We start from the raw sequence: 56809 nt of genomic DNA on the forward strand, positions 1-56809 counted from the left end.
ACTTCTTGTCGCCGCGGATCTTGTCGCGGAGCTTCTCCAGGCGGGCGTCGGTCTCCTCGGCGGAGAGCTGCGGGGCCCACTGGAAGGGGGTGTGCGGCTTGGGGACGAAGCCGCCGATCGACACCGTGCAGCGGATGTCGTTCGCTCCGGAGACCTCGCGGCCCTTCTGGATGACCTTCGTCGCCATGTCGGCGATCTGGAGGACGTCGTCGTCGGTCTCGGTGGGCAGGCCGCACATGAAGTACAGCTTCACCTGGCGCCAGCCGTTGCCGTACGCCGTCGAGACGGTGCGGATGAGGTCTTCCTCGGACACCATCTTGTTGATGACCTTGCGCAGCCGCTCGGAGCCGCCCTCGGGGGCGAAGGTCAGGCCGGACCTGCGGCCGTTCCTGGTCAGCTCGTTGGCGAGGTCGACGTTGAAGGCGTCGACGCGGGTCGAGGGGAGGGACAGGCCGATCTTGTCCTCCTCGTACCGGTCGGCGAGGCCCTTGGCTACGTCGGCGATCTCGCTGTGGTCCGCGGAGGAGAGCGAGAGCAGGCCGACCTCTTCGAAGCCGGTCGCCTTCAGGCCCTTCTCGACCATGTCGCCGATGCCGGTGATGCTTCGCTCCCGCACGGGGCGCGTGATCATGCCGGCCTGGCAGAAACGGCAGCCGCGGGTGCAGCCGCGGAAGATCTCGACGGACATGCGCTCGTGGACGGTCTCCGCGAGCGGGACGAGGGGCTGCTTGGGGTAGGGCCACTCGTCGAGGTCCATGACGGTGTGCTTGGACACCCGCCACGGCACGCCCGACCTGTTGGGTACGACGCGTCCGATCCGCCCGTCGGGGAGGTACTCGACGTCGTAGAACGCCGGGATGTACACGCTGCCCGTCTTCGCGAGGCGGAGCAGCACCTCCTCGCGGCCGCCGGGGCGGCCCTCCGCCTTCCAGGCGCGGATGATCTCGGTCATGTCGAGCACGGCCTGCTCGCCGTCGCCGATGATCGCGGCGTCGATGAAGTCGGCGATCGGCTCGGGGTTGAACGCGGCGTGGCCGCCCGCGAGCACGATCGGGTCCTCGACGGTGCGGTCCTTGGCCTCCAGCGGGATGCCCGCGAGGTCGAGGGCGGTCAGCATGTTGGTGTAGCCCAGCTCGGTGGAGAAGCTGAGCCCGAAGACGTCGAAGGCGCCGACGGGCCGGTGCGAGTCCACGGTGAACTGCGGTACCCCGTGCTCCCGCATCAGGGCCTCCAGGTCCGGCCACACGCTGTACGTGCGCTCGGCGAGGACGCCCGGCCGTTCGTTCAGGACCTCGTAGAGGATCATGACGCCCTGGTTGGGCAGCCCGACCTCGTACGCGTCCGGGTACATGAGCGCCCAGCGGACGTCGCAGGAGTCCCACGGCTTGACGGTGGAGTTCAGCTCACCACCGACGTACTGGATGGGCTTCTGCACATGCGGGAGCAGAGCTTCGAGCTGTGGGAAGACCGATTCAGACATCGTGAACCTTCATGAGCTGGCAGGGATGACCATCCAGCGTACCCCGGCGTTCAGCCGCCGAGCGCCGCCCTCACCTTCCGCCGGGACGCATCGGCCCACACCTGCGGCAGCTCCCGCTCGCGGTCCGCCGCGCTCGCCTCCTCCTGGCCGTACAGGAGGCCCCAGGTGAAGGCGGACTCCCCCGCCAGGTGGGCCTGGACCGCCAGGGCGCGCAGGGCGTCGCGGGCGACCACGCTGTCCTGGTGGTCGCCGAGCACGGTCTGTACGGCTTTCATCCGCTTCGCGAACCGCTCGGCGGGCCCGCCGAGCGCGGGGACGGCCGCCTCGCCCGCGTACCGGGCGCGCTTGGCGGCCTTGCGGGCGGCGTGCATGGCCTGGTCCCGCTCCTCGCCGGAGGACAGCGCGAGGGCGTGCCGGACGCGGGCGGCGAGGCGCGCGTACTCCTTGAGGAGCGCCTTGGGGAGCGCCTTGCCGGGGGGCTCGGAGGCGGCGGGGCGCAGTGGGGGCGCGGCGAGCAGGGCGTCGACGGCGTCCAGGAGCGCGAGGTAGCGCTTGCTCTCAAGGACGGCGACCGTTCTGCCGCGCGAGCCGGTGCGGCGGGCCACGGACCAGACGCGGAGCCGGCCGCGCACCGGGCCCAGGAGGAGGGTCCTCGGCAGCGCGCCGACGCGGGCGGTGAGCCGTTCGGCGAGGACTTCCTGGTCGCGGTCGACGCCCAGCTCCCCGGCGAGCCACTTGAGTTCGTCGCCGACCGCGTCGGTGACCGTCCGGTCGAGGATCTTGCGGTACGACGTGAAGGCGCTGCGCATCCGCCGGGTGGCGACCCGCATCTGGTGCACGGAGTCGGGCAGGTCGCGGCGGACGGCGGGGTCCAGGGAGACGATCGCGTCGCGCTGGGCGCGGAGGTAGGCGACGACGTGGTCGCCGGCGGTTCCGGGTCCGTCCCCGACGGTTTCCCGCACGGCCTCGGCGACGGCCTCGCTCTTCCCGGCCTTCTTTCCGCTCCTGACGGCGCCTTCGGCGGGCCGGTCGGCCTTACGTCCCGTCCGTACCTTCTCCTTGGGCGCGGTCTCCTTGGGCGCGGTCTCCGTCAGCGCCCTGCCCAGCTTCGACGACGAGGAGGAGCGTCGTACGCCCGCCTTCCTCAGCTTCTTCTCGACCTTGTCGAGGAGCGCGGGGTCGCCGCCGTCGGCCAGCTCCACCTCGATCTCGGACCACGCGGCCGTGCCACCGCCCGCGGTGAGCCGCTCGGCCCGTACCGCGTCGATGCTGACCTCCGCGAGCAGCGCGCCCCGCGCGTCGACGAGGTGGCGGAGGTTCCGCGCGGACAAGAGGTGGACGAGGGGGGCGAGTTCGGTCTCGCGGATCCGGGAGCGCACGAGGCCGAGGAGGGCGCGGGGCACCTCGTCGGAGAGCGGCGCGTGGATCTCGTCGCGCACGCCCTCGGCGAGCGACACGGGCAGCTTCAGGTGCCAGCCCTCGTCCGCGCCGCCGGTGCGGCGGCGCAGCGTGATCGAGGCGGCGGCCAGGCGTTCGTCTGGGGTGTCCCAGTAGACGGCGTCCAGTTCGACGACGCCTCTGTCGACGACGTCCCCGACCCCGGCCACGCCGGTCAGGTCGGGCAGCTCCGCGTCCGCCCCGACGTCGTACTTCCGCTCGATCTCGCGCTTCGTCTCCGCCATGAACCGAATCTAGACGTGAAGCACGACGCGGGGCAGGTCATCGGTGGGACTACGCCGACATCGGCCGCTGGACCTTGATCGACTGGAGCAGTCCGACGGCCACCCAGACCGCGAACATCGACGAGCCTCCGTAGCTGACGAAGGGCAGCGGAAGGCCCGCGACCGGCATGATGCCCAGCGTCATCCCGATGTTCTCGAAGGACTGGAACGCGAACCAGGCGATGATGCCGGCGGCGACGATCGTGCCGTACAGCTCGGTCGTCTCGCGGGCGATGCGGCAGGCGCGCCACAGGACGACGCCGAGCAGGACCAGGATCGCGCCCGCGCCCATGAAGCCGAGTTCCTCGCCCGCGACGGTGAAGACGAAGTCGGTCTGCTGCTCGGGGACGAACTGCCCGGTGGTCTGCGAGCCGTTGAACAGGCCCGTGCCGGTCAGGCCGCCCGAGCCGATGGCGATGCGGGCCTGGTTGGTGTTGTAGCCGACGCCCGCCGGGTCGAGCGCGGGGTTGGCGAAGGCCGCGAAGCGGGCGATCTGGTAGTCGTCGAGGACGCCGAGCTGCCATATGGCGACGCCACCGGCGACGCCGGTGCCGAGCAGCCCGAAGACCCAGCGGTTGGAGGCGCCCGAGGCGAGCAGCACGCCGATCACGATCATCGCCATCACCATGACCGAACCGAGGTCGGGCATGAGCAGGACGATCACTATCGGCACGGCGGCCAGGCCGAGGGCCTGCACGACGGTGCGGTGGTCGGGGTGGTCCTTGTCACCCGCGTCCACGCGGGCGGCGAGCAGCATCGCCATGCCCAGGATGATCGTGATCTTCACGAACTCGGAGGGCTGGAGCGAGAAGCCGCCGCCGAGCACGATCCACGCGTGGGCGCCGTTGATGGTCGCGCCGAGCGGGGTGAGCACGAGCAGGACCAGGAAGACGGAGATGCCGTAGAGGATCGGCACGGCCGTGCGCAGTGTGCGGTGGCCGAGCCAGACGGTGCCGATCATCAGGGCGAAGCCGATGCCGGTGTTCAGGAGGTGCTTGAGCGCGAAGGCGTACGGGTCGTCGCCGACCAGCTCGGTGCGGTTGCGGGTCGCCGAGTAGACGAGCGCGGTGCCGATCATGGAGAGCGCGATCGCCGCGAGCAGCATCGGCCAGTCGAGCCGGCGCACTATCGAGTCACGGGCCAGGAGCCGCGACATGTTGGAGCGCTCGGGGCCGTACCCGGAGACGGAGAAGCCACTGCCGGTCATCAGTCCCGCCTCCAGTCGGCCGGGGCGCCGGCCAGCTCCTGCTGCTCGTCCGGCTCCTTGGGTGCCTCGGGCTTGTAGGGCTTGATCTTCGGAGGGTCGATGGAGCCGTCGCTCTCGATCTTCGGCAGGCTCTTCTGCGGCTCGGGCAGGAGCGCCTTCTTCTTGTCCTGCTTGCCGCTGTCGTCGAGGCCGTAGATCGCGTCGTAGATCTTGCGGACGGCGGGTCCGGAGGCGCCGGAGCCCGTGCCGCCCTGGGAGATCGTCATGACGATCGTGTAGTCCTTGGTGTAGGTCGCGAACCACGAGGTGGTCTGCTTGCCGTAGACCTCGGCGGTACCCGTCTTGGCGTGCATCGGGATCTTGTCCTGTGGCCAGTTCTGGAACCGCCAGGCCGCCGTGCCGCGCGTCGCGACGTCCGCGAGGGCACCGTCTATGTCCCTCTGGAGCTGGGCGTCCATGGGCAGCTTGCCGTGCGACCGCGGCTGGATCTCCCGGACCTGCTTGCCGTCGGCGCTGATGATCGCCTTGCCGACGGTGGGGTCGTAGAGGGTGCCGCCGTTGGCGATGGCGGAGTAGATCGTCGCCATCTGTATCGGCGTGACGAGGGTGTCGCCCTGGCCGATGGAGTAGTTGACGGAGTCACCGGCGCGCATCTTCATGCCTTCGAGGCAGTTCTCGTACGCGATGCGCGCGGCGTAGTCGCCGCCGGTCTTCTTGCCCTGCTTGCACCAGGCGTCCTTGTTGGCCTTCCAGTAGTCCTTCTTCCACTTGCGGTCGGGGACGCGGCCGGTGACCTCGTTGGGGAGGTCGATGCCGGTCTCCTTGCCGAGGCCGAACTGGTGAGCGGTCCTGTAGAACCAGTCCTTGGCGTCGGGCCTCGGCTTGTTGCCGCCGTCCCTGGCCCACTGGTCGTGCGAGAGCTTGTAGAAGACGGTGTCGCAGGAGACTTCGAGCGCCTTGCCGAGGGTGATGGCGCCGTGGCCCTTGGACTCGAAGTTCTTGAAGGTCTGGCCGCCGATCGAGTACGAGCTGGGGCACGGGTAGAGGGCGTTGAAGTCGTAGCCCGCGTTCACGGCGGCGGTCGTCGGGATGACCTTGAAGATCGAGCCGGGGGCCGCCTGGCCCTGGATGGCGCGGTTCAGCAGCGGGTAGTTGGACTTCTTGCCGGTGAGCTGGGCGTAGTCCTTGCCGGAGATGCCGCCGACCCAGGCGTTCGGGTCGTACGTCGGGTTGGAGGCCATGGAGACGACGCGGCCGGTCTTGTTCTCCATGACGACGACGGCGCCCGCGTCGGCCTTGTAGTTCTCGCCGGTGTTCTTGTCGAACTCCTCGCGGGCCTTCTTCATCGCGTCGTTCAGCCAGTACTCGGAGACGGCCTGGACACGCGCGTCGATGCTGGTGACGACGTTCGCCCCGGGCTCGGCCTCGTCGGACCTGGCCTTGCCGATGACGCGGCCGAGGTTGTCGACCTCGTAGCGGGTCACGCCCGCCTTGCCGCGCAGCTGCTTGTCGTACGTCCGTTCAAGACCGGAGCGGCCCACCTGGTCGGAGCGGAGGAACGGGGAGTCGGTGTCCTTGGCCTTGTCGATCTCGTCGTCGGTGACGGGCGAGAGGTAGCCGAGGACCTGCGCGGTGTTGGAGTTGCCGGGCGCGGGATAGCGGCGTACGGCGGTGGGTTCGGCGGTGATGCCGGGGAAGTCCTCGGAGCGCTCGCGGATCTGGAGGGCCTGCTTGGGCGTGGCCTCGTCGGTGATCGGGATGGGCTGGTAGGGCGAGCCGTTCCAGCAGGGCTGCGGGGTCTTGGCGTCGCAGAGGCGGACCTTGTCGGTGACGTCCTTGGGGTCCATGGCGAGGACGTCGGCGAGCTTGGCGAGGACCGCCTTGCCGTCGTCCTTCATCTTCATCAGGTCGGTGCGGGACGCGGAGACGACCAGGCGCGTGTGGTTGTCGGCGATCGGCACACCGCGGGCGTCCAGGATCGAGCCGCGCACGGCGGGCTGGACGACCTGCTGGACGTGGTTGCCGGAGGCTTCCTCCGCGTACTCGTCGCCGTTGCGGATCTGGAGGTACCAGAGGCGGCCGCCGAGGGTGAGCAGGAGGGAGACGACGAGGATCTGGATGACGATGAGGCGGATCTGGACGCGGGGGGTGCGCCCGGTCTCCGGAATGTTGGTCACTTCTCCCCTCCCCTGATACGTCCTTCGATACGTACTTCGGCGCGGCCGGTGCTACGTACTTCGGCGCGGCCGGTGCTACGTCCTTCGGGGCCGCCGGCGAAGTGGTTCGCCCTCACAGGCGCTTGACCCCCTTGATGCGTCCGGCGCGCGCGACGCGCGCCTTGGCCGCCTTGGCGCGCAGGCCGCCGCGCTGGCTGCCGATGCTCAGTCCGGTGCCCGAGGCGAGCCAGCCGGAGGAGACGTCGGTGGCCTTGTTGGCCGGGGTGCCCTCCCCCAGCGGGTCGTTCTCGGCGCGTCTGGCGAGCGCGATGATCAGCGGCACCGTGAAGGGCGCGAGCAGCAGGTCGTAGAGCGCGGCGGTGAAGAGCAGCCCGCCTAGGCCCACATGGCGTGCGGCGGTGTCGCCGACGAGGGCGCCCACACCCGCGTACAGCAGCGTCGAGCCGATGGCCGCCCCGACGACCACGACGAGCGGACCGGTGGCGGAGCGCAGCCGGCCGCCGTCGGGTTTGGCCAGGCCCGCGAGGTAGCCGACGACGCAGAGCACCAGCGCGTACCGTCCGGCGGCGTGGTCGGCGGGCGGGGCCAGGTCGGAGAGGAGGCCCGCGCCGAAGCCGATGAGGGCTCCGCCGACGTGGCCGTAGACCAGGGCGAGGCCGAGGACGGTGAGCAGCACCAGGTCCGGTACGGCGCCCGGCAGTTGGAGCCGGGCCAGGACGCTGACCTGGATGACCAGGGCGACGACGACCAGGGTGGCGGAGAGCAGGATTCGGTTGAAGCGCATGGGTCCGGTCTCCTACTGCTCGTCGCCGTTGACCGCGCCGTCGGCCGCGCCGTCGGCCGGGGGCTGTCCCGACGGGGTGGCCGTGACGGTCACCGTCGGGGTCGGCTTGGGCTTCTCGGGCTTCTTCGGCAGGACCGTGTCGCGCGGGTCCTTGCGGGGCGCCTCGACGACGACGCCGACGATGTCGAGCTTGGTGAACCCCGCGTACGGCCTGACGTAGATGTTGCGGGTGAGGTCACCGCCCGAGGGGTCGACGCGGACGACTTCGCCGACGGGTACGCCGGGCACGAACGGCCTGTCCTGCTGCGAGCCGAAGGTGACCAGGCGGTCGCCCTTCTTGACCTTGGCCTTGCCGTTGAGCAGCTGGACGGAGAGCGGACGGTCGCCCTGGCCGGTGGCGAAGCCCAGCTCGTCGGTCTTCTCCATGCGGGTGCCGACGGTGAAGTCGGGGTCGTTGGCGAGCAGCACGGTCGCGGTGTTCGGGCCGACCGTGGTGACGCGGCCGACGAGCCCTTCGCTGTTGAGGACGGTCATGTCGCGCTTGATTCCGTCGTTCGCGCCGACGTCGATGGTGACGGTCCAGGAGAAGCCCTGGGCCGCTCCTATGCCGATGACCTCGGCGCCCTTGATGCCGTACTGCCCCGCGCCCGCCGTCTTCAGCATGCCGTCGAGCTGGCGTACGCGGCTGCGGTTGCGGTCGTCGCTGCCGAGCTTCGCCTTCAACACGGCGTTCTGCCGCTCCAGTTCGGCGATGCGGTCGTGGCGGTCGCCGGAGTCACGGACCGCGCCGATGGCGTTGCCGATCGGGTCGACGGCGGAGGACATCCCCTCCTCGACCGGACCGAAGACGGTGGCGGCGGCCTGGCGGGCACCGTCGACCGGCGAGTCCTCACCACCGCGGATGTCCACCGTGATCAAAGCGAACGCGATGGCGATCAGCAGCACCAGGAGCAGCCGGCTCTCTCGTGTGTCCCTCACGTGCGGCGGCGTGCCTTCCTCAATCGGATTCCGTGGAATCTGCGCGTTCCACGGGGTTCTGGGGAATTCTTCTGCGTTGCCGGAATTCTTCTGTTCTCGCCTCTATATCAACGATCCGCCGCACGAGGTGGCAGGCACTCGTACGGCGGATGTTCTCGCGTCAGATCATCTGCGCGGCTGGGCGTCCAGCACCTGCTGCAACGCCTCGAACTCCTCGACACACTTTCCGGAGCCGAGCGCCACGCTGTCCAGCGGGTCCTCGGCGATGTGGATCGGCATACCGGTCTCGCGGCGCAGCCGCTCGTCGAGGCCGCGCAGCAGGGCGCCGCCGCCGGTCAGGACGATGCCGCGGTCCATCACGTCGCCCGACAGCTCGGGCGGGCACTTGTCCAGGGTGGTCTTGACCGCGTCGACGATCGCGTTGACCGGCTCCTCGATGGCCTTGCGGACCTCGGCGGCGGAGATGACGACGGTCTTGGGCAGCCCGGAGACCAGGTCCCGGCCGCGGATCTCGGTGTGCTCGTCGGCGTCCATGTCGTACGCCGAACCGATGGTGATCTTGATCTGCTCGGCCGTGCGCTCACCGAGGAGGAGGGAGTACTCCTTCTTGATGTGCTGGATGATCGCGTTGTCCAGTTCGTCGCCCGCGACGCGGATGGACTGTGCCGTGACGATTCCGCCGAGCGAGATGACGGCGACCTCGGTGGTGCCGCCGCCGATGTCGACCACCATGTTGCCCGTGGCCTCGTGGACCGGCAGGCCGGAGCCGATGGCGGCGGCCATGGGCTCCTCGATGATGTGCACCTGACGCGCGCCGGCCTGCGAGGAGGCCTCGATGACGGCGCGGCGCTCCACGCCGGTGATGCCGGACGGCACGCAGACGACCACGCGCGGGCGGGCGAGATAGCGCCGCTTGTGGATCTTCAGGATGAAGTAGCGGAGCATGCGCTCGGTGATCTCGAAGTCGGCGATGACGCCGTCCTTCAGCGGGCGTACCGCGACGATGTTGCCGGGCGTGCGCCCGATCATCTTCTTGGCTTCGGCGCCGACCGCGAGGATGCCACCGGTGTTGGTGTTGATCGCGACGACGGACGGCTCGTTGAGAACGATCCCCCGACCCCTGACGTACACCAGCGTGTTGGCGGTCCCGAGGTCGACAGCCATGTCACGGCCGATGAACGACATGTTGTTCCCCATGAGGATGCGTCTGGCCTTCCCTATTGGAGCTTGTGATGGCTTTTTAGGTAGGCGAGGTGGGTGCTGAGTGGCAGTGGAGGCTTCCATCGTAGTCTCGGCCGTGCGAACTCGGCGCGAGGGTCTTCGCCATTGTCAGCAGATGATGTACCGCCCCGCTCTTGGAGACGTGCCATCGGAGGCACGGGTTCCCCCAATTGGGGCGCATATGCCAATGGACGGCCGGATATCTCCGGCCGTCCAGGTCAGGGCAGTGCATGACTAACGCATCGTCAGAAAGTCGCGCGTGGTGCGCGTGGGACGCGGCGCGCGTGGGGCGTTACGCCACGCCCGGGAAGAAGATCTTCAGTTCGCGCTCGGCGGACTCCTCGGAGTCCGAGGCGTGGATCAGATTCTCCCGCACGATCGTGCCGAAGTCACCCCGGATGGAGCCCGGCGCCGCGGCGATCGGGTCGGTCGGACCGGCCAGCGCGCGCACACCCTCGATGACCCGCTCGCCCTCGACGACGAGCGCGACGACCGGACCGGACGACATGAAGGCGACCAGCGGCTCGTAGAACGGCTTGCCCTTGTGCTCGCCGTAGTGCTGCTCCAGAATCTCCTGGTCCAGCGAACGCAGCTCCAGCGCGGAGATCGCCCAGCCCGCCTTGCGCTCGATGCGGCCGATGATCTCCCCGATCAGGCCACGACGGACGGCGTCGGGCTTCAGCAGGACGAGGGTGCGCTGGCTCATGTGCGGCTCCAAGAGGTGTTCTTACGATCGCTGCGATCACGTGGGGACGGGCCGCACGATACCGGGGGCGGCTACGCCGCGTTACCTCCGGCCTCCGCCTGCCCCTCCGCCATCGCCGCGAACCTGGCCTTCGCCTCGTCGATCTGCCGCCCGAAGTGGACCGAAGCCCACCACAGGCCCGCGAAGACCGCGCCCAGGAAGAACATCATCGGCACCACGAAGCCGCTCGCGAGCAGCGCGATCTGGAGGGCCCAGCCCAGCTGCACCCCACCGGGCCGGGTGATCACACCGCACAGCAGCACGCACAGCAACATCGCGACACCGCTGACCGTCCAGACAGTGCCCATGGAAAGGTCGGGGTCCTTCATGGCGACCAGACCGGCGAAGCCGATGACGAAGAACTCACCGATCAGCGTCGAAGCGCAGAGCGTACGCACAGGAGTCAGCCCCTCCCCAGAAGCAGTCGGGCCTCGCCGACCGTGATGACGGAACCGGTGACCAGAACGCCGCCGCCCGAGAACTCGCCCTCTTCCTCGGCGAGGGTGATCGCGGCCTCCAGCGCGTCCGGCAGGCGCGGCTCGACCTGGACGCGGTCGTCGCCGAAGACCTCGACGGCGATCGCGGCCAGCTCGTCCGCGCCCATCGCGCGGTGGCTGGTGTTCTGTGTGATGACGACCTCGGCGAAGATCGGCTCGAAGGCTTCGAGCAGCCCCCTCATGTCCTTGCCTTCGCTCGCGCCGACCACACCGATGAGATTGCTGAAGTCGAAGGCCTCGCCGATCGCGGCGGCGGCGGCGCGGGCGCCCGCGGGGTTGTGCGCGGCGTCCAGGACGACGGTGGGCGAGCGGCGCACGACCTCGAGACGGCCCGGCGACGCGACCGAGGCGAACGCCTTGCGGATCACGTCGATGTCCAGCGGGCGCGCGTGCTGCGAGCCGATGCCGAAGAACGCCTCCACGGCGGCGAGCGCCACCGCGGCGTTGTGCGCCTGGTGCTCGCCGTGCAGGGGCAGGAAGACCTCCTCGTACTCCCCGCCGAGCCCGCGCAGCGTCATGAGCTGGCCGCCGACCGCGACGTGACGGGCCACCACACCGAACTCCAGGCCCTCGCGGGCGACCGTCGCGTCGACCTCGACGGCCTTCTTCAGGAGCACCTGCGCGGCGTCCACCGGCTGCTGAGCCATGATCACCGTCGCGTCCGGCTTGATGATGCCGGCCTTCTCCGTGGCGATCTCGCCGGGCGTGGAGCCCAGGCGGTCCGTGTGGTCCAGGTCGATGGGGGTGACGACGGCGACGGAGCCGTCGATCACGTTCGTCGCGTCCCAGCTGCCGCCCATGCCGACCTCGACGACGGCCACGTCCACGGGGGCGTCCGCGAAGGCCGCGTACGCCATGCCGGTGAGGACCTCGAAGAACGAGAGCCTGTACTCCTGCCGGGCGTCGACCATCTCCACGTACGGCTTGATGTCGTTGTACGTCTCCACGAAGCGCTCGGCCTCGATGGGGGCGCCGTCCAGACTGATCCGCTCGGTGATCGACTGGACGTGGGGCGAGGTGTACCGCCCCGTGCGCAGGTCGAAGGCGGAGAGCAGGGCCTCGATCATGCGGGCCGTGGACGTCTTGCCGTTCGTCCCCGTGATGTGGATCGAGGGGTACGCGCGCTGGGGCTCGCCCAGGACGTCCATCAGCGCGGCGATACGGCTGACGGACGGCTCCAGCTTCGTCTCGCCCCAGCGGCCCGCGAGCTCCGTCTCGACCTCGCGCAGCGCCTTGTCCACCTCCGGATCGGTGGGACGGGCGGGGATGTCGCCCTGCGGCGGACCCGCCTGGGTGCGCAGGGTGCGGCTGCCCGCCTCGATCACCGCGAGGTCGGGGTCCCGGTCGGTCTCGGCGCCGACGATCTCCTCGAAGGTGTCGCCGTCGGCGGGGTGGTCGGCGTGCTCGTCGTGCGGGGGGAGGTCACTCACGTACGTCAGTCTACGGAGCCGCACCGACACTCGGCGTCCCGACCTGTCGGTCGGGCCCGCGACACCTCGTCGGGACTTTCGGCCCGTCCGATTCGGGACCTTGGTCCCTCCGCTTCCCCGGGGCGCCCGGCAGACTTGCGATCATGGACATAGGTATCGATCTCGGCACTGCGAACACCCTCCTCTACGTGCGCGGCAAGGGCATCGTGCTCAACGAGCCGTCCGTCGTCGCCGTGCGGGCGGACAGGGGAGGCAAGGGCGGGGTGCTCGCCGTGGGCACGGAGGCCAAGGAGACGATCGGGCGCACGCCCGGGTCCATCACCGCCATCCGTCCGCTGCGGGACGGCGTGATCAGCGACTACGAAGCCGCCGAGGAGATGATCCGGCACTTCGTCCGCAAGGCCGTGCCCGGGCGGCGGCCCCGCATCCGCATGGTCGTGTGCGTACCGAGCGGCGTCACGCCCGTCGAGCGGCGCGCCATCGTGCACGCCTCGCAGCGGGCCGGGGCGCGGGCCGTCCACCTCATCGAGGAGCCGATGGCCGCCGCGATCGGGGCGGGCCTTCCGGTCGCCGAGCCCCGCGGGTCGATGGTCGTCGACATCGGGGGCGGCACCACAGAGGTCGCCGTCATCTCGCTGGGCGGAATCGTCACGGCCCAGTCACTGCGGGTCGGCGGCGACCGCCTCGACATCGCGATCACCGATTTCGTACGCAAGGAGCACTCGCTCCTCATCGGCGAGCGCACCGCCGAGGACATCAAGGTCGCGATCGGCTCCGCGTGGCCCGTGCCGGGACAGGAGGAGTTCGAGGGGCGGACGTTCACCGTGCGGGGGCGCGAGAAGGTGGGCGGGCTGCCGAAGACCGTGGATCTGACGGTGCGGGAGGTCCGGGGCGCTCTCGACGAGCCCGTCGAGCACATCATCGCGGCGGTGAAGACGACTCTGGAGGAGTGCCCGCCGGAGCTGTCCGGCGACATCATGGAGCACGGGATCGTGCTGACGGGCGGCGGTGCGCTGCTCCCCGGCCTCGACCTGCGGATCGCCTCCGGCACCGGGATCCCGGTGTTCGTGGCCGAGGATCCGCTGGACAGTGTGGCGCTGGGGTGCGGGAAGTGTGTGGAGGACTTCGACGGGCTGGAGAGGGTCATGTCGGCGGCGTAGGCGCCTGTGGTCTTCGAACCTCCCTCAGGACAGCTCGCCCGCCGGAAGGCACGCCAGGACCTCATACGTGCCGTCCATCGGCCCCGCCGTGAACCCGCCGCCCACCGCCCGGATCCGCTCGGCCATCCCCGTGGTGCCCATGCCCGCCGAGACCGGCGCAGCCGCGGGCGCCGCCGCAGGCAGGGCATTGCGGACCGCGATGCGAAGACGGCCGTCCGCCACGTCCACCCGTACGGTGACCCGCTCCCCCGGCGCGTGCTTCGCCGCGTTCGTCAGACACTCCTGGACCACGCGGTGGACGGCCGCCTGTCGCAGCGGCGAGAGCCGATGGGCCGCGGGGTCGACCAGGAGCTCCACGGGGCTCCCCGCGCGCCCGCTGCGCTCGGCGAGGGAGGGCAGCGCGTCGAGGCCGGGCGTCGGCGCGCCGTCCGTACCGCGCTGGACGATGATCTCGTTCAGCATGCGGTGCGCGCTGCGCGCCGTCTCCGACAGCTCCTCGAAGCCGTCCGTGAAGGGCCCGCCCGTGGCCCGGCGCGCGAGCACCTGGGAGCGCACGCTCAGCAGCGTCAACTCGCGGCCGACGAAGTCGTGCACGTCACGCGCGATGCGGGCCCGCTCCCGCTGGACGGCGTGCAGCGTGGCCGTCTCCGCGCGCTGCGCCTCCAGGGCGCGGACCAGGTCCTGCCGGTTCGCGGCGACGCCGACCCCCGCCGCGAGCACGCCGATCGGCACGACGAGGCTCAGGAACTCGCTCAGCGTCTCGCCCCGGTGGGGCGGCCAGCCGGGCAGCAGGAACATCCCGTAGGCGAACGCGACATAGCCGACGACGCCGAACGTGCCCGCCCGGCGCCCGCGGTAGCGGCCCAGTGAGTACAGCGCGAACTGCGCCAGCGTCAGCTCGTGCAGCCAGCCGAGCAGCAACAGCGCGACGCCGTACGGCAGCCAGGGCGCCGCGCGGCGCAGCAGCAGGGAGGCGGCGCCCGCCGTCAGGACGAGGGCGGCCGTCGGGCCGTTGAGGGAGTTGTCCGCCGCCGCGAGGCCCGGCACGTCCAGGCTCATCAGCGCCAGCGCGCTCAGCGCTGTCAGGAGGTCCAGGGCGGCGGTCGCCTTGGCCCAGCGCCCGGCGAGGCGACGGCCGGTGGCCGCCGCCTGGCGTATCGCCTGGGCGGCGGGGCGGTCGTGCATGCTCTCCATCATCCAAGGTCTTTAGACCCGGTTCATCAGACTTATGGCCCTGATTTGGTGATTTGCGGCACGGGCTCGCACGGGCTCGCGGCGCGGCTGACGGGCCCCGGCCTGTACCGGGGGTCAGATCTGACCATGTGGTATGCCCAGAATTCCGCCCGGCGGACCCATCAGCTCGCCGGTGACGCCGCGGTCCTCCTGTGGACCGCGCTGTGGGCCGGCGCCGCCGCCATCGCGTACCGGCTGACCTGTCTGCTCGCCCTGCCCCGCGCCCTCCAGGAACACAGGGCGCCGCTGCCGCTGGTCGGCGGGCGCGTCGACACGGCGCTGCGGCGCGTGGCGGACGCCGTCGACGCCATGGACCCGGTGGCCGTGCGCACGGCGGTGGTGTTGGGCGCCGTCGCCCTGTTCGTCGTACCCGTCGGTCTGGTCGTGGCCGTCTGGCTGCCGCGCCGGCTCCGCTGGATCCGCCAGGCGGGCGCGGCGCGGGACCTCGCCGCCTCCGACGACGGCCGCGACCTGCTGGCCCTGCGTTCGCTGCTCAGGCCCCTGGACGAGGTGGCCGCGACCGCCTCGGAGATCCCCGGCTCGACGCCGGGCAGCCTCGCCTGGGGCTGGCGGCACGGCGACCCGGAGATCCTGGACGCCCTGGCGGGCACGGAGCTGGAGCGGCTCGGCCTTGAGCCCCCGGCCCCGCGGGACGGCCCGGTCGAGTTCTTCGGGCCGGTCGACCTCATCGCGCCCGCCGGGCCCGCCGACGAGCGGGCCCGCGACACCCGCCCCCTAGCCTGAGCCTCGCCTCGCCTGACCTCCGTACGACCTCGTACGACCTCGTACGACGAAGGCTCCCGCGACCGCGTGCCGGTCCGGGAGCCTTCGGTATGAGTGTGACCGAGGGGCTTACGCCGCCGGCAGCGCCTCCAACTGCGCCGTCAGCCGGGCGATGTCGGCCTCCGCCTTGGTGAGGCGGCCGCGGATCTTGTCCACGACCTGGTCGGGCGCCTTCGCCAGGAACGCCTCGTTGCCGAGCTTCGCCTCCGCCTGTGCCTTCTCCTTCTCGGCGGCGGCGAGGTCCTTGGCCAGGCGCTTGCGCTCGGCGGCCACGTCGATCGTGCCGGACAGGTCGAGCGCGACCGTGGCGCCCGAGACCGGCAGCGTCGCCGTCGCCGTGAAGGCGTCGCCCTCCGGCTGGAGGCGCAGCAGCTGACGGATCGCGGCCTCGTGCGGGGCGAGCGCCGTGCCGTCCAGGGTGAGGCGGGCCGGGACCTTCTGGCCCGGCTGGAGGCCCTGGTCGGCGCGGAAGCGGCGGACCTCCGTGATGACCTGCTGGAGGGTCTCGATCTCCTGCTCCGCGGCGGTGTCGCGGAAGCCGCTGTCGACCGGCCAGTCGGCGATGACGATCGACTCGCGGCCGGTCAGCGCCGTCCAGAGCGTCTCCGTCACGAACGGGACGATCGGGTGGAGGAGGCGCAGGGTGACGTCGAGGACCTCACCCAGGACGCGGGCCGAGACCTTCGCGCCGTCGCCGCCCGCCATGAACGTCGTCTTGGACAGCTCGACGTACCAGTCGAAGACCTCGTCCCACGCGAAGTGGAAGAGGGCGTCGGAGAGCTTGGCGAACTGGAAGTCGTCGTAGAGCGCGTCGACGTCGGCGACCGTCGCGTTCAGCCGGGACAGGACCCAGCGGTCGGTGGCGGACAGCTGCTCGACCGGGGGCAGCTCGCCCTCGATCGTGGCGCCGTTCATCATCGCGAAGCGCGTGGCGTTCCAGATCTTGTTGGCGAAGTTGCGCGAGCCCTGGACCCAGTCCTCGCCGATCGGCACGTCCGTGCCCGGGTTGGCGCCGCGGGCGAGCGTGAAGCGCAGGGCGTCGGAGCCGTACTTGTCCATCCAGTCCAGCGGGTTGACGGCGTTCCCGAAGGACTTCGACATCTTCTTGCCGAACTGGTCGCGGACCATGCCGTGCAGCACGATCGTGTGGAACGGCGGGGTGCCGTCCATCGCGTACAGGCCGAACATCATCATCCGGGCGACCCAGAAGAAGAGGATGTCGTAGCCGGTGACCAGGACGGAGTTCGGATAGAACTTCTCGAGGCTCTCGGTCTGCTCGGGCCAGCCGAGGGTGGAGAACGGCCACAGGCCGGAGGAGAACCACGTGTCGAGGACGTCGGTGTCCTGCGTCCAGCCCTCGCCCGTCGGGGCCTCGTCGTCCGGGCCCACGCAGACGACCTCGCCGTTCGGGCCGTACCAGACCGGGATGCGGTGGCCCCACCACAGCTGGCGCGAGATGCACCAGTCGTGGAGGTTGTCGACCCAGTCGAAGTAGCGCTTCTCCATCTCCTGCGGGTGGATCCTGACCTTGCCGTCGCGGACCGCGTCGCCGGCGGCCTTGGCGAGGGGGCCGACCTTGACCCACCACTGCATCGACAGACGCGGCTCGATGGTGGTCTTGCAGCGCGAGCAGTGGCCGACGGAGTGCGCGTAGGGGCGCTTCTCGGCGACGATGCGGCCCTCGGCGCGCAGGGCGCCGACGATGGCGGAGCGGGCCTCCAGGCGGTCCAGGCCCTGGAAGGGGCCGTGCGCGGTGATGACGGCGTGCTCGTCCATGACCGCGAGGTTCGGCAGGCCGTGGCGCCGGCCGATCTCGAAGTCGTTCGGGTCGTGCGCCGGGGTCACCTTGACGGCGCCGGTGCCGAACTCGGGGTCGACGTGCTCGTCCGCGACGACCGGGATCGTGCGGTCGGTCAGCGGCAGCTTGATCTGCTTGCCGACGAGGTGCTTGTACCGCTCGTCCTCGGGGTGGACCGCGACGGCGGTGTCACCGAGCATCGTCTCGGCGCGGGTGGTGGCGACGACGAGCGTCTCGTCCCCCTCGCCGTACGTGATCGACACCAGCTCGCCGTCGTCGTCCTGGTACTCGACCTCGATGTCGGAGATCGCCGTCAGACAGCGCGGGCACCAGTTGATGATGCGCTCGGCGCGGTAGATCAGCTCGTCGTCGTAGAGCTTCTTGAAGATGGTCTGGACGGCCTGCGAGAGGCCCTCGTCCATGGTGAAGCGCTCACGGGACCAGTCGACGCCTTCGCCGAGGCGGCGCATCTGGCCGGAGATCTGGCCGCCGGACTCGTTCTTCCACTGCCAGACGCGCTCGATGAACTGCTCGCGTCCCAGGTCGTGGCGGGACTTGCCCTCCTTGGCGAGCTCGCGCTCGACCACGTTCTGCGTGGCGATGCCGGCGTGGTCCATGCCCGGCTGCCAGAGCGTCTCGAAGCCCTGCATGCGCTTGCGCCGGGTGAGGGCGTCGATGAGCGTGTGCTCGAAGGCGTGGCCCAGGTGCAGGGAGCCCGTCACGTTCGGCGGCGGGATGACGACGGTGTACGGCGGCTTCTCGCTCTTCTCGTCGGCGGCGAAGTAGCCCCGTTCCACCCAGCGCTCGTACAGCGGCCCCTCTACCTCGGCCGGCGCGTACTGGGTCGGCAGTTCGGGAGTGGTCGCTGGAGGCTGCTGCTGAGCGTTGTCGGTCACGCGGTCAGTTTAGAGGGGTCGCGGAGCGGTCCCGAAACCGGAATGTTCGATATCGCTTGCCGTCCGGGGCTCCACGGGCTCCGTACGTCGTTCAGGATGTCCGGGACACGTCAGAGTTCGGAGGGGGACCCCGCGATGAGCCACAACCAGCCAGGGCCGTACGACGGTCAGCAGCCCGGCCCGTACGGCCAGCAGCCGCAGTGGCCCGGCCCGTACGGGCAGCCGCCGCATGGGGTCCCGCCGCAGCCGCCGCGGCCGCCCCAGCCGGGATACGGCTTCCCGCAGCCCCCGCAGCAGGCGCCCCAGCAGGGCGGCGGCAAGAAGACGGGCCTCGTCATCGGTGCCGTCGCGGTGGTCGCCGCGCTCGGCGCCGGCGCGTACTTCCTGTTCGGCGGGGGCGGCGGCTCCGCGTCGGTCGAGGACGACGGGGCGCACAGGCTGGTGCCCCCCGCGTCGGTGGGCGAGTACAAGAAGGGCCAGGACACCCCCGGTGGCCCACTCGGCTCCACGGAGAACGCCGAGGAGATCGGCATCAAGAACGCCGAGAACGTGCCTGCCACGTACCAGTCGGGCGAGGTTCTCAAGGGGAAGCAGATCAGCTTCCAGGGGATGTACGGCGAGATCGACGACCCGGAGAAGTCCGTCGACGACGGCTTCGCCAAGGCCGAGGAGAGCGCGAAGGAGGACGCTGGCGACAACGCGGGCGACCCCGAGGAGTTCGCATTCGTCGGCGCCCCCGAGACCGTCGAGCCCGACGCCCTCGACAACGCCGTCATGAAGTGCCAGACCGCCGACATCAAGGAAGGCGACAAGCTGATGAAGCTGCCGATCTGCATCTGGGCCGATCACAGCACGTACGGCATCGTCTTCGGCATGGATATGGCGGCGCTGGCGAAGGGCGGCGGCATGCCCACCGACGAGGTCGCCTCCTTCGCGGCCGACCTCCGCAAGGCGGCCCGAGTGAAGGCGTGAGCGCACTCAGCTCGTGCGGTCTCCGGAACACGTCCGGTCTCCGGGACACGTCCGGTCTCCGGGACACGTCCGGTCTCTAGAACACGTCCGGTCTCTGGAACAGACGTTCAACAACTGCGCATCGATCCTGCCCGGCCGCCCCGCTCCCCGTGCCCCGTCCGCCAGGATGTTCGGAACGCGTAAGCATCGGGAGGGAACCCCAGTAATGAGCTACAACCAGCCGGGCCCGTACGGCGGCGGCCAGCCCCAGCAGCCCGGCCCCTACGGGCAGCCGCCGCAGGCTCCCCAGCCCGGCTACGGCTACCCGCAGCAGGCTCCGCAGCACGCCCCCCAGCAGGGCGGCTACAGCCAGCCCCAGCAGCCCGGCCCCTACGGGCAGCAGCCCCAGGGCCCCTACGGGCAGGTCCCGCCCCCGCCGCCCCCCGGTGGCGGCGGCAAGAAGACCGGCCTCGTCATAGCCGCGCTCGCCGTCGTCGCCGCGGCCGCGGTCGGCGGCTACTTCGTCCTCGCGGGCGGTGACGACGGCAAGGGCGACGGCAAGAACGGCGGCTCCTCGAACGTGGCCGACAACGGAGGCGACGAGTCCGGCGTCAAGGACGACGGCCCGCACAAGCTGACGACGCCGGAGACGGCGCTGACCGAGTACAAGAAGGACCCGGGCGGCTCCGGCGGCCTCAACAGCGTCGACCTCGACAAGGCCGAGGCGGCCGGGGTGAAGAACCCCAAGGACGTGCAGGCCCAGTACCAGTCGGGCAGCAAGGACAACCCGATGGCGCGGAAGGTCCTGTCCTTCGGCGGCGTCTACGGCGACATCAAGGACCCCGAGGGCGTCGTGGACCACATGTTCACGAACGCCGAGAAGGAAGCCAAGGACGGCACGGCCAGCACTGGCGGCGAGAAGGTCACGCTGGTCGGCAGCCCGAAGGAGTACAAGCCCGCCCAGCTCGACGGCGCGGTCCTCAAGTGCCAGGAGATGAAGGTGGACCTGGGCGGCGCCGCGGGCACCACCGGCTCCACCACCGGCTCCACCGGACCGAGCGAGATGTCCGCCTCGACCTGCATATGGGGCGACCACAGCACCATCGGCTACGTCGTCACCACGGACGTGGCGAGCGCGCTCTCCGGCCAGGCCGCCGACCTCGACGAGGCCGCGACGACCACGGCCAAGTTCCGCGGGGAAGTCCGCGTCAAGCTCTGACGCCCGGCGGGGCGCGCGGCCCGTCGGCCCCGGGCGGGGCCCGGTCATCCGACCGAGCCCTGTTGCGTCAGGATGTCGGGAACATATAAGCGTTTCGGAGGGGAAGCCCCATGAGTTACAATCAGCCGGGCCCATACGGCGGGCAGCAGCCCCAGCAGCCCGGCCCCTACGGCGGCGGCCAGCCCCAGCAGCCGGGCCCGTACGGCGGCCAGCCGCAGCAGCCCGGCCCGTACGGTGACGGCCAGCCGCAGCAGCCCGGCCCCTACGGGCAGCCGCCGCAGGCCCCGCATCCCGGCTACGGCTACCCCCAGCAGGCGCCCCCGCCGCAGCCCCAGCCCGGCTACGGCTACGGCTACCCGCAGCAGGCCCCGCCGCAGGCCCCTCAGCAGGGCGGCTACAGCCAGCCCCAGCAGCCCGGCCCCTACGGGCAGGTCCCGCCGCAGATGCCCTACGGGCAGGTCCCGCCCCCGCCCCCGGGCGGCGGCAAGAAGAAGACCGGGCTCGTCATCGGCGGCATCGCGGTGGTCGCCGCCCTCGGCGTCGGCGCGTACTTCCTCTTCAGCGGCAGCGACAGTGGCGGCGGCGGTTCCTCCTCCGTGGCCGACGACGGGGCGCACAAGCTGGTCACCCCCGAGACGCTGCTCAGCGAGTACAAGAAGGACGACGCCCAGGCCGGAGGCTTCAACTCCAGCGACATCAAGGCCGCCGAGAAGGCCGGGGTGAAGAACCCCGAGGACGTCGACGCCGGCTACAAGACGGAGGGCGGCAGCAACCCCCTGGCGCAGAAGGCCATCCAGTTCATGGGTGTCTACGGCGAGGTCGGCGACCCGGAGAAGGTCGTAGACGGCATGTTCGCCAAGGTCAAGAAGGACTCACAGGAGCCCGGCGCGCAGACGGGCAAGCTGGTCGGCGGCGTCAAGGACTTCAGCACGGACGGTGTCGTCCTCAAGTGCCAGGAGTCCGTGATCAAGAACGACAGTCCGAGCGGCACCGGCTCGTCCGGCCCCAAGGAGATCCACATGCCGGTCTGCATCTGGGGCGACAACAGCACCGTCGCCGTCGTCGTTCCCGTGGTGGCCGCCGACGCCCTGGCGGGCAAGGCCTCGCTCGACGATGCCTCGGCCACCACGCTCAAGGTCCGCAAGGAAGTCCGCGTCAAGCTCTGACACCGGGACGCAGCACCGCCGCATCGCCGCACCGCCGCACCGCCGCACCACCTACGAGGGGAACCCCGACGCAGTGAGCTACAACCAGCCCGGCCCGTACGGCACCCAGCCGCCCCAGCAGCCCGCCCCTTACGGGCAGCCGCCGCAGGCCCCCTACGGGCAGTTCCCCGCGCCCCCGCAGGGCGGCGGGAGCAAGAAGACCGGGCTCATCATCGGCGCCGTGGTGGTCGTGGCCGCCGCCGCGGTCGGCGGGTACTTCCTCCTCGCCAAGGGCGACAGCTCCTCCGTCGCCGACGACGGCAAGACGTACAAGCTGACGGCGCCCGCGACCGTGCTCGGCAGCTACAAGAAGGTCGAGGGGTCCGGCGGCGGTACGTCGTCGAGCGACCTCAAGGACCTGGAGAAGCAGGGCGTCAGCAACCCCAAGGACGTCCACGCCGCGTACAGCTACGGCGAGGGCGCGAGCCTGAAGTCCCTCAACTACTTCGGTGTGTACGGCGAGGTCGACGACCCGGAGAAGGTCGTCGACGCGATGTTCGCCGAGATGGAGAAGAACTCGATGAACGGCTCCGACGGAGCCATGAAGCTCATCGGCGACCCGGAGAAGTTCACACCGGACGGCTTCGAGAACGGCATCATGAAGTGCCAGAAGGCCGAGTTCAAGATGGGCGAGGTCGGCGCGGACGACGAGGGCGTCCCCAACAGCTTCCAGACGCCGATGTGCGTCTGGGGCGACCACAGCACGGTCGCGTACGCCGTGTACTCCGATGCCGCCGCGACCGGCAGCGGCAAGGACATCGCGCTGAGCGACGTCGCCACCCAGGTCGCCAATCTCCGCGACGACGTGCGCGTCGAGGTGAAGTAGCTTCGTCGAGGTGAAGTAGCTTTCCCCGCATCCACGCGCGAAGAGGGGCGCCCGGCGATCGAACCGCCGGGCGCCCCTCTTCGTGCGCGTACTACGGGTACTACGAGTACTACTACGCGGACTTCTGCTCCCCGGCCCCCGGCCCCCGCACCTCACGCGGCACCAGCGTCGGGTTCACGTTCGACCGGACGACGTCCGCCGTGATGACGACGCGGGCGACATCCTTGCGGGACGGCACCTCGTACATCACCGACTGCAGGACTTCCTCCATGATGGCGCGCAGGCCGCGCGCGCCGGTCTGGCGGAGGATCGCCTGGTCCGCGATGGCCTCCAGGGCCTCGCGCTCGAAGTCCAGCTCCACGCCGTCGAGTTCGAAGAGGCGCTGGTACTGCTTCACGAGCGCGTTGCGCGGCTCCACCAGGATCTGGAGCAGGGCCTCGCGGTCGAGGTTGTGGACCGAGGTGATCACGGGGAGGCGGCCGATGAACTCGGGGATCATCCCGAACTTCACCAGATCCTCCGGCATGATGTCCTCGAACCGGTCCTTCTCCTCCAGCTCCCGCTTGGAGCGGATGGTGGCGCCGAAGCCGATGCCCTTGGCGCCCGCCCGCGACTCGATGATCTTCTCCAGGCCGGCGAAGGCGCCGCCCACGATGAAGAGCACGTTCGTCGTGTCGATCTGGATGAATTCCTGGTGCGGGTGCTTGCGGCCGCCCTGCGGCGGGACCGAAGCGGTGGTGCCCTCCAGGATCTTGAGCAGCGCCTGCTGGACGCCCTCGCCCGAGACATCGCGCGTGATCGACGGGTTCTCGCTCTTGCGGGCGACCTTGTCGATCTCGTCGATGTAGATGATCCCGGTCTCGGCCTTCTTGACGTCGTAGTCGGCCGCCTGGATGAGCTTGAGCAGGATGTTCTCTACGTCCTCGCCGACATAGCCCGCCTCCGTCAGCGCCGTCGCGTCCGCGATGGCGAACGGGACGTTCAGCATGCGGGCGAGCGTCTGCGCCAGGAGCGTCTTGCCGGAGCCGGTCGGACCGAGCAGCAGGATGTTCGACTTGGCGAGTTCGATCGCGTCGTCACGGCCCTGCGCGCCGCCGTTCTCCCCTGCCTGGACCCGCTTGTAGTGGTTGTACACCGCTACCGAGAGGGCCTTCTTCGCGGGCTCCTGGCCCACGACGTAGCCCTCAAGGAATTCGTAGATCTCGCGAGGCTTGGGCAGTTCCTCCCAGCGGACCTCGCTCGTCTCCGCGAGCTCTTCCTCGATGATCTCGTTACAGAGGTCGATGCACTCGTCGCAGATGTACACACCGGGGCCTGCGATGAGCTTCTTGACCTGCTTCTGACTCTTTCCGCAGAACGAGCACTTGAGCAGATCGCCGCCGTCACCGATGCGTGCCACGAGGTGCTTCCCCTTCGCCTGGGAGACGCCACGTTCAGCGGCTCCTGGTGCCTCATATCCGACGGTACCTTGCCGGGCCCCCCGTTCGGGCCCCCCTTGGCACGGTTCGCTTCGACGCGGGTCGTGCGCGGACCATGCCAAGGAGCGGCAGATGCTACAGCTCTGCGTCAGACGACCGAGGCGTTGTTCATCTTCCGGGTGGAGATGATCTGGTCGACCAGGCCGTACGCGAGCGCGTCCTCGGCCGTGAGGATCTTGTCGCGCTCGATGTCGTCGCGGATCTTCTCGATCGGCGTCGTGGAGTGCCTGGCCAGCATGTCCTCCAGCTGCGCGCGCATCCGGAGGATCTCGTTGGCGGCGATCTCCAGGTCGGAGACCTGACCGCGGCCCGTCTCGCTGTAGGGCTGGTGGATCAGGACGCGGGCGTTCGGGAGCGCCATGCGCTTGCCCGGCGTACCGGCCGCGAGGAGGACGGCGGCGGCCGAGGCCGCCTGGCCCATGCACACGGTCTGCACGTCCGGCTTCACGAACTGCATCGTGTCGTAGATGGCCGTGAGGGCCGTGAACGAGCCGCCGGGGCTGTTGATGTAGATGGAGATGTCGCGGTCCGGGTCCATCGACTCCAGGCACAGGAGCTGCGCCATGACGTCGTTGGCGGAGGCGTCGTCGATCTGCACGCCGAGGAAGATCACGCGCTCCTCGAAGAGCTTCGCGTACGGGTCGTACTCGCGCACGCCCTGCGAGGTGCGCTCGACGAAGCGCGGGATGACGTAGCGGGACTCGGCGCGGGCGCCGGTGAACTCGGCCTGCGCGGCGAGGCCGCTGCCGGGGTGGTTGTTCATCTGTCTTGGTCTCCTGAGGAGCGGGGGCTGAGGATTCGGCTTACAGGGCGCTGAGGCGTGCCTCAGGCTCCCGTGCCGCCCCCGCCCGGCATGCCGGCGGCGGTGGGCATGATGTCGTCGATGAGGCCGTACTCCTTGGCCTCCTGCGGGTCGAACCAGCGGTCGCGGTCCGAGTCGCGGGTGATCTGCTCGACGGTCTGGCCGGTGTGGTGAGCGGTGAGCTCGGCCATCCGCTTCTTGGTGTGCAGCAGCCGCTCGGCGTGGATCTTGATGTCCGACGCGGATCCGGCCAGGCCCGCGGAGGGCTGGTGGATCAGGATCTCGGCGTTCGGCAGGGCGAAGCGCTTGCCGGGCGTACCGGCGCTGAGCAGGAACTGGCCCATGGAGGCGGCCATGCCCATCGCGATCGTCACGACGTCGTTCTTGATGTACTGCATGGTGTCGTAGACCGCCATGCCGGCCGTGATCGAGCCGCCGGGGCTGTTGATGTAGAGGAAGATGTCCTTGTCCGGCTCAGCGGCAAGGAGCAGCAGCTGCGCGGTGATCTTGTTGGCGATGTCGTCGTCCACGGCCTGGCCGAGGAAGATGATCCGCTCGCCGAGCAGCCGGTTGTAGACCTGGTCGCCGAGGCCACCACCGATGGAGGGGTCGCCGGCGGCGGAGGGCATCAGATTCGTCACGTATCCACCTGCTCGTCTTACGACGGCGCCGGGCCGTCTCACGTCTTCAGCTGGGGCTGGGACCCCGCGTGCCAGCCGCTCCGGGGCGGCTCCGGGGACTCCCCTGCCCTCGTATTCATGGACCCTAACGCGCGGACCCCTTCGGGGAATCCCGCAGAAGGAACTGTTCGCTGTGAGCGCAGGTAGCGCCCCGTAAGGGGCGCGGGGAACTGCGCGGCCGACCGGGTTGCGCGCGCCCCTGACGGGGCACGACACGGGCCCCCGGGATCGAAATCCCAGGGGCCCGTGACGCGTGCGTCAGAGCGAGGCCGCTCAGGCCTCGGTCTTCTCCTCGGCGGCCTCGTCGGAGGCGGCCTCGGCCTGCTCGCCCTCGGCGGCAGCCGTCTCGTCCTCGTCCTCGAGGTCGACGACCTCGCCGTTCGTGTCCTTGACCGTCGCCGCCTCGACGACGACCGCGAGGGCCTTGCCGCGGGCGACCTCGCCGACCAGCATCGGGACCTGGCCGCCTTCGACGACGGCCTGGGCGAACTGGTCGGGGGACATGCCGGAGGACTGCGCGCGACGCATGAGGTGCTCGGTGAGCTCCTCCTGGTTCACGTTCAGCTTCTCCTTGTTGACGAGCTCGTCGAGGACGAACTGCGTCTTGATGCCCTTCTCGGCCTGCTCCTTGGTCTCGGCGTCGAACTCTTCCTCGGTCTTGCCCTGGATCTCCAGGTACTTCGCGAGGTCGAGGCCCATCTGGCCGAGCTGGTGGTTCACCAGGTTGTGCTTGCGGGTCTGGATCTCGTCCGCGAGGAGCTTCTCGGGGACGGGGACCTCGACCAGTTCGAGCAGCTTCTCCAGGACGCGCTCCTGGGCCTGCGTGGCCTGGTCGTACTGCTTCATGTTCGCCAGGCGCTTGCGGCTGTCGGCCTTGAGCTCGTCGAGGGTGTCGAACTCGGAGGCGAGCTGCGCGAAGTCGTCGTCCAGCTCCGGCAGTTCACGCTTGGCGACCTGGGTGACCTTGACGGTGACCTCGGCCTCCTTGCCGGTGGCCGAGCCGCCCTTGAGCTCGGAGGTGAAGGTGGCCTCGCCACCGGCCTCCAGGCCCTTCACGGCGTCGTCGATGCCCTCGAGAAGCTCGCCGGAGCCGATCGTGTAGGAGACGCCGGAAGCGACGCCGTCCTCCAGGACCTCTCCGTCGACCTTGGCCTCCAGGTCGATCGTCACGACGTCGCCGTCCTCGGCGGCACGCTCGACCGGGGACGTGGAGGCGAAGCGCTCGCGCAGCTCCTCGACGGCCTTGTCGACGTCCTCGTCGCTGACCTCGACCGCGTCGACCTCGACCTCGATGCCGGAGTAGTCCGGGATCTCGATGGTCGGGCGGACGTCGACCTCAGCGGTGAAGTTGAGGGTCTCGTTGTCCTTCAGCTCGGTGATGTCCACCTCGGGCTGGCCCAGGACGTTGAGCTCGGCCTCGTTGACCGCCTCGGTGTAGAACTTCGGGAGCGCGTCGTTGACGGCCTCCTCCAGCACGGCACCGCGGCCGAACCGCTGGTCGATGACGCGGGCCGGGATCTTGCCCTTACGGAAGCCCTTCACCGTGACCTGCTGGTTGATCTTCTTGTACGCCGCGTCGAGGCTGTCCTTGAGCTCCTCGAAGGGCACCTCAACAGTGAGCCGAACCCGAGTCGGGTTCAGGGTCTCCACGGCGCTCTTCACGGTTCGGTCTCCTTGGGGGCTGACTGCTGGTTTCTGCCCGGATCAGAGACACACGGGCACACAGCTTGCATAGTAACGGCAAGCGGGAGCCGACCCACAATGCGATCTTGTGAGGGAGATCTTGCTGGTCGGGGTGGCGGGATTTGAACCCACGGCCTTCCGCTCCCAAAGCGGACGCGCTACCAAGCTGCGCCACACCCCGTCGGTGCGACACGTAGGGTACATGCCCGCAGGCCGAGCGGCCCCCGGTCGAACGGGGAGTGTGAAGGGGGTGTGCGGCGAAGGCCGTCGACCCGCTACGATGCCTGTCGTGCCGCGGGCCTTTCGGGCCACGGTGCGCCGTGCGGGCGTAGCTCAATGGTAGAGCCCTAGTCTTCCAAACTAGCTACGCGGGTTCGATTCCCGTCGCCCGCTCTGTACCGTTCCGGCCCGGTCCGCTGATTCCAGCGGCCGGGCCGGCGGCGTTCTCGCGCCGCCGCGCCGGTTCAGAAGCTGATCGAGTTGATGGTCTCCGCCAGTTCGTTCAGGAACCGGTTTATGGAGGGCGCCATGCCCGTCGAGGCGAGGAAGAAACCGAAGAGCACCGCGACGATCGCGGGCCCCGCCTTGAGCGATCCCCCGCGGATCAGCACTACAAGGATGATCGCCAACAGCAGCACCACTGACAGCGAAATGGCCACACTGATCACACCCTAGGTCGGTCGCACTCCCGGCCCGGGGGGTACGACCCCGCACGCCCCCGCCACCGACCATCGTGCCACCAACAAGCCCGCTGTATGCGGCGGGTGACACATCGTCGGCCAACGCTTCGCGGGCCGGGGCGCGCGAGGGCGCCCCAGGGGGGCACTAGCGGCGCATCCGGGTACGGCAATTCGACGACCTGCGGTCAGCGGGAATTCGGCTTGACCGTTGCCATCACCACACACGGCGTTCGCAGGAAATTCGAATTGTTGCGGGCGGCACATCCGAGGCTGTCGACGACTATCGGACCGCCGACCAATCGGACATTCCACTGGAGTCGCCTGCGGGCGTTATGCACCATTTAAACCGGATGAATTGTGACGTAAGGGACACCATACAACGACGTCTCTCTGTCTGCCGAAGGGATTCGCGGGTACGCGGACCCGATAAGCGGTAATCGCCTCAGGGATTGACAGGGATTGGGTTGACGAAAGCGACGAGGGTTTTACGAAGACGGCGCCGCGACGCTAGGGTGCGTCAGATGTTCCACGCTGCCACCACCCCCGTAGGCGCAGTGCGGTCCCGGATCGTCTCACCGAGCTCTTGGTGGGAGGGCCTGTGACCAACTCGGTGCACCCGCACGGACGCCACCGGGCGCCGCTCCCCCCGGCCCAGGTGCCGGCGGCCGGACCCCCGCCCCCGCGCACCCACTATCCGACCCCGCAGGCCGCCACCGCTCCCCCCACTCCGACCGGTCACCGCGCGGCCGCCCGCTCGGCGAAGCCCGCCAAACAGCGCGACGCGTTCTTCGACAACGCCAAGTACCTGGCGATCGTCCTCGTGGCGATGGCCCACGCATGGGAACCCCTGACGGATCACAGCCGCGCCGCCGAGGCGCTGTACATGACCGTCTACACCTTCCACATGCCGGCGTTCATCCTGATCTCCGGCTACTTCTCCCGCAGCTTCGACATGCGGCCCGACCGCCTCAGGCGGCTGGTGACCGGCGTCGCCGTGCCGTACGTGATCTTCGAGGTGGCGTACACCCTCTTCAAGCGCTGGGCGGACGACGACCCGTCGCAGCCGATCAGCCTGCTCGACCCCTGGTACCTCACCTGGTTCCTCGTCGCGCTCTTCGTGTGGCGGCTCACCGTGCCGCTGTGGAAGATCGTGCGCTGGCCGGTGCCGCTCGCTCTGGCCATCGCCATGCTCGCCGTGATCTCCCCCGACATCGGCGACGACCTCGACCTCCAGCGCGTCCTGCAGTTCATGCCGTTCTTCGTCCTCGGCCTCTTCATGAAGCCCGAGCACTTCCAGCTGGTGCGCCGCCGCGAGGTGCGGATCCTGTCCGTGCCCGTCTTCGCGGCCGCGGTGCTGCTCGCCTACTGGGCGGGGCCCCGCATGACGTCCGTGTGGTTCTACCGCCGCGACAGCGCGCAGGAGTTGGGCGTGCCGTGGTGGGTCGGCATCGTGATGACGCTGGCGCTCTTCGGCTGCTCCGTGGTCCTCACCGCGTGCTTCTTCGCGTGGGTGCCGCGCCGCAAGATGTGGTTCACGATCCTCGGCGCCGGCACGCTGTACGGCTATCTGCTGCACGGCTTCCTCGCCAAGGGCTCCCGCTTCTGGGGCTGGTTCGAGGAGTACGACTGGCTGCACAAGCCGCTCGGTGAGATCTTCGTGACGGCGGTGGCCGCGACCGTGGTGACGCTGCTGTGCACGCCTCCCGTGCAGCGGATGTTCCGCTTCGCCATGGAGCCCCAGATGACGTGGGCCTTCAAGCGGGACGCCGCGGAGCTGGCGCGGGAGCGCGCCAGGTCGACGACGTAGCGGCAGGGGTCAGCGGAGTCCCGACAGGGCGCGCATGACGGCGTACTTCGCTGTCATGCGCGCCCTTGCTCGTGGTCCCCGTCGGACGGTGTCATGCCGCGGACCTCAGTGCCGCCCGCGCCGGGATCGTCGCCGACGCCAGGCCGAGGAGCAGTACCGCGCCGACGAAGGAGCCGTACACCAGCGGCGGGATGTAGGGGGACTCGCCGGTCAGGCCGTTCATCATCGGGACGAGCGTGGCGAGGGCGATGCCGGAGCCGATGGCGATGCCCGCGACGGCGACGATCAGGGCCTCCCAGCGGATCATCCGCATCACCTGGCGGTGCGTGGAGCCGATCAGGCGCAGCGTGCCGAGTTCGCGGCGGCGGTCGAGGACCGTCATGACCAGGGTGTTGATCGCGGCGACGGCCGCGAAGCCGCCGAGGACGGCCGCCATGGTGGTGTTGGCCCAGGCGTTGAGTTCGCGGTCCAGGGACTGGGCGGTCGCGTAGCCGTCGCGGTCCTGGAGGGTGCCGAGGCCGGAGAGGGCCGCCGCGGAGCCGCCCCTGGTCCAGATCTCGGTGGCGAGGGCGGAGGTGACGTGCCGCTTCACGTCGGCGGCCGGCAGCGTCACCTGGGAGAGGCCGAGGCCCCTGCCGTACGTCGCCACGATCTTCGGTGTGGCCTTGGTGCCGTCGGGCAGGCGGACGGCGAGGCGGTCGCCGGTCTTGACGTGGGCGGAGCGGGCGAGCGCGGCGTCCACGGCGACCTCGCCCCTGCCGAGCTTGAGCGTGCCCGTCTCGATCTTGAGGTCCTGGACCTTGGCGAGGTCCGCGGCCGTGCCGGTGATGCCCTGCGCGGACGCCGACTCCAGCCAGCGGTCGCCGCCGGAGCCGACCGGGACGAGTACGGACGTCTTGAGCAGCCCGACAGCGGAGGTGACTCCGTCGGCGCCCTCGGCCCTGGCGAGCGCGCCCGGGGCGAACCCGGTGCCCGAGGTGACGATGTGGTCGGCGGTGATGCCCTCGCGCTGCTGGTCGGCGGCGACGCGGTCCTGGCTGGTGTGCATGAAGACGAGGACGGAGGAGAAGGCCATGGCGAGCACGATCGGGGTGATCGCGGAGGCGAGGCGGCGGGCGTTCGTACGGGAGTTGGCGGCCGCCAGCGAGGCGGACGCGCCGGCGCCGCGCAGCGGGAGGCCGAACAGGGCCGCGCAGCCGCGGGCCACCAGGGGGCCGAGCAGGGCCACGGCGAGCATGAAGAGCATGACGACGCCGAGCGCCGCGTTCGCCGCGTCCTCGCCGGTGTTGTCCGCGGCGAAACCCGCGAAGACCGTGCCGCCGACGGCGGCGGCGACGCCCAGCGGCGTACGGATCCAGCCGAGCGGCATCCGCTCCACGGAGGCCTCGCTGAGCGCCTGGCCGGGCTTGATGCGGGAGGGGCGGCGCGCGGCCATGAATCCGGCGCCGAGCGCGGTCACGAAGGCGACGCCGACGGCGGAGACGAGCGGGATGAAGGAGATGGACAGGTCCACGGCCTTTGGGATCGCGCCCTTCTCCTTCAGCTGTCCGAACCACCAGGTGGCCAGGGCGATGCCCGGCAGCAGGCCGACCGCTCCGGCGAGCGGCGCGACGAGCAGGGTCTCGGTGGCGATGGTGCGGCGGATCTGGCGCGGGGTGGTGCCGATGGCGCGCAGCAGCGCGTACTCACGGGCGCGCTGGCCGACGGAGAGGGCGACGGTCCCGGCGGCGGTGAACACGGCGGTCAGGGCCGCGATGCCGCCGAAGGAGCCGCCGAGGCCGGTCAGCAGCTCCTTGGCGTAGGCCAGTTCCGAGCCCTCGGCGGCGCCGCGGTCGTCGCCGGTGTGGACCTCGGCCTTGCCGCCGACGGCGTGCGCCACCCGCGACTTGAGGGTGGCGTTGGAGACGCCCGCCTCGGGCAGTACGACGACGGCGTCGACGCGCCCGGGGTGCCCTGAGATACGTACGGCCTCGGAGTCGGCGAACCAGGCGGTGGGCGCGCCCTGCCCGGCCTTGACGGTGCCGGACACGCGGAAGTCGCGCGGGCCGTCCGCCGTGGTGAGCCTGACGCGGTCGCCGACGGCGGCGCCGGGCGTGGCGAGGGCCACTTCGCCGGGGTGCGGGGCGCGGCCCGCGGTCAGCTTCTCGCCGGTGAAGGCGGTGGAGCCCCAGCCGTGCGCGGTGACGGCCCTGCCGCCGGACCGCACGGGGAAGGTGACGTCGGCGACGGCGGTGCGCGCGCCGGGCACCGCGGCGGCCTTGGCGACCAGGGAGTCGTCGAGCCGTGCCCGGTCGGGCAGCGGGGTGGCCGTCTCGGAGCGCTCCTCGCCGCTGCCGGTGACGAAGTGGGCCTCCTGGTCGGCGGCGGCCACCACGGGCGCGCCCGCGTACCGCACGGGCGGCACGGAGGCGCGCAGGCCGGTCTCCAGGAGGATGCCGCAGGCGGCCACGATCAGCGAGGCCATCATCAGCGCGACGAAGGTGCCGGCGAAGGCGGCGGGCTTGAAACGGACGGCCGCGCGGGCGAGGCCGTTGGGCACGTACGCCATTACGCGGCCGCTCCCGCGTACGCGGGGGCCGTCAGCGCGGTCATCCGGGCGGCGATCTGCTGGGCGGACGCGCGCTCCAGACGGTCGACGAGGGAGCCGTCGGCGAGGAAGAGGACGCGGTCCGCGTGGGCCGCGGCGGCCGGGTCGTGGGTGACCATGACGACGGTGGCGCCCATCGTGTCGACGGCCGAGCGGAGCAGGCCGAGGATCTCGGTGGCGGTGGTGGTGTCCAGGGCGCCGGTCGGTTCGTCGGCGAAGATCACGTCCGGCTCGGTGACGAGGGCACGGGCGATGGCGACGCGCTGCTGCTGGCCGCCGGAGAGCTGGCCGGGGCGGCGGCGTGCCTTGTCGCCGAGGCCGACGCGGGCCAGCATGTCGGCGGCCTTGTGGCGGTCGGGGCGGCGGCCCGCGAGGCGCATCGGCAGGACGACGTTCTGCTCCACGGTCAGCGACGGCAGCAGGTTGAACGCCTGGAAGACGAAGCCGAGGCGGGTGCGGCGCAGGGCGGTGAGCTTGTTCTCGCTCATGCCGGTGATGTCGGTGCCGCCGAGGTGCACGCTGCCGGAGCTGGGCCGGTCGAGGCCGGCCGCGCACTGCAGGAACGTGGACTTGCCGGAGCCGGAGGGCCCCATGACGGCGGTGAAGCTGCCGCGCGGCAGGGCGAGGTCGATGCCGGCGAGCGCGTGCACGGCGCCGGCGCCCCGGCCGTACCGGCGGCGGACACCGCGCAGTTCGACGGCCCAGTCGCCGGGCCGGGCGCTCGGCATCGGGGGCGTCGGAGCCGCTCCCGTGCGCTCTTCGGTCCGGTGCTTCCGTCGCAGCCCCATGGCTGTTGCCCGCCTTCCGTTCGTACGTCCCTGGTCGATGTCTCGAACGTACGGATCCGGGGGTGCCGTGGACCATGAGGGCGGCTGGCGGACCCGGGGTAGGGAGAACCCCACCCCGGACGGTCAGGAATCCGACCCCGTCAGGGAAACGCTCAGCCCTCCCGGCAGATCAGCAGCAGCGCCCTGTCGTCGTTCACGTCCTTCGCGACCGCCTCGATCAGATGCCACGCGGCGCCGTGGAAGCCGCCGGCCACATAGCGGTCGGCCTCGCCCGTGAGGCGGTCGATTCCCTCGGCGATGTCGCGGTCCGAGGTCTCCACGAGGCCGTCGGTGAAGAGCATCAGGACGTCGCCGGGGCGCAGCACGCCCTTGACCGGGTCGAACTGGGCGCCGTCGTAGACGCCGAGGAGCGGGCCCTGGCCCGTCTTCTCCTCCCAGCGGCCGCTGCCCGCGCTGAGCTGGAGGCCCGGCGGGTGGCCCGCCGAGAAGAGTTCGTAGTCGCCGGTCTCCAGGTCCAGGACCAGGTGGATGGAGGTCGCGAAGCCCTCGTCCCAGTCCTGGCGGAGGAGGTAGCCGTTGGCCGCCGGCAGGAAGGAGTGCGGGGGCAGCGAGCCGAGGAGGCCGCCGAAGGCGCCGGACAGGAGCAGGGCGCGCGAGCCGGCGTCCATGCCCTTGCCGGAGACGTCGGTGAGGACGGCCTCCAGGGTGCGGCCGCCGTTCGTGCGGGCCGCGACGACGAAGTCGCCGGAGAAGGACTGCCCGCCGGCCGGGCGCAGCGCCATCTCGCGGTGCCAGCCGCGCGGCAGCTTCGGCAGCTTGCTCTGGACGCGGATGCGCTCGCGCAGGTCGAACAGCATGGTGCCGCCGCCGCGCCAGGGCACACCGACGCGGCTGCGGAACTGGGCGATGGTCAGTCCGAAGAAGCCGCAGGCGGCCACCACGAGGACCACGCCCGGGGTGACGCGCGAGGGCCCTTCGGTGTACGGGCCGAGCTGGACGGACTCCACGATCAGCGCGACGGCGGACGCCGCGTACAGGCCGAGGAGGCTGGCGGGGCGCAGGAGCAGCCCGCCCGTGACGATGGGCAGGACGAGGGCGGCGGGCGCGCACCAGACGTTGTTGACGATCGTGCCGCAGGTGATCAGCGGGATGGTGACGAGCAGCCCGGCCAGGGCGACCCAGTCGGAGCCGTCGCCGCGGAAGTAGTCGACCCCGGATTTGCGCAGCGCGATGCGGACCCGGTGCAGCCGCTTCTTCATCCGGGCCGTGAATGTCTCGGCTTGCGCCCGTCGCTCGCGACGCTCTCCTCGTACCGCCATTGCTCGTGGACCTTATCCAGCGGGCCGCGTACTTCGCACGGGAGGTCCCGGTTGTCCTCCGCGGCAGGCGTGTTCAGGACGGGCCGTGACGGCCGGTTCAGCCCGTGAAAATCCTGTCGCATCGGGCGTATCACCCTGGTACTCATGGCATATGACGACAGACTTGCGGGTGCTCGCGGAGTCCGAATGGGACGCCTGGTACGGGGTGTTGGAGCTGGCGTTCGGCGGTGTGCCGGAGTCGGCGCAGGAGCGTGAGCTGTGGCGGGCGCTGGCCGAGCCGGACCGGTCGATGGGCGTGTGGGACGGGGACGCGTGCGTGGGGACGGCGGGGGCGTTCTCCTTCCGGCTCTCCGTGCCGGGCGGCGCCCTGGTGGAAACGGCGGGCGTCACGATGGTGGGTGTCGCGGCCACGCACCGGCGGCGCGGGATTCTGACGTCGATGATGCGCAGACAGCTGGACGACGTGCGTGCGGCGGGCGAGCCGCTGGCCGTGCTGACCGCATCCGAGCCGGTCATCTACGGCCGGTTCGGGTACGGCACGGCCACCTTGCAGATGAAGGCCGACATCGACACGACCCGGGTGCGGCTGTCCGTACCGGCCGGTACGGATGACGTAGTTCTGCGGTACGCGCGTCCGGCCGATGTCCATGAAGCGTGCGAGGCGCTGTACGCGCGCCGGGTCACCGAACGGCCGGGGATGACGGCCCGGCAGCCCGGCTGGGAGCGGCTCGGGCTGCTCGACCCGGAGAGCGAGCGGGGCGGCGCGTCACCGCTCCAGTGCGTGGTCGCCGAACGCGCGGGCGAACTCGTCGGGTACGTACGGTTCGCCGTCAAGCCCGACTGGGACTGGAAGGGCCCCAAGGGCGCCGTCCATGTGCGGGATCTGGAGGCCCAGGACCCGGCGGCGTGCGCGGCGCTGTGGCGGTTCCTGTTCGACATCGACCTGACGTCGTCGGTCTTCGCGCGCAACCGTCCGGTGGACGATCCGCTGCTCCAGCTCGTCTCGGACATCCGGCGGTGCGACATAACGGTGCGGGACTCGCTGCACGTGCGGCTCGTGGAGGTGGGCGCGGCGCTGGAGTCGCGTACGTATCAGGCACCCGTGGACGTGGTGTTCGAGGTCGAGGACGCCTTCTGCCCCTGGAACGCGGGGCGTTGGCGGCTCACCGGCGACACCAAGGGCGCGTCGTGCGAGCGTACGCGGGACGCGGCCGACCTCGTCCTGTCCGTACGGGAGTTGGGCTCCGCGTATCTGGGCGGTGTGTCCCTGTCGTCGCTGGCGGGCGCGGGGCGGGTGCGGGAGCTGCGGCAGGGCGCGCTCGCCGAGGCTTCGGTGGCCTTCGGGTCGGATGTGGCGCCGTGGCTGCCGCACGGGTTCTAGCCGGGGGCTTCGGGCGGGGGCTTCAGGCGGGGTGGCCCAGTGGGGCCTTGGCCTTGCGGGTGGCGAGGTAGAGGGCGACCAGCCAGCCGATCAGCGAGGCGCCGAGGGCGACGTTCAGGATGAGGACCACCCAGCGAAGCTCGATTCCTCGGTTGAAGGCGATGAGGGACGGCAGCAGGTAGAGCACGCAGGTGAGCGTCGCGAGGGTGAGGCCGCCGAACGAGCCGAGATCGAAATAGGGCAGATCGATACCGAACATGAAGTGAACCCCCGCTGAGCTGGTCGAACAATCGCTGATCAGACGACCGCTGGTCGGGCGATCGAACTGGTGGACCGATCTTAACCGCGCCGCCGGCCGGCCCCGCCGGGCCGCTGGCAGGCCGGGCACCAGAAGAGGTTGCGGGCGGCGAGGTCGGCGGTGCGGATGTCGCCGCCGCAGATGTGGCACGGCTGGTTGGCCCGGCGGTAGACGTACACCTCGCCGCCGTGGTCGTCGACGCGCGGCGGGCGGCCCATCGCCTCCGGGGTGTGCTCGGGCCGGACGGTGTCGATGCGGTTGAGGCGCACGCCCTCGCGCATCAGCGCGACGAGGTCCGCCCAGATCGCGTTCCACCGGGCCTCGCTGAGGTCCTTGCCCGGGGTGTACGGGTCGATGCCGTGCCGGAAGAGGACCTCGGCGCGGTAGACGTTGCCGACGCCCGAGATGACCTTCTGGTCCATGAGGAGCGCGGCGACGGTGGTGCGGCTGCGGGCGATCCGGCGGTAGGCCTTGCCCGGGTCGTCCCCTTCCCTGAGGGGGTCGGGGCCCAGCCGGTCGTGTATCGCCTGCTTCTCCCCGGACGTGATGAGGGCGCAGGCGGTCGGGCCGCGCAGGTCGGAGTAGTACGTGTCGTTCAGGAGGCGGAGGCGGACGGTGTCCGTGGGCGGCGGCGCGGGGCACTCGCCGAGGGCGTATTTGCCGAACAGTCCGAGGTGGATGTGTATCCAGTCGTCCTCGCCGAAGCCCAGGAAGAGGTGCTTTCCGTGGGCCTCGGCGGTTTCCAGCACTCGGCCCGTGACCAGCTCGGCGCTGTCGGAGAACTTGCCCTGTGGGCTGGTCGCCCGGACGGGACGGTTCTGGAACCGTTCCCGGTGGTCGGCCGCGAGCCGGTGAATGGTGTGCCCCTCCGGCACGGGGTCCCTCCGGGGGTTGTGCGGGTCAATCGCCTCAAGGGCTCGTCCTCGGACGCCGGACGGGCTGAGAACCAGCGCCGCCCGGCGACCGGGTCCGCTACTGCTGGGGGTGGTGGGCCGGGATCGGGGGAAGCTCGCCCGTCTCCTCGTAAGCCGACAGCATGTCGATCCGCCGGGTGTGCCGCTCCTCACCGGAGTACGCCGTGCTCAGGAAGATCTCGACGAACTTCGTCGCCTCCTCCTGCGTGTGCATCCGGCCGCCGATCGAGACGACGTTCGCGTCGTTGTGCTCACGGCCCAGCGCCGCCGTCTCCTCGCTCCAGGCCAGCGCCGCACGGACGCCCTTGACCTTGTTCGCGGCGATCTGCTCGCCGTTGCCGGAGCCGCCGATGACGATGCCGAGGGCCTCGGGGTCCGCGGCGGTCCTCTCCGCGGCGCGCAGGCAGAACGGAGGGTAGTCGTCCTGGGCGTCATAGATGTGGGGCCCGCAGTCGACGGGCTCGTGGCCGTGGCTCTTGAGCCATTCGACCAGGTGGTTCTTGAGTTCATAGCCGGCATGATCCGAGCCGAGGTACACGCGCATGCGTCCGAGTGTGGCATGTCGCGCGACGGGTGGCCGCGACCGGGGCCGGACCCGCACGGCCGAGGCCCGCCCAGGTCAGGGCCAAGGTCTGGGCCAAGGGGCGGGAATGCAACGATCCGGATTCAGGTCTTCCGTCCCGATCGCCCCTGAGTTTGAATGCGGGGGCTCGTGACCCGAGAACTTAAGGATTCGTCCATGACCTCGCAACCCTCCCTTGCGAAGGCAGACAGCAGCCCCTCATCCCCTGGGGATCCGCGGTCTGACGGCAGTGGTGACAGTCGTGACACCGGCGACGGCCTGAAAGCGGGTCTGAAGAACCGCCACCTCTCCATGATCGCGATCGGCGGTGTGATCGGCGCCGGTCTCTTCGTCGGTTCCAGCTCCGGCATCGCCGCCGCCGGGCCCGCCATTCTCGTCTCGTACGCCCTCGTCGGCACGATGGTCGTCCTCGTGATGCGGATGCTGGGCGAGATGGCCGCAGCGCGGCCCGCCTCCGGCTCCTTCTCCACCTACGCCGACCAGGCGCTCGGCCGCTGGGCCGGCTTCTCCATCGGCTGGCTGTACTGGTTCTTCTGGGTCGTCGTCCTCGCGGTGGAGGCCACCGCCGGAGCCGTGATCCTCAACGGCTGGATACCGGCCGTCCCGCAGTGGGGCTGGGCGCTCATCGTGATGGTGGTGCTCACCGCCACGAACCTCGTCTCGGTCGGCTCGTACGGAGAGTTCGAGTTCTGGTTCGCCGGCATCAAGGTCGTCGCGATCGGCGCGTTCGTCGCCATCGGTCTGCTCGCCGTCTTCGGCGTGCTGCCCGGCTCGGACAACCCGGGCGCGGGATTCGCGCACCTCACCGACGCGGGCGGCTTCCTGCCCAAGGGCGCGGGCGCCATCCTCACCGGTGTGCTGATGGTCGTCTTCTCCTTCATGGGCAGCGAGATCGTCACGCTGGCCGCCGGTGAGTCCGAGGACCCGCAGCGCGCGGTCACCAAGGCGACGAACAGCGTGATCTGGCGCATCGGTGTCTTCTACCTCGGCTCGATCTTCGTCGTGATCACGCTCCTGCCGTGGAACGACAAGTCGATCACCGAGCACGGTTCGTACGTCGCCGCGCTCAACTCGATCGGCATCCCGCACGCCGGTCAGGTCATGAACGTCATCGTGCTCACGGCCGTGCTGTCCTGCCTCAACTCGGGGCTCTACACCGCCTCCCGCATGGCCTTCTCGCTCGGTCAGCGCGGTGACGCGCCCAAGGCCTTCGCACGGACCAACAAGCGCGGCGTGCCGCAGACCGCGATCCTCGGCTCCGTCGTCTTCGGCTTCCTCGCCGTCTGGTTCAACTACCAGTGGCAGGACACCGTCTTCGACTTCCTGCTCAACTCCTCGGGCGCGGTGGCCCTGTTCGTGTGGTTGCTGATCTGCTTCACGCAGCTGCGGATGCGCGGGATCATCCTGCGCGAGGAACCGGAGAAGCTCGTCGTGAGGATGTGGCTCTTCCCGTATCTGACGTGGGTCACGATCGCGATGATCTCGTTCGTCCTCATCTACATGCTGACCGATGAGGCCGGGCGCAAGAAGGTGCTGCTCTCGCTCCTGGCGGCCGCGTTCGTGGTCGTGTTCTCGGTGGTGCGCGAGAAGATCCGCTCCCGCGACGAGGTCGAGGTCTGACGCTCCAGGTCTGACGCTCCGGCTCTTCTCAGGATCCCGCGATTAGTTGACGTAAGGTGTCAGCTTTTCGCGGGATCCTCTCCGTTGTCAGACAGATGTACGCGGCTCAGGCGTACGCGGCTCAACGGAGGCACCCCGTGGATCTCACCGCCCAGCGACTCGTGTTCCGGCCCGGCGACACCGGGTACGACGACGAACTCGCCGGATTCCAGACCGGTTTCGTGACGCGGCCCGACGTCGTCTTCGGCGCCACGAGCGCCGAGGACGTCGTCGCCGCCGTGTCGTACGCCGCCCAGCACGGCCTTCCCGTGGGCGCGCAGGCCACCGGGCACGGGCTGCCGGGGGCCTCGGAGGGCGGCGTCCTGATCAGTACGCGGCGGATGGATGCCGTCCGGGTGGACGCCGAGGCGCGCACCGTCACCGTCGGCGCCGGTGCCCGCTGGGGCCAGGTCGTGGAGGCCGCGGCGCCCCACGGGCTCGCCCCGCTGAACGGCTCGGCGCCGGGTGTGGGCGCCGTGTCGTACACGCTGGGCGGCGGGTTCGGCATCCTGGCGAGGGAGTTCGGTTACGCGGCCGACCACGTCCGCGCCATGGACGTCGTCACGGCGGACGGCGGGGGCAGCGGGGACAGTGCTGATGGCACGGGCGGCACGCTGCGCCATGTCACCGCCGACAGTGACCCGGAGCTGTTCTGGGGGCTGCTCGGCGGCGGCGCGAACCTCGGCGTGGTCACGGAGCTGGAGATCGGCCTGGTACCGGTGGCGAGGCTGTACGGCGGGGCGATCGCGTTCGACGGGCGTACGACGGACCCGGCCGCCCTGCTGAGCGGCTACGCGGAGTGGACGCGGGCCCTGCCCGACGAGCTGACCTCGTCGCTGTCGGCGCTCCTCTACCCGGACATCCCCCAGCTCCCGCCGCATCTGCGGGGCCGCTATCTCGTCTCGGTGCGCGTCGCGTTCACGGGGACGCGGGCGGAGGGCGAGCGGCTGGTGGCGCCGTTGCGCGCGCTCGGGCCCGCCGTGTCGGACACGCTGCGCGAGATGCCGTACGCCGAGAGCTCCACGATCCACAGCGACCCGGACTTCCCGCACGCGTACTACGGGGACAGCGTGGTCCTCAGCGGCCTCGACACCGCCGCGGCCGGTGAACTGCTCGCCCTGACGGGGCCGGACGCCGCCTCGATGCACGTCGTCCAGGTCAACCACCTGGGCGGCGCCCTCGCGCGGCCCGCGAAGAACGCGGTGCCCTACCGCGAGGCGGGCTGGCTCATCCGGATCCTCTCCCCGCTGGACGGCACGGATGTCGCGGCGGTGCGGGAGCTGCACGCGCGGGCGTTCGGGCGCGTGGCGGGGCAGGCGATCGGGCGCTCGCTGAACTTCGCGTTCGGCGGCGGCGACCGGCCCGAGGGGCTCTACGACGCACAGACGCGGAAGAGGCTCGCCGAGCTGAAGGCCATGTACGACCCGGCGAACCTCTTCAGGCGGAACTACAGCGTCCGTACTACCGGTTGAGGAACTTCCACGCGGTGGGCAGCGCGCCCATCGCGAGGGCCGCCTTCAGTGCGTCGCCGATCAGGAAGGGCGTGAGGCCCGCGGCGACGGCCTGGGTCAGCGACATGCCGGTCGCGGCGGCGAGGTACGGGACGCCGACCGCGTAGATGATCGCGGAGCCGAGCACCATCGTGCCCGCGGTGCGCAGCACGGAGCGGTCCCCGCCGCGGCGGGCGAGGGCGCCCACCACCGTGGCGGCGAGCAGCATGCCGAGGACGTAGCCGAGGGTGGGGACCGCGACGCCGGAGTTCGCCTGGGCGAACCACGGCATGCCGGCCATGCCGACGAGGGCGTACAGCGCGAGGGAGAGGAAGCCGCGGCGGGCGCCGAGCGCGGTGCCGACGAGCAGCGCGGCGAAGGTCTGCCCGGTCACCGGGACCGGGGAGCCCGGCACGGGCACGGCGATCTGGGCGGCGATCCCGGTGAGCGCGGCGCCGCCGAGCACGAGCGCCGCGTCCTTCACGCGGGACGCGGGCAGCAGGTCGGCGAGGACCTGGCCGGGGCGGGTGGTGGCAGCGGCGATGCTCATCGGGACTCCGCGGGGACGTGGGGCGGGTTGGGACGCGTTGACGCTATCCCAGGCGGGGGCGGCGCTACACGATCCCAGGGCGACAACCCGGAGGCGGGGCCTTGGTGGGCTCCGTACAAAGCGCTTCGCGTACACCTCGTACGGCGTGACGCTCGTCACGGAGGTGAGCGGGTGGGTGCCCCGTTTTGCGCGGGGGGCCGCCGCCCGGGGAGACTGTGGAGTCCCGCCAAAGTCTTGTGACCCCGAGAGCAGCGCTGAGCACCATGCACGACCCCCAGGCCACGGCCACTGAGTCTCTCGGAGTTCCTGGAGTTCCCGGAGTTCCCGGAGGCGAGAACGAACCGCTCAGCGGTGGGCTCAAGCAGCGGCACCTCACCATGCTGGGGCTCGGCGGGGTCATCGGGGCCGGACTGTTCGTCGGGTCGGGGGCGGGGATCGCCGTCGCGGGGCCCGGGATCGTCGTCTCGTATCTGATCGCGGGCGCGCTCGCGATGTGTGTGATGCGGATGCTCGGCGAGATGTCGGCGGCGATGCCCGCCTCGGGGTCGTTCTCGGTGCACGCGGAGCGGGCGCTCGGCCGCTGGGCCGGGTTCAGCGTCGGCTGGCTCTACTGGTTCCTGCTGGTCGTCGTCCTCGCCGTGGAGGCGACCGGCGCCGCGCGGATCGCCAACGGCTGGGCGCCGGCGGTCCCGCAGTGGGCCTGGGTGCTGATCTTCATGCTGGTCTTCACGGCGGCCAACCTCGCGTCGGTGAAGAACTTCGGCGAGTTCGAGTTCTGGTTCGCGACGCTGAAGGTCTTCGCGATCGTCGCGTTCCTCGTGCTCGGCCTGCTCGCGGTCTTCGGGGTGCTGCCCGGGACGGACTCCGTGGGCCTCACCCGTCTCACCGGTGACGGCGGTTTCCTGCCCAACGGCTGGGACGGCGTGATCTCCGGAGTCCTCGCCGTCGTCTTCGCCTTCGGCGGCCTCGAGGTCGTCACGATCGCCGCCGCCGAGTCCGACGACCCGGTGCGCTCGGTCGCCCGCGCGGTGCGCAGCGCCGTCTACCGCATCCTCTTCTTCTACGTCGGCTCGATGCTGGTCATCGTGACGGTGCTGCCGTGGACCGCGCAGCGGGCCGGCGTCAGCCCGTACGTCACGGTCCTCGACTCGATCGGCGTGCCGTCCGCCGGGACGATCATGAACATCGTGGTGTTCGTGGCCCTGCTCTCGGCGCTGAACGCCAACCTCTACGGGTCCTCCCGGATGGTCTTCTCGCTCGCCGAGCGCGGCGAGGCCCCGAAGGCCCTCCTGAAGGTGTCCGGGGGCGGGGTGCCGCGCCGTGCGGTCCTCGCGTCGGTCGCTTTCGGCTTCGTGTCGGTCGTCCTCAATCTGAAGTGGCCGGACTCGGTCTTCCTCTACATGCTCAACTCGGTCGGCGCGGTGCTGCTGTTCGTATGGGCGCTGATCGCGGTGTCGCAGCTGCGGCTGCGCCGGCGCATCGAGCGCGAGGCCCCGGAGCGGCTCGTGCTGCGGATGTGGGCCTTCCCGTATCTGACCTGGGCGGCGCTGGTCGCGATGGCCGCCGTACTCGGCCTGATGCTGAACGACGACGGGGCGCGCCCGCAGCTGCTGTGGTCGGCGGGGGCGACGGGGCTCGTGCTGGCGGTGGCCGGGCTGCGGGAGTGGCGCGAGCGGCGGCTCGCGTAGAGTGTGAAGGATTCGTGAACTTGAAGTGTTCATCTCTTCACCATGTGTAAGCGTCGTGTCCGTATAGCGGTCAGCCATTCCCTGTCACCGGTACCGGACTTCAGACTGTGGGCCCGCTCGCTCCCCCGTCTCGGCTACTGAACAGGGCACGCCCATGTCTCGGACGTCCACTCCCCAGGACGCAGCACCCGACGAAGCACCCGGCTCGGCGCCCGACGCGGCCCCCGGCTCGGCACACGCGGTCGACTCCCCGCTCGTCCACGGCCTCAAGCAGCGGCACCTCTCCATGATCGCCCTGGGCGGTGTGATCGGCGCCGGCCTCTTCGTGGGCTCCGGAGCGGGCATCGCCGCGGCGGGGCCCTCGATCGTCCTCGCGTACGCGATATCCGGCGCTCTCGTCATGCTCGTGATGCGCATGCTGGGCGAGATGTCGGCGGCCAACCCGGCCTCCGGTTCCTTCTCGGTCCACGCCGAGCGGGCCATCGGCCCCTGGGCGGGCTTCACGGCGGGCTGGGGCTTCTGGTTCCTGCTCTGCGTCGCCGTCGGCCTTGAGGGCATCGGCGCCGCGAAGATCATGGTGGGCTGGTACCCCGACAGCCCGGAGTGGGCCTGGGTCGCCCTGTTCATGCTGGTGTTCTGCGGCGCGAACCTGACGGCCGTGAAGAACTTCGGCGAGTTCGAGTTCTGGTTCGCCGCGCTCAAGGTCGGCGCGATCACGCTCTTCCTCGGCATCGGCGTCCTCGCGATCCTCGGCATCCTGCCCGGCTCGGACGTCTCCGCCCCCGGCACCGGGAACCTCACCGGCGAGGGCGGCTTCATGCCGAACGGCACGGACGGCCTGATCATCGGCCTGCTCGCCTCCGTCTTCGCGTACGGCGGTCTGGAGACCGTCACGATCGCGGCCGCCGAGTCCAAGAACCCGGTCCAGAGCGTCGCCAAGGCCGTGCGTACGGCGATGTGGCGCATCGCCCTCTTCTACGTCGGCTCCATGCTCGTCGTCGTCACGCTGCTGCCGTGGGACAACAAGGAAGTCGTCGCCAAGGGCCCCTACGTCGCCACGCTGGACCACCTCGGCATCCCCGGCGCCGGCCAGATCATGAACGTCATCGTCCTGATCGCCCTGCTCTCCGCGATGAACGCCAACATCTACGGCGCCTCGCGCATGTCGTACTCCCTGATCGCGCGCGGCCAGGGCCCGCGGGCGCTCGGCAAGGTCTCGGGCGGCGTGCCGCGCCTCGCGGTGCTCGCCTCCTCGGTCTTCGGCTTCGTCTGCGTCCTGCTCAGCTACTGGCGCCCGGACGACGTCTTCCCGTGGCTCCTGAACATGATCGGCGCGATGATCCTGGTCGTCTGGATCTTCATCGCCGTCTCGCAGCTGATCCTGCGCCGCAGGACGGAGCGCGAGGAGCCGCAGAAGCTGGTCGTGCGGATGTGGGCGTACCCCTTCCTCACCTGGGTGGCGCTGGCCGCGATGGCGTACATCTTCTACCTGATGACCGAACAGCCCGACACGCGCAAGCAGCTCCTGGCCACGGGGACGCTGACGCTGTGTCTCGCGGTGGTCGGGTTCGTGCGCCAGAGGGTGGCTCAGAAGCGGGCGGCGGCCGTGACGGCCGCGGAGTAAGGCACTCCCGTACACGAAGGGGCCCGGGGTCGTCATCGACCCCGGGCCCCTTCGGCGTACCCGGTGTCAGGCGCCTGGCGTAACCGGTGGTCCTAGGACAAAGGGCTGATCAACTTCGAAGGACTGCTGCTGCTAGCCTGCACTTGCGCATCAATTGCAATAAGAAGTAAGAAGCAGCAAGAAGCAGCAGTCGGAGGGCTCGGACATGGCCATTTACACGCTTCCTGAACTTCCGTACGACTACGCGGCGCTCGAACCGGTCATCAACCCGCAGATCATCGAGCTGCACCACGACAAGCACCACGCGGCGTACGTGAAGGGTGCGAACGACACCCTTGAGCAGCTGGAGGAGGCGCGCGACAAGGAGACGTGGGGCGCCATCAACGGCCTGGAGAAGAACCTGGCCTTCCACCTCTCCGGCCACATCCTGCACAGCATCTACTGGCACAACATGAACAGCCCCAAGGACGGTGGCGGCGGCGAGCCGCTGGCCGCCGACGGTGTCGGCGAGCTGGCGGACGCGATCACCGAGTCCTTCGGTTCCTTCGCCAAGTTCAAGGCCCAGCTGACCAAGGCCTCCGCGACGACGCAGGGCTCGGGCTGGGGCGTCCTCGCCTACGAGCCGCTCAGCGGCCGCCTCATCGTCGAGCAGGTCTACGACCACCAGGGCAACGTCGGCCAGGGCTCCACGCCGGTTCTGGTCTTCGACGCCTGGGAGCACGCCTTCTACCTGCAGTACAAGAACCAGAAGGTCGACTTCATCGAGGCCATGTGGCAGGTCGTCAACTGGCAGGACGTCGCCAAGCGTTACGAGGCGGCCAAGCAGCGGGTGAACGCCCTGCTCCTGGCCCCGTGAGGCGACCCGCCCCATGACCCCATGAAACGTCCCGCCTCGTGATCGTCTTCTCAACTTTCGCCGGGGCGGGCGGATAAAGGAAAGGCCCCCGTGAGGACGTGACTCACGGGGGCCTTTCGGTTGCCGGGATTCCGGAGGACCGTGGCAGGCATGGTGGACGAGAAGCACTGCCCCACGTGCCGACAACTGCACCTCTTCCGCAAGGTCACCCCCGCCGAGGAGGACCACATCGCCCGGATCGAGGGCCGGGCGCGGGCCCGCGGCTTCTGGCGCTGCACCAATCCCGGCTGCCTGTGGGTCCAGCCGTACCACGTGCAGAGCAAGGGCTTCCGCCTGCCGGAGGAGACCTTCGGCTAGCCCCCTCCAGGGCTCTCCGGGCTTACGTCAGTCGAAGACCGGGCCCTGCGTCCGGGTCCGCTTGATCTCGTAGAAGCCCGGTGTCGAGGCGACGAGCAGTGTGCCGTCCCAGAGCCGCGCGGCGGCCTCGCCCTTGGGGGCGGGGGTGACGACCGGCCCGAAGAAGGCGATCTGCTCGCCGTCGGCGCCGGGCACGGCGATGACGGGCGTGCCGACGTCCTGGCCGACCTTGTCGATGCCCTCCTTGTGGGAGGCGCGCAGCTCGGTGTCGTAAGCGTCGGAGTCCATGTACTCCGCGAGGTCGGCGGGCAGGCCGACGTCCTCCAGGGCGCCGATGACGGCCTCACGGGTGGCGCCCTCGCCACGGTTGTGGAAGCGGGTGCCGAGCGCGGTGTAGAGCTTCCCGGTGATCTCCTCGCCGTGCTTCTGCTGGGCGGCGATGACGACGCGCACCGGGCCCCAGGCCTGGGTCGCGAGCATCTCGCGGTACTCCTCGGGCAGCTCGTCGAGCTTGTCCTCGTTCAGGACGGCGAGGCTCATCACGTGCCAGCGGACCTCGACGTCGCGGACCTTCTCCACTTCGAGCATCCAGCGCGACGTCATCCACGCCCAGGGGCACAGCGGGTCGAACCAGAAGTCGACCGGGGTCTTGCCGTTGTTCTCGGACATGTCTCTCCTAGGGAATGTGTTCGGCGCCTGGCCAGGGGAACGTCGGGGGTCTGCCAGGGCATTCCCGGATGTCGGCGGCCGACGGCACATGCGAGGATCGTAGACATTCGTACGAGTCAGGCGAATCAGAGTCGTGCGCGTTCATACGAGTCATGCGAGCCACAAGGGAGTGCCGCCCGTGCCCGGTGAGAATCTGTCCCGCGACGAGGCCCAGGAGAGGGCCGCGCTGCTCTCCGTCGATGGCTACGAGGTCTTTCTGGACCTGCGCTCGGCGGTCGGCGAGGGCGGTCAGGAGCCGCGCACGTTCCGCTCGGTGACCACGATCCGCTTCCGCGCCGAGCCGGGCGCCGCGAGCTTCGCGGACCTGGTCGCACCGAGCGTCACGGCCCTCTCCCTCAACGGCAAGGACCTGGACCCGGCCGCCGTCTTCGACGGCACCCGGATCACGCTGGAGGACCTGTCCGAGGAGAACGAACTGGTGGTGGACGCCCAGTGCGCCTACAGCCGCACCGGTGAGGGCATGCACCGCTTCGTCGACCCCGAGGACGGCGAGGTCTACCTCTACACGCAGTACGAACCGGCGGACGCCCGCCGCGTCTTCGCCAACTTCGAACAGCCGGACCTGAAGGCCCCCTACCGCTTCACGGTGCGGGCCCCCGAGGGCTGGACGGCGTGGTCGAACGGCGTCGGTGAACTGACGGACGGCGTCTGGAGGTTCGCCGAGACCAAGCCGATCTCCACCTACATCACGGCGGTCGTGGCCGGCCCCTACCACTATGTGACCGACTCCTACGAGCGCGTCCTCGACGACGGTACGCGCCTGGAGATCCCGCTCGGCGCGATGTGCCGCAAGGGCCTCGCCCCGCACTTCGACGCCGACGACGTCTTCCTGGTGACCAAGCAGGGCCTGGACTTCTTCCACGACAACTTCGACTACCCCTACCCCTTCGGGAAGTACGACCAGGCCTTCGTGCCGGAGTACAACCTGGGCGCGATGGAGAACCCGGGCCTGGTGACGTTCCGCGAGGAGTTCATCTTCCGCGGCAAGGTGACCCAGGCGTCGTACGAGCGCCGGGCCAACGTGATCCTCCACGAGATGGCCCACATGTGGTTCGGGGACCTCGTCACCATGCGGTGGTGGGACGACCTGTGGCTCAAGGAGTCCTTCGCCGACTTCATGGGCTCCTTCTCGATGGTCGAGGCGACCCGCTTCACCAATGGCTGGATCACCTTCGCCAACAACCGCAAGTCCTGGGCCTACCGCGCCGACCAGCTGCCCTCCACGCACCCCGTCACGGCCGACATCCGCGACCTGGAGGACGCCAAGCTCAACTTCGACGGAATCACGTACGCCAAGGGCGCCTCGGTCCTCAAGCAGCTCGTCGCCTACGTCGGACGTGAGGCGTTCCTGGAGGGCGCCCGGCGCTACTTCAAGCGCCACGCGTACGACAACACGGTCCTCGGTGACCTCCTGTCGGTCCTGGAGGAGACGTCCGGGCGCGACATGGCGTCCTGGTCGCGGTCCTGGCTGCAGACGGCGGGCGTCAACTCTCTGACCCCGCAGGTAATCCTCAACGCGGAGGGCCGGATCACCGAACTCTCCGTGCTCCAGGAGGCCGCCGAGTCACACCCCGAACTGCGGCCGCACCGCGTGGCGGTGGGCCTGTACCGCAGGTCGGCCGAGGGCGCCCTTGAGCGGTACGCCCGCGCGGAGATCGACGTCGACGGGCCGCGCACGGTCGTGACCGAGCTGGCCGGCGAGGCGGCGCCCGAACTGGTCCTGGTCAACGACGACGACCTGACCTACTGCAAGATCCGCTTCGACGAGAACTCCCTCGTGACACTGCGGGAGCACCTCGGCGACATCACCGACCCGCTCGCCCGCGCCCTGTGCTGGTCGGCGCTGTGGAACCTCACACGGGACGCGCTGATGCCCGCGCGTGACTTCATCGGGCTCGTGCTGGACTTCGCCGGGCGCGAGAGCGACATCGGCGTGCTGCAGATGCTGCACACGTGGACCCACTCCGCCCTCACGCACTACGCCGCGTCCGACTGGCGCGAGGAAGGCGGCCGGGCGCTCGCCGAGGGGGCGCTGCGCGAGCTGCGGATCGCCGAGCCGGGCAGCCAGGACCAGCTGACGTGGGCGCGGTTCTTCGCGGCGGTGGCGTCGTCGGCGGCCGATCTCCAGCTGCTCCAGGGCCTGCTTGCCGGTACGGCGAAGATCGATGGCCTGGACGTCGACCAGGAGCTGCGCTGGGCGCTGCTCGGCCCGCTGGCCGCGCACGGCGTCGCCGACGAGAGCGCCCTCGCGGCGGAGCTGGCCCGGGACGACACGGCTTCGGGCAAGCGGCACCAGGTGCGGTGCCTGGCCGCGCGGCCCTCGGCGGCGGTCAAGGCGCAGGCGTGGGCCTCCGTGGTGGAGTCGGACGCGCTGTCCAACGCGCTGGTGGAGGCGACGATCGCGGGGTTCGCGCAGCCGTCGCAGCGGGAGCTCGCGGCGCCGTACGTCTCCAAGTACTTCGACGCGATCGAGCGGGTGTGGGCGGAGCGGTCCATCCAGATCGGCATGGACGTGGTGCGGGGCCTGTTCCCGCGTCTCCAGGGTGACGAGGGCACGCTGGCGGCGGCGGACGAGTGGCTCACGGCACACGCGTCCGCCGCGCCGGCCCTGCGGCGCCTGGTCCTGGAGGCCCGCGACGACCTCGCGCGGGCGTTGCGGGCGCAGGGCTGCGACGCGGGGGCCTAGGCCGGCCGGGGGGACGGTCTCTCCCGCCACCCGCGTCGGCGCCGCCCCCCCTGACTCCGCTCATCCGCCACCTGCCTCGGCGCCGCTCCCCCCTGGCTCTGCTCTTCGGCCACGTGCCTCGGCGCCGCCCCCCTGACTCTGCTCATCCGCCACCCGCGCCGGCGCCGCCCCCCCCTGGCTCTGCTCTTCGGCTTCCCGTCGTCTCCGCACTGCCCCGCCGCTTCGCGGCGGATCCGTCCCACCCACCCACCCGTTTACCCCGCATCGCGGGGTGGCCCGGGGGGGAACATCCCACCCGCAGCACACGCCCTGGACAACTCAACACGGAGCGACGGGCGGGTGGGTGGGAGACATCCGCCGCGAAGCGGCGGGACAGGCACGCCACGGCGCGAAGCCGAAAACAACCACCCCAGCACACGCCCTGGACGACCCAACGCGGAGCAACGGGCGGGTGGGTGGGACAGGCACCGCGGCGGGGTGAAAGAGAGACCAGGCCTCGACGCCCCGCGACAAGGGAAGATCCTCGGCAGTCGAACGCCCTTGCTTTAGGGCGAGGTTGTCCAGGTTTGTCGACGGGTGTGTAACAGCGGTTAGGAGACAGCGCGGGGCAGGGAACGACCGGGGCATGAACCACGACATCCCACTCTCCCCCCTCCCCCTCCAGCACCTCGCCGACGTCCAGCCACGCGTCCTGAACACGGCCCAGCTCCGCGAGCACGGCGTCTCCTCCGCCGACGCCGGCGCGCACTGCCGGCCCGGCGGCCCCTGGCAGCAGCTGCTGCCGGGCGTGTGCCTGCTGCACCCCGGCCCGCCGACCAGCGAGGAGCGGCTGCACGGCGCCCTGCTGTACGCGGGGCGCCCGCCGGCCCGCGAGGCCCGTGCCGTGCCCGCGCAGCCCGGCGCGGGCGAGCCGCACGCCACGTACGCCGACGCGATCATCACGGGCCTCGCGGCACTCACCCTGCACCGTTTCGCGTCCGCTCCCCCGCTGCTCTCCCTGGACCGCATCGACGTCCTGGTGCCCCGTACCCGCCGCCTGCGGTCCGCGGGGTTCGTGCGGCTGGTGCGCGATACCACACTGCCGACTCCCCAGCAGGTCACGGGCGTTCCGGTGACGCCCGTGCCCCGCGCCCTCGCCGACGCCGTGGCGCAGCTCACCGAGGCGGGCGCCGTGCGCCGGCTGCTCACCGAGGCGGTGCGCGGCGGCCACTGCGATCCCCCGGCGGTGGTGCGGGAGTTGAGCAACGCCGGGCTGCTGACCCTGCCGCACGTCATGGATGCCGTGGACTCGCTGCTCGCCGAGGGGCGGGCCATCGCGGAGGACCGGCTGTACCGGCTGGTCGCCGAGCACGGCCTGCCGGACCCGCTGTGGAACGTGGATCTGCGGCTGCCCGGCGGCCCGCACCTCGGCGGCGTCGACGCCTACTGGCCCGACCAGGCCGTCGCCGTGGAGCTCGACACCCGCGCGCCCCGCCAAGGGCTGCGGCCGGACGACGACGCCGTGTGGTCCGAGCACGCCCGCAAGCGTGCGCTCTTGGAGCGGCTCGGCATCACCGTCGTACACATCACTCCGAGGAAGCTCCGGGACGCGGCGGAGCAGCAGGCCGCCGTCGTACGGACCGCGCTGATGGCGTCGGACGACCGCGACCCGTCGGCGTATGTCACCGTGCTGCCGCGATAGCGCACCCGCCCCGACCCCACCCGGATACCGGCCCACCCCGATACCGGCCCACCCCGATACCGGCCCACCCGGTTACCGGCCCGCCCCTGTCACCGCCCGCCCTACTACCGTCCGCCCTGACCCCGCCCGCAGAACTCCGCCTCCATGACCGCGTTGCGGTCTCCGCCGGGCCCGTTGAAGTTGAGCGCCAGCGCATGGCGGCCGTCCGCCGTCGTCCCCGCCGCGGACGCCGAGCCGTGGATGTCGCCGCCGTGGCCCCAGACGACCGTGCCGCAGGTGGTGGCGAAGGGCTCAAGGCCGAGGCCGTACCGCTGGCCCGGCCGGTTGTCGCCCTTCGGCACGGTGGTCTTCATCGCGGCGAGCTGCCGCTCGGGCAGGAGCTTGCCGCGCAGCAGCGCGGTGTAGAAGCGGTTCAGGTCCGCCGAATCGGAGATCATCTCGCCTGCCGCGCCGGCCACGGACGGATTGAACTCCGTCACGTCGTGGTTCTTGGCGCCGGGGGCGTCGGAGAGCTTGCTGTAGGCGCGCGAACCGGGGCGCGGCATGGACGACTTGGTGCCGGGCACTGACGTGGCGCGCAGGCCGAGCGGTTTGATGACGCGCTCCCTGATCTCCTGCCCGTACGGCACACCGGTCACCCTCTCGATGATCATTCCGGCGAGGACGTAATTGGTGTTGGAGTATTTCCAGCCGGTGCCGGGCGCGAAGTCCGGTCGGTGGCGCATGGCGATCGCGACCTGCTGCCGGGGCGTCCAGGTGTCGTAGCGGTGGGTGAGGAACTCCTCGCTGAAGACCTTCTGCCGGAAGCCGTCGTCGGCTGTCACGTTGAAGACGCCGCTGGTGTGGTTGAGGAGTTGGCGGACCGTGACGCGGTCGCCGTCGTGGCCGTTCCCCTCGACGACGCCCGGCAGCCACTTCCCGACCGTGTCGTCGAGGTCGAGTCTGCCCTCGGCCTCCAGCTGGAGGAGGACCGTCGCGACGAAGGTCTTGGTGAGGCTGCCGACGCGGTAGCGGTCGTGGGCGCCGCGCGGGCTGTTCCGCTCCAGGTCGCCGATGCCCGCGGCGGCGTTCCAGGGGCCGTGCCGGTCCCTGACCTGTGCGGTCACGCCGGGGGCATCCTCGTTGAGGGCGGCCTCCATCGCGCGCTGGGTCGCGCGGTGCCGGTCCCCGTGTCCGGGCGTCGCGGCGAGCGCGGGCGCCGCGAACGCCCCCGCCGCCACCGTCGCGGCCACCACCGCCGCCACACCTGCCCGCACCTTCAGTACTGCCATGAGCTGCCCCTTCCGGCCACACCTGCTGTCGGCCAAGGGGACCGGTGGGCCGGTGCGAAGGTTGAGCGGCACGGCGTGGTTGAGCGGTATTCAGCCTTCCGTGGCACCGGCTCAGACCTTGCGCGGCACCGTCTCAGCCCTTGCGCAGCACCAGCTCCGTGTTCCGGTCGCCCGCGTCGCCGCCCAACGCGGGCTTCGCGCCCGGGGCGTTGAAGGACAGCTCGCGGTAGAGCGCGGCCAGACCGGTCTGCGAGAGATCGGCGAAATCCGTGCGGTGGGGGGCGGCGGATTCGATGAGCGTGGTGAAGAGGGAGATCGTGCCGTCGTGGTTGTCGGTGAGCTCCACGACCCGCGCGAGCTGCGGGAAGTCGATGTGCGAGGCGGTGGAGACCTCCCAGAACGCGCCGTGCGGGGTGCGGTGCGGGGTGATCGCGTTCTTGTGGCTGTGGCCGTTGACCCAGGCCAGGACGGAGCGGTGGCGGCCGAGCAGGGCGCGTATCTCCTCGCCGCCGTGCCGGGCCTCGCCGGGGCGTGCCGGGTCGTGGCGGAGGTTGCGCATGGTCCTGCTGGTGTGGTGGCTGAAGACGACGACGTACGAAGGTCCGCCGCCGCGCCGCTCGTTGGCGGTCAGCTCGCGCTCCAGCCAGCGCAGCTGTGCGGTGCCGAGCGAGCCTTCGTAGTGGCCACCGGGATCGGTGCTGTCGAGGCTGATGCCGAGCACGTCGTCGCTGATGCGGAAGGAGTAGTACTGGGTGGCGGACGCGAGGTTCTCCTGGGTGTAGCCGTGGCCGACGGGGCCGCGGCCCGCGTGGGCGGGGTCCAGGTGCGCGCGGACGTACTCGGCGGGGGTGAAGGGCGCCCGCGATTCGTCCGGCGTGATGGACCGCATGCGCCGGGCCTCGCTCTTCAGAAGCTCCTTGAAACGGGCGCCCTTGGGGTCGCGCCCCTTCTTGACGGCCTTCCACAGGGCGGCGCCCCGCGTCTCGTCGAGGGACAACAGTTTCCGTCCCCCGACCGCGAATTCGGTGAGGTACGAGTCCTTGGGTGCCCAGCAGCCGCCGGGCAGCGCGTCGTGGTTGCCGACCGTGGAGTACCAGGGCAGGCCGAGGCCGGGGCTGTTGACCTCGCGGATCGCGGCGTCGAGGAAGCCGTGCAGGCGCGGGAAGCCGAGCGTCTTGTCGGCGTCGCGCAGGGCGTCGTCCGGATGCCAGTACAGCTTGAGGCCGCTGTCCTGCACGCCTTCGTAGCGGCGCGGGTCGCCGGTGTTGGGGGTGATGCGGCCACCGCTCATCACCTTGAGGTACCAGTCGAGTTCGGCGCGGGAGTTGTTGTCGGTGTTGTCGCCGGTCGTCACGACGCAGTGCAGCGGGGCGCCGGTGGCGGGCGCGCCGCGCAGGGCGTTGACGCGCTCGACGAGGGAGACCGCGCCGGCCACCGAGAGGGACTCGTGCGGCCGCCAGGCGCTCGCGGTCCGCGCGCGCAGATACTCGTAGCGCAGGGGGTGTTGTACGTCGACGAGGTGCAGGTCGGTGAATTGCACGAACGCGGCGAGCGCGGTCCGGCGCCCCTCGCGCCCCGGCTTCGCCGCCGCGAGGTCGCCGCGCACCACGCGCCGCCAGGCGGGCCCGTCGCCGAGCCGCCGGTAGCCGGAGGTGCCGCGCGGGGCGGCGACGGTGAGCAGGGTGGTGCCGCTCTTGTACGGCATGAGGGGCGCGGCGGGTGCCCGCCGGGAGCGGGGCACGGTGGCGTGCTCGGCGGGTGCGCCGGGTGCGGCGTTGCCGGAGCCCGCGCCGGGGCCGAGCGCGTAGCCGATCCCGGCGGAGAGGGTGACCGCGCCGGTGGCGGCGAGGAGGGCGCGGCGGTCGAGGCGGCCGGCGGCGCCGGCCGTGGCCGAGGCGAGGCCCGCGGCGGCCGTGGCGGTTGCGGTGGCGACAGAGCGTGTGCGCGGCATGGCGCGGTCTCCCCGAGTGCGAACGCGTCGGCAGTGGTCGCGGGCTCCGGGGCCGGTGCGGCCCGCGAATTTCCCGCTCGTACTGGATCGTTGGCATCGGGGGTGACCTGTGTGTGAACGAGACCGCAACGGGCGGCGCCGATCGCCGTACGTGTAACACTGGGCACCCTGCGTGGTCACGCACCTCTCCCCGCACGGAGAGGAGGCGGTCACTCCGTGTTCATCTTCCGGGGAAGGGAAGGCGGGGACGACGACGTTGAGGGCGGGGGGACGACGACGCGGGGGCGCGGGTCAGTGCGCCGCGCCGAGGGCTCGGCCGCGGCCGTCGGCGGGGCGGGTGCGCCACAGTTCGAGGCCGATGTCGACGAGCCCGACGCGGTCGAGGTCCGGCACGGACTCCAGGGGATGCCAGGCCGCGAGGTCCGTGGAGCCGTCGGTCTCGTGGCGCAGTTCGCCGCCGGTGACCCGCCCCTCGTACAGGATGCGCAGCCCGTGGAAGTCGGCGACGGCGCCGAGCCTGCGCGGGTAGCGGCGGCGCAGCGAGTCGACGCCGAGGAGGGTCACCGGTTCGACGACGTACCCGGTCTCCTCGTCGGCCTCGCGGATCACGGTGTCGTAGGGGTCCTCGCCGTGGTCCATGCCGCCCCCGGGCAGCGTCCAGCGTTTGCTGCCGTCGCCCGCCACCCAGCGGGCGAGCAGCACCTGTCCGTCGCGGACGCATACGGCGTAGGCCGCCACCCTCAGCTCCTTGTGCACAGACCGACGCTAGTCCCCATGGGCCGGATTGGCAGGAGAGTACTCCGGGTCGGACCAGCGCCAGGGGCTCGCGGAGCCGGTCTCGACCGCTTCGGTGAGGGTGAAGCGGACCGTGCGGGAGCCGTCGTCGGCGTGGTCGGTACGGGCGGTTCCGGTGAGCTGGAGGGTGGTGCCGTCTCTCCAGTCGAGGAAGAGGAGGCCCGCGCGGGGGTCGTCGTTGAGGTTGCCGAGGGACAGGAACATGGAGTTGCCGGGGTAGTCGTCCCATTCCAGTGCGGTCGGGGAAGTGACGCGTACGAAGCCGGGGTTGCCGCCGCGGTGCCCGGCGTCGGCGCCGCGCGCGTGGACGGTGGCGAGGAAGAACGTGTCGCTCGCCGCGACGAAGGCGCGCTGGTCGCCGGTGAGGCGGGCGCCGCGCCGCGGCTCGCCGGGGCTCTCCGGCCTTCTCCCCTCGTGCAGCGTCCGCTTCTGGAGGTACTTCGGGCAGTTGGCGAAGACCTGGTCGGCCTCGATCGCGAGGCCGCGGGGTGTGGGCCGGGACCTGCCGTTCAGGCGCATGCGGCGCCGGGTGCGCGGGTCGAGCGCGAGGGTGCCCACGGGGGTGTTCTCGCGGGCGAGGCCGGTGGCGAGCGGATCGGTGGCGCGCGGGGCGCCCGCGACCGAGATCTGGCGGGGCCCCGTGGCTCGTACGAAACCGGGATCGCCGGTCAGCGGCGAGGCCCAGACGGCACCCGCCGGGTCGGCGCCGCCGATCACCAGCATGGGCTGGATCTCCAGGAAGGCCGCGGCGACGGGGCGGATGCCCTGGCCGATGGACCGGCCCACGTGATCGGCGAGTTCGCGGACGCCGACCTTGTCCTGCACGGCGCGCGAGCCCTGGTGGTAGGGGCTCGCAGGGGCGTACGAAGCCACGGGGTGACCCTTCTTCTCGGGAAACCGGAGGGTGCGGAAGGAGCTGGAGGGCTTGGAGGAAAACCGGGAGGCTTGGACGAAAACCGGGAGGCCTAGAAGAAGCCGCAGGTCGGCGCGGACTCGACGGGGGCGGTGGCGTCCTGCGCGCCGGACGCGCTGAAGATCTCCAGGCGCGTCCCGTCCGGGTCGTGGAAGAAGATGCCGCCGGACGCCGCGCCCTCGCCGTGCGGCACGACGCCTTCGTACGCGAACTCCACGCCGTAGGCCCGCAGCGCGCTCTCGTACCCCCTGACCCGCTCGATCGTGTCGACCTCGATCGCGAGGTGGTGCAGGCCCGCGTCGGTGGCGCAGTACGCGGCGTCGGCCTGCTGCCAGAGGGTGAGGACCGGCCGCGGGCCGTCCCCCAGGAAGGCGAAGCGGCGGCCGTCTTCCTTGCCCTCGCCGATGACTCCGTACCCGAGGACGCCGCGGTAGAAGGCGAGCGAGCGCTCGATGTCCGTGACGTTCAGGCCGATGTGGCCGATGCGCGGAGCGGTGTCGGTGGAGGTGGTGGACGCGGTCATGACTCTCCCCTAGGTCGTGGGCGACCGCACCATACGACGCGGCCTAACCAATGAAGAGGACGTTAGAGGTTAGAGACAGCGCACGTCAACCGGTCACGTACTCTTGAGCGGTTAGCACTGAAGGGAGCACCCCATGCCCGCCGCCTCACACGACCCCCGCCCGCTCACCGGCGAGCCCCTCTCCCTGGACCTGCTCAACACCCGCTGGATGCACGACGGCGTACGCCAGGACCTGCTGACCGGCACCGAAGGGCTCGCCGTCTGGCTCGCGGCGAACGGTCTCGCCGAGCGGTTCGCCGCCGACGGCCCGACCCTGGAACACGTGCTGCGCGCCCGCGACGCGCTGGCCACGGCCGTGGACCGTCCCGGCGACCCGGCGGGCCCGGTCCGCGTCGACCAGGTCCTCGGGCACGGCCGCATCCGCGCGACGCTGACCCCCGAGGGTCCGGGCGAGGAGGCCGAGTTCGCGGACGCGACCTGGGGCGCGGCCTGGCTCGCCGCGCGCGACTACCTGAACCTCCTGGCCGCCGCGCCCGACCGGATCCGCGGCTGCGCCCACGACGCGTGCATCCTGCACTTCTTCGACACCTCGCGGAACGGCACGCGCCGCTGGTGCTCCATGGCGGCCTGCGGCAACCGCGCGAAGGCGTCACGGCACTACGCCCGATCGCGCGAGGCCTAGGCCGGGTCCGCACGGCGACCGGACGGCCGGAAAGTTCCCGGCG

At 70.7% G+C, this 56809-nt stretch carries 47 protein-coding genes and 2 tRNA genes (1 of these 49 only partly in view); 18 read left to right on the forward strand and 31 right to left on the reverse strand.

Features of this window, described 5'->3' with window-relative positions:
* From ACWDZ7_RS07455 to folC, 10 genes are all read right to left on the reverse strand, one after another.
* Window positions 1-1480: the 5' portion of a TIGR03960 family B12-binding radical SAM protein gene (locus ACWDZ7_RS07455; protein WP_451795608.1), read on the reverse strand. It extends 443 nt beyond the left edge of the window; only the first 1480 of its 1923 coding nucleotides appear in the window; the start codon lies at window positions 1478-1480; its stop codon lies beyond the left edge, outside the window.
* Window positions 1481-1530: 50 nt separating this feature from the next.
* The gene (locus tag ACWDZ7_RS07460; RefSeq protein ID WP_451795609.1) at window positions 1531-3162 is read right to left on the reverse strand and encodes a CYTH and CHAD domain-containing protein; all 1632 of its coding nucleotides are present in this window, start codon (window positions 3160-3162) and stop codon (window positions 1531-1533) included.
* A 49-nt stretch (window positions 3163-3211) separates the two neighbouring features.
* Complete coding sequence (rodA, locus tag ACWDZ7_RS07465; RefSeq protein WP_451795610.1) at window positions 3212-4408, reverse strand: rod shape-determining protein RodA; 1197 nt, start codon at window positions 4406-4408, stop codon at window positions 3212-3214.
* Entirely contained in the window at window positions 4408-6585 is a 2178-nt protein-coding gene (gene mrdA, locus ACWDZ7_RS07470; protein ID WP_451795612.1) for a penicillin-binding protein 2, read from the reverse strand. The genes rodA and mrdA overlap by 1 nt, the downstream gene beginning before the upstream one ends.
* Before the next feature lie 112 nt (window positions 6586-6697).
* On the reverse strand, window positions 6698-7369 hold the full coding sequence (gene mreD / locus ACWDZ7_RS07475) for a rod shape-determining protein MreD (protein WP_451795614.1): 672 nt from the start codon (window positions 7367-7369) through the stop codon (window positions 6698-6700).
* Window positions 7370-7381: 12 nt separating this feature from the next.
* Window positions 7382-8347: a rod shape-determining protein MreC gene (gene mreC / locus ACWDZ7_RS07480; protein ID WP_451795615.1), complete on the reverse strand. Its 966-nt coding sequence runs from the start codon at window positions 8345-8347 to the stop codon at window positions 7382-7384.
* 165 nt (window positions 8348-8512) lie between these two features.
* Window positions 8513-9532 (reverse strand): rod shape-determining protein, encoded by a 1020-nt coding sequence (locus ACWDZ7_RS07485; RefSeq protein ID WP_030362602.1) that lies wholly within the window; start codon window positions 9530-9532, stop codon window positions 8513-8515.
* 328 nt (window positions 9533-9860) lie between these two features.
* Window positions 9861-10274, reverse strand: a complete 414-nt coding sequence (gene ndk, locus ACWDZ7_RS07490; RefSeq protein ID WP_451795617.1) for a nucleoside-diphosphate kinase — start codon at window positions 10272-10274, stop codon at window positions 9861-9863.
* 71 nt (window positions 10275-10345) lie between these two features.
* Complete coding sequence (locus tag ACWDZ7_RS07495; protein ID WP_451795619.1) at window positions 10346-10711, reverse strand: DUF4233 domain-containing protein; 366 nt, start codon at window positions 10709-10711, stop codon at window positions 10346-10348.
* A gap of 5 nt (window positions 10712-10716) precedes the next feature.
* Window positions 10717-12240, reverse strand: a complete 1524-nt coding sequence (gene folC, locus ACWDZ7_RS07500; protein WP_451795620.1) for a bifunctional tetrahydrofolate synthase/dihydrofolate synthase — start codon at window positions 12238-12240, stop codon at window positions 10717-10719.
* Window positions 12241-12383: 143 nt separating this feature from the next.
* Here folC and ACWDZ7_RS07505 point away from each other — a divergent pair, with 143 nt between their 5' ends.
* Window positions 12384-13400, forward strand: coding sequence for a rod shape-determining protein (locus tag ACWDZ7_RS07505; protein WP_451795621.1), 1017 nt, complete (start codon window positions 12384-12386; stop codon window positions 13398-13400).
* Between the two features lie 24 nt (window positions 13401-13424).
* On the opposite strand, the gene ACWDZ7_RS07510 is transcribed toward ACWDZ7_RS07505, so the two are convergent.
* The gene (locus ACWDZ7_RS07510; RefSeq protein ID WP_451795623.1) at window positions 13425-14585 is read right to left on the reverse strand and encodes a sensor histidine kinase; all 1161 of its coding nucleotides are present in this window, start codon (window positions 14583-14585) and stop codon (window positions 13425-13427) included.
* 135 nt (window positions 14586-14720) lie between these two features.
* Between ACWDZ7_RS07510 and ACWDZ7_RS07515 the strand changes: the two genes are divergently transcribed.
* Entirely contained in the window at window positions 14721-15377 is a 657-nt protein-coding gene (locus ACWDZ7_RS07515; RefSeq protein WP_451795625.1) for a hypothetical protein, read from the forward strand.
* A 108-nt stretch (window positions 15378-15485) separates the two neighbouring features.
* Here the strand turns inward: ACWDZ7_RS07515 and ACWDZ7_RS07520 are convergent, their stop codons facing one another.
* Entirely contained in the window at window positions 15486-18110 is a 2625-nt protein-coding gene (locus ACWDZ7_RS07520; RefSeq protein ID WP_451795627.1) for a valine--tRNA ligase, read from the reverse strand.
* 135 nt (window positions 18111-18245) lie between these two features.
* On the opposite strand from ACWDZ7_RS07520, the gene ACWDZ7_RS07525 reads away from it, so the two are divergent.
* The 4 genes from ACWDZ7_RS07525 (at window position 18246) to ACWDZ7_RS07540 (ending at window position 22311) form a co-directional block, all read left to right on the forward strand.
* The gene (locus ACWDZ7_RS07525) at window positions 18246-19082 is read left to right on the forward strand and encodes a hypothetical protein (protein WP_451795628.1); all 837 of its coding nucleotides are present in this window, start codon (window positions 18246-18248) and stop codon (window positions 19080-19082) included.
* Window positions 19083-19287: 205 nt separating this feature from the next.
* Window positions 19288-20280 (forward strand): hypothetical protein, encoded by a 993-nt coding sequence (locus tag ACWDZ7_RS07530; protein ID WP_451795630.1) that lies wholly within the window; start codon window positions 19288-19290, stop codon window positions 20278-20280.
* A 110-nt stretch (window positions 20281-20390) separates the two neighbouring features.
* The gene (locus ACWDZ7_RS07535) at window positions 20391-21446 is read left to right on the forward strand and encodes a hypothetical protein (RefSeq protein ID WP_451795632.1); all 1056 of its coding nucleotides are present in this window, start codon (window positions 20391-20393) and stop codon (window positions 21444-21446) included.
* A gap of 73 nt (window positions 21447-21519) precedes the next feature.
* Window positions 21520-22311, forward strand: coding sequence for a hypothetical protein (locus tag ACWDZ7_RS07540; protein ID WP_451795634.1), 792 nt, complete (start codon window positions 21520-21522; stop codon window positions 22309-22311).
* A gap of 112 nt (window positions 22312-22423) precedes the next feature.
* On the opposite strand, the gene clpX is transcribed toward ACWDZ7_RS07540, so the two are convergent.
* The 5 genes from clpX to ACWDZ7_RS07565 all read right to left on the reverse strand — a co-directional run bounded on the left by clpX (window position 22424) and on the right by ACWDZ7_RS07565 (window position 27135).
* Window positions 22424-23710, reverse strand: a complete 1287-nt coding sequence (gene clpX, locus ACWDZ7_RS07545; protein WP_451795636.1) for an ATP-dependent Clp protease ATP-binding subunit ClpX — start codon at window positions 23708-23710, stop codon at window positions 22424-22426.
* Window positions 23711-23877: 167 nt separating this feature from the next.
* Complete coding sequence (locus tag ACWDZ7_RS07550; protein ID WP_451795638.1) at window positions 23878-24552, reverse strand: ATP-dependent Clp protease proteolytic subunit; 675 nt, start codon at window positions 24550-24552, stop codon at window positions 23878-23880.
* Window positions 24553-24614: 62 nt separating this feature from the next.
* Window positions 24615-25220: an ATP-dependent Clp protease proteolytic subunit gene (locus ACWDZ7_RS07555; protein WP_030783279.1), complete on the reverse strand. Its 606-nt coding sequence runs from the start codon at window positions 25218-25220 to the stop codon at window positions 24615-24617.
* A gap of 324 nt (window positions 25221-25544) precedes the next feature.
* A complete protein-coding gene (gene tig, locus ACWDZ7_RS07560) occupies window positions 25545-26933 on the reverse strand; it encodes a trigger factor (protein ID WP_451795640.1) in 1389 nt (462 codons plus the stop codon).
* A gap of 125 nt (window positions 26934-27058) precedes the next feature.
* Window positions 27059-27135: transfer RNA gene (locus ACWDZ7_RS07565), tRNA-Pro, on the reverse strand.
* Between the two features lie 141 nt (window positions 27136-27276).
* Here ACWDZ7_RS07565 and ACWDZ7_RS07570 point away from each other — a divergent pair.
* Window positions 27277-27347 (forward strand) — tRNA-Gly (locus tag ACWDZ7_RS07570).
* 71 nt (window positions 27348-27418) lie between these two features.
* Here ACWDZ7_RS07570 and ACWDZ7_RS07575 read toward each other — a convergent pair.
* Entirely contained in the window at window positions 27419-27613 is a 195-nt protein-coding gene (locus tag ACWDZ7_RS07575) for a hypothetical protein (protein WP_127910262.1), read from the reverse strand.
* A 619-nt stretch (window positions 27614-28232) separates the two neighbouring features.
* Between ACWDZ7_RS07575 and ACWDZ7_RS07580 the strand changes: the two genes are divergently transcribed.
* Window positions 28233-29441: an acyltransferase family protein gene (locus tag ACWDZ7_RS07580; RefSeq protein WP_451795642.1), complete on the forward strand. Its 1209-nt coding sequence runs from the start codon at window positions 28233-28235 to the stop codon at window positions 29439-29441.
* Window positions 29442-29532: 91 nt separating this feature from the next.
* On the opposite strand, the gene ACWDZ7_RS07585 is transcribed toward ACWDZ7_RS07580, so the two are convergent.
* From ACWDZ7_RS07585 to ACWDZ7_RS07595, 3 genes are all read right to left on the reverse strand, one after another.
* Window positions 29533-31989 (reverse strand): FtsX-like permease family protein, encoded by a 2457-nt coding sequence (locus ACWDZ7_RS07585; protein ID WP_451795644.1) that lies wholly within the window; start codon window positions 31987-31989, stop codon window positions 29533-29535.
* A complete protein-coding gene (locus tag ACWDZ7_RS07590) occupies window positions 31989-32816 on the reverse strand; it encodes an ABC transporter ATP-binding protein (RefSeq protein ID WP_451795646.1) in 828 nt (275 codons plus the stop codon). The genes ACWDZ7_RS07585 and ACWDZ7_RS07590 overlap by 1 nt, the downstream gene beginning before the upstream one ends.
* A 152-nt stretch (window positions 32817-32968) precedes the next feature.
* Window positions 32969-34135 (reverse strand): PP2C family protein-serine/threonine phosphatase, encoded by a 1167-nt coding sequence (locus ACWDZ7_RS07595; RefSeq protein WP_451795648.1) that lies wholly within the window; start codon window positions 34133-34135, stop codon window positions 32969-32971.
* Window positions 34136-34286: 151 nt separating this feature from the next.
* On the opposite strand from ACWDZ7_RS07595, the gene ACWDZ7_RS07600 reads away from it, so the two are divergent.
* A complete protein-coding gene (locus ACWDZ7_RS07600) occupies window positions 34287-35516 on the forward strand; it encodes a GNAT family N-acetyltransferase (protein ID WP_451795650.1) in 1230 nt (409 codons plus the stop codon).
* A 22-nt stretch (window positions 35517-35538) separates the two neighbouring features.
* Here the strand turns inward: ACWDZ7_RS07600 and ACWDZ7_RS07605 are convergent, their stop codons facing one another.
* The 3 genes from ACWDZ7_RS07605 to ACWDZ7_RS07615 form a co-directional block, all read right to left on the reverse strand.
* Complete coding sequence (locus ACWDZ7_RS07605; protein WP_451795652.1) at window positions 35539-35775, reverse strand: superinfection immunity protein; 237 nt, start codon at window positions 35773-35775, stop codon at window positions 35539-35541.
* An 80-nt stretch (window positions 35776-35855) separates the two neighbouring features.
* Window positions 35856-36689: an Fpg/Nei family DNA glycosylase gene (locus ACWDZ7_RS07610; RefSeq protein WP_451795654.1), complete on the reverse strand. Its 834-nt coding sequence runs from the start codon at window positions 36687-36689 to the stop codon at window positions 35856-35858.
* 97 nt (window positions 36690-36786) lie between these two features.
* Window positions 36787-37272, reverse strand: coding sequence for a ribose-5-phosphate isomerase (locus ACWDZ7_RS07615; RefSeq protein WP_451795656.1), 486 nt, complete (start codon window positions 37270-37272; stop codon window positions 36787-36789).
* A 195-nt stretch (window positions 37273-37467) separates the two neighbouring features.
* Here ACWDZ7_RS07615 and ACWDZ7_RS07620 point away from each other — a divergent pair, with 195 nt between their 5' ends.
* Both ACWDZ7_RS07620 and ACWDZ7_RS07625 read left to right on the forward strand, forming a co-directional pair.
* Entirely contained in the window at window positions 37468-38931 is a 1464-nt protein-coding gene (locus tag ACWDZ7_RS07620; RefSeq protein ID WP_451795658.1) for an amino acid permease, read from the forward strand.
* Window positions 38932-39068: 137 nt separating this feature from the next.
* On the forward strand, window positions 39069-40442 hold the full coding sequence (locus ACWDZ7_RS07625; RefSeq protein WP_451795660.1) for an FAD-binding oxidoreductase: 1374 nt from the start codon (window positions 39069-39071) through the stop codon (window positions 40440-40442).
* Here the strand turns inward: ACWDZ7_RS07625 and ACWDZ7_RS07630 are convergent.
* Window positions 40432-41010, reverse strand: a complete 579-nt coding sequence (locus tag ACWDZ7_RS07630; RefSeq protein WP_451795661.1) for a biotin transporter BioY — start codon at window positions 41008-41010, stop codon at window positions 40432-40434. The two genes, ACWDZ7_RS07625 and ACWDZ7_RS07630, sit on opposite strands and share 11 nt — an antisense overlap.
* A gap of 263 nt (window positions 41011-41273) precedes the next feature.
* On the opposite strand from ACWDZ7_RS07630, the gene ACWDZ7_RS07635 reads away from it, so the two are divergent.
* The 4 genes from ACWDZ7_RS07635 to ACWDZ7_RS07650 all read left to right on the forward strand — a co-directional run bounded on the left by ACWDZ7_RS07635 (window position 41274) and on the right by ACWDZ7_RS07650 (window position 45535).
* The gene (locus ACWDZ7_RS07635; RefSeq protein WP_451795662.1) at window positions 41274-42698 is read left to right on the forward strand and encodes an amino acid permease; all 1425 of its coding nucleotides are present in this window, start codon (window positions 41274-41276) and stop codon (window positions 42696-42698) included.
* A 154-nt stretch (window positions 42699-42852) separates the two neighbouring features.
* Window positions 42853-44322: an amino acid permease gene (locus ACWDZ7_RS07640; RefSeq protein WP_451795663.1), complete on the forward strand. Its 1470-nt coding sequence runs from the start codon at window positions 42853-42855 to the stop codon at window positions 44320-44322.
* Window positions 44323-44527: 205 nt separating this feature from the next.
* Window positions 44528-45178, forward strand: coding sequence for a superoxide dismutase (locus tag ACWDZ7_RS07645; RefSeq protein WP_451795665.1), 651 nt, complete (start codon window positions 44528-44530; stop codon window positions 45176-45178).
* 150 nt (window positions 45179-45328) lie between these two features.
* Window positions 45329-45535, forward strand: coding sequence for a hypothetical protein (locus ACWDZ7_RS07650; RefSeq protein WP_451795667.1), 207 nt, complete (start codon window positions 45329-45331; stop codon window positions 45533-45535).
* Between the two features lie 27 nt (window positions 45536-45562).
* Here the strand turns inward: ACWDZ7_RS07650 and ACWDZ7_RS07655 are convergent, their stop codons facing one another.
* Window positions 45563-46204, reverse strand: a complete 642-nt coding sequence (locus ACWDZ7_RS07655; RefSeq protein WP_451795669.1) for a mycothiol-dependent nitroreductase Rv2466c family protein — start codon at window positions 46202-46204, stop codon at window positions 45563-45565.
* A gap of 178 nt (window positions 46205-46382) precedes the next feature.
* On the opposite strand from ACWDZ7_RS07655, the gene pepN reads away from it, so the two are divergent.
* Complete coding sequence (gene pepN, locus ACWDZ7_RS07660; RefSeq protein WP_451795671.1) at window positions 46383-48950, forward strand: aminopeptidase N; 2568 nt, start codon at window positions 46383-46385, stop codon at window positions 48948-48950.
* Window positions 48951-49575: 625 nt separating this feature from the next.
* Entirely contained in the window at window positions 49576-50631 is a 1056-nt protein-coding gene (locus ACWDZ7_RS07665) for a hypothetical protein (protein ID WP_451795673.1), read from the forward strand.
* Window positions 50632-50735: 104 nt separating this feature from the next.
* On the opposite strand, the gene ACWDZ7_RS07670 is transcribed toward ACWDZ7_RS07665, so the two are convergent.
* The 5 genes from ACWDZ7_RS07670 to ACWDZ7_RS07690 all read right to left on the reverse strand — a co-directional run bounded on the left by ACWDZ7_RS07670 (window position 50736) and on the right by ACWDZ7_RS07690 (window position 56084).
* Window positions 50736-51902: a serine hydrolase domain-containing protein gene (locus ACWDZ7_RS07670; protein ID WP_451795675.1), complete on the reverse strand. Its 1167-nt coding sequence runs from the start codon at window positions 51900-51902 to the stop codon at window positions 50736-50738.
* A gap of 133 nt (window positions 51903-52035) precedes the next feature.
* Entirely contained in the window at window positions 52036-53853 is a 1818-nt protein-coding gene (locus ACWDZ7_RS07675) for a TIGR03767 family metallophosphoesterase (RefSeq protein WP_451795677.1), read from the reverse strand.
* Between the two features lie 291 nt (window positions 53854-54144).
* On the reverse strand, window positions 54145-54609 hold the full coding sequence (locus tag ACWDZ7_RS07680) for an NUDIX hydrolase (protein ID WP_451795679.1): 465 nt from the start codon (window positions 54607-54609) through the stop codon (window positions 54145-54147).
* Window positions 54610-54618: 9 nt separating this feature from the next.
* Window positions 54619-55521: a pyridoxamine 5'-phosphate oxidase family protein gene (locus ACWDZ7_RS07685; protein ID WP_451795681.1), complete on the reverse strand. Its 903-nt coding sequence runs from the start codon at window positions 55519-55521 to the stop codon at window positions 54619-54621.
* A gap of 92 nt (window positions 55522-55613) precedes the next feature.
* Window positions 55614-56084 (reverse strand): VOC family protein, encoded by a 471-nt coding sequence (locus ACWDZ7_RS07690; protein WP_451795683.1) that lies wholly within the window; start codon window positions 56082-56084, stop codon window positions 55614-55616.
* Window positions 56085-56217: 133 nt separating this feature from the next.
* Here ACWDZ7_RS07690 and ACWDZ7_RS07695 point away from each other — a divergent pair, with 133 nt between their 5' ends.
* Entirely contained in the window at window positions 56218-56766 is a 549-nt protein-coding gene (locus ACWDZ7_RS07695) for a CGNR zinc finger domain-containing protein (RefSeq protein WP_451795685.1), read from the forward strand.
* Window positions 56767-56809: the final 43 nt, after the last annotated feature.

This window comes from Streptomyces sp. NPDC003032, assembly GCF_053591415.1.

What these genes read in the sequence shown, in the direction of transcription:
- ACWDZ7_RS07650 (WP_451795667.1), top strand. Translation starts at nt 45,329, where the DNA reads ATGGTGGACGAGAAGCACTGCCCCACGTGCCGACAACTGCACCTCTTC.
- ACWDZ7_RS07460 (WP_451795609.1), bottom strand. Translation starts at nt 3,162, where the DNA reads ATGGCGGAGACGAAGCGCGAGATCGAGCGGAAGTACGACGTCGGGGCG.
- ACWDZ7_RS07530 (WP_451795630.1), top strand. Translation starts at nt 19,288, where the DNA reads ATGAGCTACAACCAGCCGGGCCCGTACGGCGGCGGCCAGCCCCAGCAG.
- ACWDZ7_RS07510 (WP_451795623.1), bottom strand. Translation starts at nt 14,585, where the DNA reads ATGCACGACCGCCCCGCCGCCCAGGCGATACGCCAGGCGGCGGCCACC.
- ACWDZ7_RS07690 (WP_451795683.1), bottom strand. Translation starts at nt 56,084, where the DNA reads ATGACCGCGTCCACCACCTCCACCGACACCGCTCCGCGCATCGGCCAC.
- ACWDZ7_RS07655 (WP_451795669.1), bottom strand. Translation starts at nt 46,204, where the DNA reads ATGTCCGAGAACAACGGCAAGACCCCGGTCGACTTCTGGTTCGACCCG.
- ACWDZ7_RS07535 (WP_451795632.1), top strand. Translation starts at nt 20,391, where the DNA reads ATGAGTTACAATCAGCCGGGCCCATACGGCGGGCAGCAGCCCCAGCAG.
- mreD (WP_451795614.1), bottom strand. Translation starts at nt 7,369, where the DNA reads ATGCGCTTCAACCGAATCCTGCTCTCCGCCACCCTGGTCGTCGTCGCC.
- ACWDZ7_RS07555 (WP_030783279.1), bottom strand. Translation starts at nt 25,220, where the DNA reads ATGCCCTCCGCCGCCGGCGACCCCTCCATCGGTGGTGGCCTCGGCGAC.
- ACWDZ7_RS07665 (WP_451795673.1), top strand. Translation starts at nt 49,576, where the DNA reads ATGAACCACGACATCCCACTCTCCCCCCTCCCCCTCCAGCACCTCGCC.
- ACWDZ7_RS07675 (WP_451795677.1), bottom strand. Translation starts at nt 53,853, where the DNA reads ATGCCGCGCACACGCTCTGTCGCCACCGCAACCGCCACGGCCGCCGCG.
- ACWDZ7_RS07605 (WP_451795652.1), bottom strand. Translation starts at nt 35,775, where the DNA reads ATGTTCGGTATCGATCTGCCCTATTTCGATCTCGGCTCGTTCGGCGGC.
- ACWDZ7_RS07635 (WP_451795662.1), top strand. Translation starts at nt 41,274, where the DNA reads ATGCACGACCCCCAGGCCACGGCCACTGAGTCTCTCGGAGTTCCTGGA.
- ACWDZ7_RS07505 (WP_451795621.1), top strand. Translation starts at nt 12,384, where the DNA reads ATGGACATAGGTATCGATCTCGGCACTGCGAACACCCTCCTCTACGTG.
- ACWDZ7_RS07615 (WP_451795656.1), bottom strand. Translation starts at nt 37,272, where the DNA reads ATGCGCGTGTACCTCGGCTCGGATCATGCCGGCTATGAACTCAAGAAC.
- ACWDZ7_RS07485 (WP_030362602.1), bottom strand. Translation starts at nt 9,532, where the DNA reads ATGTCGTTCATCGGCCGTGACATGGCTGTCGACCTCGGGACCGCCAAC.
- ACWDZ7_RS07640 (WP_451795663.1), top strand. Translation starts at nt 42,853, where the DNA reads ATGTCTCGGACGTCCACTCCCCAGGACGCAGCACCCGACGAAGCACCC.
- rodA (WP_451795610.1), bottom strand. Translation starts at nt 4,408, where the DNA reads ATGACCGGCAGTGGCTTCTCCGTCTCCGGGTACGGCCCCGAGCGCTCC.
- ACWDZ7_RS07515 (WP_451795625.1), top strand. Translation starts at nt 14,721, where the DNA reads ATGTGGTATGCCCAGAATTCCGCCCGGCGGACCCATCAGCTCGCCGGT.
- ACWDZ7_RS07525 (WP_451795628.1), top strand. Translation starts at nt 18,246, where the DNA reads ATGAGCCACAACCAGCCAGGGCCGTACGACGGTCAGCAGCCCGGCCCG.
- ACWDZ7_RS07630 (WP_451795661.1), bottom strand. Translation starts at nt 41,010, where the DNA reads ATGAGCATCGCCGCTGCCACCACCCGCCCCGGCCAGGTCCTCGCCGAC.
- ACWDZ7_RS07620 (WP_451795658.1), top strand. Translation starts at nt 37,468, where the DNA reads ATGACCTCGCAACCCTCCCTTGCGAAGGCAGACAGCAGCCCCTCATCC.
- ACWDZ7_RS07670 (WP_451795675.1), bottom strand. Translation starts at nt 51,902, where the DNA reads ATGGCAGTACTGAAGGTGCGGGCAGGTGTGGCGGCGGTGGTGGCCGCG.
- ACWDZ7_RS07585 (WP_451795644.1), bottom strand. Translation starts at nt 31,989, where the DNA reads ATGGCGTACGTGCCCAACGGCCTCGCCCGCGCGGCCGTCCGTTTCAAG.
- ACWDZ7_RS07600 (WP_451795650.1), top strand. Translation starts at nt 34,287, where the DNA reads ATGACGACAGACTTGCGGGTGCTCGCGGAGTCCGAATGGGACGCCTGG.
- ACWDZ7_RS07695 (WP_451795685.1), top strand. Translation starts at nt 56,218, where the DNA reads ATGCCCGCCGCCTCACACGACCCCCGCCCGCTCACCGGCGAGCCCCTC.
- ACWDZ7_RS07645 (WP_451795665.1), top strand. Translation starts at nt 44,528, where the DNA reads ATGGCCATTTACACGCTTCCTGAACTTCCGTACGACTACGCGGCGCTC.
- ACWDZ7_RS07550 (WP_451795638.1), bottom strand. Translation starts at nt 24,552, where the DNA reads ATGAACAACCACCCCGGCAGCGGCCTCGCCGCGCAGGCCGAGTTCACC.
- ndk (WP_451795617.1), bottom strand. Translation starts at nt 10,274, where the DNA reads ATGAGCCAGCGCACCCTCGTCCTGCTGAAGCCCGACGCCGTCCGTCGT.
- ACWDZ7_RS07590 (WP_451795646.1), bottom strand. Translation starts at nt 32,816, where the DNA reads ATGGGGCTGCGACGGAAGCACCGGACCGAAGAGCGCACGGGAGCGGCT.
- ACWDZ7_RS07595 (WP_451795648.1), bottom strand. Translation starts at nt 34,135, where the DNA reads ATGGCGGTACGAGGAGAGCGTCGCGAGCGACGGGCGCAAGCCGAGACA.